The 57,671-nt window shown below is 48.5% G+C and carries 47 protein-coding genes and 2 pseudogenes (2 of these 49 running past the window's edge); 11 read left to right on the plus strand and 38 right to left on the minus strand.

Features of this window, described 5'->3' with window-relative positions; translation table 11 throughout:
- The 5 genes from IE074_RS04740 to IE074_RS04760 all read right to left on the minus strand — a co-directional run.
- Positions 1 to 184, minus strand: the 5' portion of a protein-coding gene (locus IE074_RS04740) for a branched-chain amino acid ABC transporter permease (protein ID WP_189384291.1). The gene continues 761 nt to the left of window position 1, outside the view; only the first 184 of its 945 coding nucleotides appear in the window; its start codon is at positions 182 to 184; its stop codon lies off the left edge, out of view.
- On the minus strand, positions 181 to 1,041 hold the full coding sequence (locus IE074_RS04745) for a branched-chain amino acid ABC transporter permease (protein ID WP_229793885.1): 861 nt from the start codon (positions 1,039 to 1,041) through the stop codon (positions 181 to 183). Before IE074_RS04745 ends, IE074_RS04740 begins: the two co-directional genes overlap by 4 nt.
- Positions 1,042 to 1,088: 47 nt before the next feature.
- The gene (locus IE074_RS04750) at positions 1,089 to 2,297 is read right to left on the minus strand and encodes an ABC transporter substrate-binding protein (RefSeq protein ID WP_189384293.1); all 1,209 of its coding nucleotides are present in this window, start codon (positions 2,295 to 2,297) and stop codon (positions 1,089 to 1,091) included.
- Between the two features lie 88 nt (positions 2,298 to 2,385).
- Positions 2,386 to 3,288 (minus strand): NAD(P)-dependent oxidoreductase, encoded by a 903-nt coding sequence (locus tag IE074_RS04755; protein ID WP_189384294.1) that lies wholly within the window; start codon positions 3,286 to 3,288, stop codon positions 2,386 to 2,388.
- Between the two features lie 42 nt (positions 3,289 to 3,330).
- Positions 3,331 to 4,146 carry an enoyl-CoA hydratase/isomerase family protein gene (locus tag IE074_RS04760; protein WP_189384295.1) on the minus strand — a complete coding sequence of 272 codons (816 nt, stop codon included), beginning with the start codon at positions 4,144 to 4,146 and terminating at the stop codon, positions 3,331 to 3,333.
- Between the two features lie 165 nt (positions 4,147 to 4,311).
- On the opposite strand from IE074_RS04760, the gene IE074_RS04765 reads away from it, so the two are divergent.
- The 4 genes from IE074_RS04765 to IE074_RS04785 all read left to right on the plus strand — a co-directional run bounded on the left by IE074_RS04765 (position 4,312) and on the right by IE074_RS04785 (position 8,768).
- Positions 4,312 to 5,214, plus strand: coding sequence for a LysR family transcriptional regulator (locus IE074_RS04765; RefSeq protein ID WP_229793886.1), 903 nt, complete (start codon positions 4,312 to 4,314; stop codon positions 5,212 to 5,214).
- Positions 5,215 to 5,377: 163 nt separating this feature from the next.
- The gene (locus IE074_RS04770; RefSeq protein ID WP_189384297.1) at positions 5,378 to 6,082 is read left to right on the plus strand and encodes a CoA transferase subunit A; all 705 of its coding nucleotides are present in this window, start codon (positions 5,378 to 5,380) and stop codon (positions 6,080 to 6,082) included.
- A gap of 10 nt (positions 6,083 to 6,092) precedes the next feature.
- Complete coding sequence (locus IE074_RS04775) at positions 6,093 to 6,725, plus strand: CoA transferase subunit B (protein WP_189384298.1); 633 nt, start codon at positions 6,093 to 6,095, stop codon at positions 6,723 to 6,725.
- A 729-nt stretch (positions 6,726 to 7,454) separates the two neighbouring features.
- Positions 7,455 to 8,768: a hypothetical protein gene (locus IE074_RS04785; protein WP_189384299.1), complete on the plus strand. Its 1,314-nt coding sequence runs from the start codon at positions 7,455 to 7,457 to the stop codon at positions 8,766 to 8,768.
- 83 nt (positions 8,769 to 8,851) lie between these two features.
- Here the strand turns inward: IE074_RS04785 and IE074_RS04790 are convergent, their stop codons facing one another.
- The 10 genes from IE074_RS04790 to dnaA all read right to left on the minus strand — a co-directional run bounded on the left by IE074_RS04790 (position 8,852) and on the right by dnaA (position 25,125).
- Entirely contained in the window at positions 8,852 to 10,570 is a 1,719-nt protein-coding gene (locus IE074_RS04790) for a UvrD-helicase domain-containing protein (RefSeq protein ID WP_189384300.1), read from the minus strand.
- Between the two features lie 2 nt (positions 10,571 to 10,572).
- Positions 10,573 to 12,300 carry an ATP-dependent nuclease gene (locus IE074_RS04795; protein WP_189384301.1) on the minus strand — a complete coding sequence of 576 codons (1,728 nt, stop codon included), beginning with the start codon at positions 12,298 to 12,300 and terminating at the stop codon, positions 10,573 to 10,575.
- A 161-nt stretch (positions 12,301 to 12,461) separates the two neighbouring features.
- Positions 12,462 to 13,175 carry a M48 family metallopeptidase gene (locus IE074_RS04800; protein ID WP_189384302.1) on the minus strand — a complete coding sequence of 238 codons (714 nt, stop codon included), beginning with the start codon at positions 13,173 to 13,175 and terminating at the stop codon, positions 12,462 to 12,464.
- A gap of 5 nt (positions 13,176 to 13,180) precedes the next feature.
- Positions 13,181 to 16,297, minus strand: a complete 3,117-nt coding sequence (locus IE074_RS04805; RefSeq protein WP_189384303.1) for a type I restriction endonuclease subunit R — start codon at positions 16,295 to 16,297, stop codon at positions 13,181 to 13,183.
- Positions 16,298 to 16,438: 141 nt separating this feature from the next.
- Positions 16,439 to 16,615, minus strand: a complete 177-nt coding sequence (locus IE074_RS04810; protein ID WP_189384304.1) for a hypothetical protein — start codon at positions 16,613 to 16,615, stop codon at positions 16,439 to 16,441.
- A gap of 1 nt (position 16,616) precedes the next feature.
- Positions 16,617 to 17,840 carry a restriction endonuclease subunit S gene (locus IE074_RS04815; RefSeq protein ID WP_189384305.1) on the minus strand — a complete coding sequence of 408 codons (1,224 nt, stop codon included), beginning with the start codon at positions 17,838 to 17,840 and terminating at the stop codon, positions 16,617 to 16,619.
- The gene (locus IE074_RS04820; protein WP_189384306.1) at positions 17,833 to 19,554 is read right to left on the minus strand and encodes a type I restriction-modification system subunit M; all 1,722 of its coding nucleotides are present in this window, start codon (positions 19,552 to 19,554) and stop codon (positions 17,833 to 17,835) included. Before IE074_RS04820 ends, IE074_RS04815 begins: the two co-directional genes overlap by 8 nt.
- Before the next feature lie 438 nt (positions 19,555 to 19,992).
- Positions 19,993 to 22,443: a DNA topoisomerase (ATP-hydrolyzing) subunit B gene (gene gyrB, locus IE074_RS04825; RefSeq protein WP_189384307.1), complete on the minus strand. Its 2,451-nt coding sequence runs from the start codon at positions 22,441 to 22,443 to the stop codon at positions 19,993 to 19,995.
- A 91-nt stretch (positions 22,444 to 22,534) separates the two neighbouring features.
- A complete protein-coding gene (gene dnaN, locus IE074_RS04830) occupies positions 22,535 to 23,644 on the minus strand; it encodes a DNA polymerase III subunit beta (RefSeq protein WP_189384308.1) in 1,110 nt (369 codons plus the stop codon).
- A 2-nt stretch (positions 23,645 to 23,646) separates the two neighbouring features.
- A complete protein-coding gene (dnaA, locus tag IE074_RS04835) occupies positions 23,647 to 25,125 on the minus strand; it encodes a chromosomal replication initiator protein DnaA (protein WP_189384309.1) in 1,479 nt (492 codons plus the stop codon).
- Positions 25,126 to 25,421: 296 nt separating this feature from the next.
- On the opposite strand from dnaA, the gene rpmH reads away from it, so the two are divergent.
- From rpmH to yidC, 4 genes are all read left to right on the plus strand, one after another.
- Positions 25,422 to 25,556 carry a 50S ribosomal protein L34 gene (gene rpmH / locus IE074_RS04840; protein WP_006578231.1) on the plus strand — a complete coding sequence of 45 codons (135 nt, stop codon included), beginning with the start codon at positions 25,422 to 25,424 and terminating at the stop codon, positions 25,554 to 25,556.
- A gap of 96 nt (positions 25,557 to 25,652) precedes the next feature.
- On the plus strand, positions 25,653 to 26,024 hold the full coding sequence (rnpA, locus tag IE074_RS04845) for a ribonuclease P protein component (RefSeq protein ID WP_189384310.1): 372 nt from the start codon (positions 25,653 to 25,655) through the stop codon (positions 26,022 to 26,024).
- On the plus strand, positions 26,021 to 26,287 hold the full coding sequence (yidD, locus tag IE074_RS04850) for a membrane protein insertion efficiency factor YidD (RefSeq protein ID WP_189384311.1): 267 nt from the start codon (positions 26,021 to 26,023) through the stop codon (positions 26,285 to 26,287). Before rnpA ends, yidD begins: the two co-directional genes overlap by 4 nt.
- Positions 26,288 to 26,358: 71 nt before the next feature.
- The gene (yidC, locus tag IE074_RS04855) at positions 26,359 to 28,026 is read left to right on the plus strand and encodes a membrane protein insertase YidC (protein ID WP_189384312.1); all 1,668 of its coding nucleotides are present in this window, start codon (positions 26,359 to 26,361) and stop codon (positions 28,024 to 28,026) included.
- Positions 28,027 to 28,472: 446 nt separating this feature from the next.
- Here yidC and IE074_RS04860 read toward each other — a convergent pair whose 3' ends face one another.
- From IE074_RS04860 to IE074_RS04875, 4 genes are all read right to left on the minus strand, one after another.
- Complete coding sequence (locus tag IE074_RS04860) at positions 28,473 to 30,587, minus strand: acetate--CoA ligase family protein (protein WP_229793887.1); 2,115 nt, start codon at positions 30,585 to 30,587, stop codon at positions 28,473 to 28,475.
- A 219-nt stretch (positions 30,588 to 30,806) separates the two neighbouring features.
- Complete coding sequence (locus IE074_RS04865) at positions 30,807 to 31,988, minus strand: cytochrome P450 (RefSeq protein ID WP_189384313.1); 1,182 nt, start codon at positions 31,986 to 31,988, stop codon at positions 30,807 to 30,809.
- Between the two features lie 276 nt (positions 31,989 to 32,264).
- Positions 32,265 to 34,631, minus strand: a complete 2,367-nt coding sequence (locus IE074_RS04870) for a cytochrome P450/oxidoreductase (RefSeq protein WP_189384314.1) — start codon at positions 34,629 to 34,631, stop codon at positions 32,265 to 32,267.
- Positions 34,632 to 34,707: 76 nt separating this feature from the next.
- Positions 34,708 to 35,691 (minus strand): Bug family tripartite tricarboxylate transporter substrate binding protein, encoded by a 984-nt coding sequence (locus IE074_RS04875; RefSeq protein ID WP_189384315.1) that lies wholly within the window; start codon positions 35,689 to 35,691, stop codon positions 34,708 to 34,710.
- A gap of 153 nt (positions 35,692 to 35,844) precedes the next feature.
- On the opposite strand from IE074_RS04875, the gene IE074_RS04880 reads away from it, so the two are divergent.
- The gene (locus IE074_RS04880; protein WP_189384316.1) at positions 35,845 to 36,654 is read left to right on the plus strand and encodes an IclR family transcriptional regulator; all 810 of its coding nucleotides are present in this window, start codon (positions 35,845 to 35,847) and stop codon (positions 36,652 to 36,654) included.
- A gap of 69 nt (positions 36,655 to 36,723) precedes the next feature.
- Here IE074_RS04880 and IE074_RS04885 read toward each other — a convergent pair whose 3' ends face one another.
- The 19 genes and pseudogenes from IE074_RS04885 to mnmE all read right to left on the minus strand — a co-directional run bounded on the left by IE074_RS04885 (position 36,724) and on the right by mnmE (position 55,911).
- Positions 36,724 to 38,187 carry an autotransporter outer membrane beta-barrel domain-containing protein gene (locus IE074_RS04885; RefSeq protein ID WP_189384317.1) on the minus strand — a complete coding sequence of 488 codons (1,464 nt, stop codon included), beginning with the start codon at positions 38,185 to 38,187 and terminating at the stop codon, positions 36,724 to 36,726.
- A gap of 14 nt (positions 38,188 to 38,201) precedes the next feature.
- On the minus strand, positions 38,202 to 39,206 hold the full coding sequence (locus tag IE074_RS04890; protein ID WP_189384318.1) for a hypothetical protein: 1,005 nt from the start codon (positions 39,204 to 39,206) through the stop codon (positions 38,202 to 38,204).
- A 170-nt stretch (positions 39,207 to 39,376) separates the two neighbouring features.
- Positions 39,377 to 39,517: a hypothetical protein gene (locus tag IE074_RS04895; RefSeq protein WP_189384319.1), complete on the minus strand. Its 141-nt coding sequence runs from the start codon at positions 39,515 to 39,517 to the stop codon at positions 39,377 to 39,379.
- 54 nt (positions 39,518 to 39,571) lie between these two features.
- Positions 39,572 to 40,081 carry a RhuM family protein gene (gene rhuM, locus IE074_RS04900; RefSeq protein WP_344985395.1) on the minus strand — a complete coding sequence of 170 codons (510 nt, stop codon included), beginning with the start codon at positions 40,079 to 40,081 and terminating at the stop codon, positions 39,572 to 39,574.
- Positions 39,984 to 40,181 (minus strand): annotated as a pseudogene (rhuM, locus tag IE074_RS14770) (RhuM family protein); the annotation flags it as partial. The pseudogene rhuM (IE074_RS14770) and the gene rhuM (IE074_RS04900), both read right to left, overlap by 98 nt.
- A complete protein-coding gene (gene rhuM / locus IE074_RS14775; RefSeq protein ID WP_229793889.1) occupies positions 40,160 to 40,315 on the minus strand; it encodes a RhuM family protein in 156 nt (51 codons plus the stop codon). The pseudogene rhuM (IE074_RS14770) and the gene rhuM (IE074_RS14775), both read right to left, overlap by 22 nt.
- Before the next feature lie 459 nt (positions 40,316 to 40,774).
- Positions 40,775 to 41,524, minus strand: coding sequence for a Qat anti-phage system TatD family nuclease QatD (gene qatD / locus IE074_RS04910; protein ID WP_189384320.1), 750 nt, complete (start codon positions 41,522 to 41,524; stop codon positions 40,775 to 40,777).
- An 11-nt stretch (positions 41,525 to 41,535) separates the two neighbouring features.
- Positions 41,536 to 42,903, minus strand: a complete 1,368-nt coding sequence (gene qatC, locus IE074_RS04915; RefSeq protein WP_189384321.1) for a Qat anti-phage system QueC-like protein QatC — start codon at positions 42,901 to 42,903, stop codon at positions 41,536 to 41,538.
- Positions 42,900 to 43,850 carry a Qat anti-phage system associated protein QatB gene (gene qatB / locus IE074_RS15005; protein ID WP_308429747.1) on the minus strand — a complete coding sequence of 317 codons (951 nt, stop codon included), beginning with the start codon at positions 43,848 to 43,850 and terminating at the stop codon, positions 42,900 to 42,902. The genes qatC and qatB overlap by 4 nt, the downstream gene beginning before the upstream one ends.
- Entirely contained in the window at positions 43,772 to 45,712 is a 1,941-nt protein-coding gene (gene qatA / locus IE074_RS04925; RefSeq protein WP_189384323.1) for a Qat anti-phage system ATPase QatA, read from the minus strand. Before qatA ends, qatB begins: the two co-directional genes overlap by 79 nt.
- Before the next feature lie 89 nt (positions 45,713 to 45,801).
- Positions 45,802 to 48,180 carry a restriction endonuclease subunit S gene (locus IE074_RS04930; RefSeq protein WP_189384324.1) on the minus strand — a complete coding sequence of 793 codons (2,379 nt, stop codon included), beginning with the start codon at positions 48,178 to 48,180 and terminating at the stop codon, positions 45,802 to 45,804.
- Positions 48,173 to 49,213, minus strand: a complete 1,041-nt coding sequence (locus IE074_RS04935) for a PDDEXK nuclease domain-containing protein (RefSeq protein WP_189384325.1) — start codon at positions 49,211 to 49,213, stop codon at positions 48,173 to 48,175. Before IE074_RS04935 ends, IE074_RS04930 begins: the two co-directional genes overlap by 8 nt.
- Positions 49,210 to 50,688, minus strand: coding sequence for a type I restriction-modification system subunit M (locus tag IE074_RS04940; RefSeq protein ID WP_189384326.1), 1,479 nt, complete (start codon positions 50,686 to 50,688; stop codon positions 49,210 to 49,212). The genes IE074_RS04935 and IE074_RS04940 overlap by 4 nt, the downstream gene beginning before the upstream one ends.
- Before the next feature lie 25 nt (positions 50,689 to 50,713).
- Positions 50,714 to 53,104: an EcoAI/FtnUII family type I restriction enzme subunit R gene (gene hsdR, locus IE074_RS04945; RefSeq protein ID WP_189384327.1), complete on the minus strand. Its 2,391-nt coding sequence runs from the start codon at positions 53,102 to 53,104 to the stop codon at positions 50,714 to 50,716.
- A 105-nt stretch (positions 53,105 to 53,209) separates the two neighbouring features.
- Positions 53,210 to 53,527: an HVO_A0114 family putative DNA-binding protein gene (locus IE074_RS04950; RefSeq protein ID WP_189384328.1), complete on the minus strand. Its 318-nt coding sequence runs from the start codon at positions 53,525 to 53,527 to the stop codon at positions 53,210 to 53,212.
- Between the two features lie 162 nt (positions 53,528 to 53,689).
- Positions 53,690 to 53,905 (minus strand): annotated as a pseudogene (locus tag IE074_RS04955) (tyrosine-type recombinase/integrase); the annotation flags it as partial.
- Between the two features lie 21 nt (positions 53,906 to 53,926).
- A complete protein-coding gene (locus IE074_RS14785) occupies positions 53,927 to 54,187 on the minus strand; it encodes a Fic family protein (protein WP_229793891.1) in 261 nt (86 codons plus the stop codon).
- Complete coding sequence (gene rhuM, locus IE074_RS14790) at positions 54,132 to 54,416, minus strand: RhuM family protein (protein ID WP_229793892.1); 285 nt, start codon at positions 54,414 to 54,416, stop codon at positions 54,132 to 54,134. Before rhuM (IE074_RS14790) ends, IE074_RS14785 begins: the two co-directional genes overlap by 56 nt.
- A gap of 85 nt (positions 54,417 to 54,501) precedes the next feature.
- Positions 54,502 to 55,911 carry a tRNA uridine-5-carboxymethylaminomethyl(34) synthesis GTPase MnmE gene (gene mnmE, locus IE074_RS04965; RefSeq protein WP_189384329.1) on the minus strand — a complete coding sequence of 470 codons (1,410 nt, stop codon included), beginning with the start codon at positions 55,909 to 55,911 and terminating at the stop codon, positions 54,502 to 54,504.
- Between the two features lie 113 nt (positions 55,912 to 56,024).
- On the opposite strand from mnmE, the gene IE074_RS04970 reads away from it, so the two are divergent.
- Together IE074_RS04970 and IE074_RS04975 are read left to right on the plus strand one after the other, a co-directional pair.
- Entirely contained in the window at positions 56,025 to 56,714 is a 690-nt protein-coding gene (locus IE074_RS04970) for a response regulator (RefSeq protein WP_189384330.1), read from the plus strand.
- Positions 56,701 to 57,671, plus strand: partial view of a sensor histidine kinase gene (locus IE074_RS04975; protein ID WP_229793893.1) — the 5' portion only. The gene runs 472 nt beyond the window's last position; the window shows 971 of its 1,443 coding nt (coding positions 1–971); the start codon lies at positions 56,701 to 56,703; its stop codon lies off the right edge, out of view. The genes IE074_RS04970 and IE074_RS04975 overlap by 14 nt, the downstream gene beginning before the upstream one ends.

Raw genomic sequence — 57,671 nt, forward strand, 5'->3', positions numbered from 1 at the left:
AACCGGCTACCGCAAAATTGAGTTCCCCGATTAGAGTAACGAAACGGAAACTCGCTGTAATTAAAACATTGATAGCCAACCATAGGACAATGCTAGCAGCCAAGCCTCCACCTGTTAGAAAACCAACCGATACAAGGATCAAGCCGAAGGCAAGAATTGCCGTCAAATAATTTGGTTTAATCATTTTCCCAATATTCCCTTTGGACGGATAAGTAATACAAACATGGTTAGCACAAACATTGAAATAGTTGCCCATGTTGGATCAAAGTAATAACCTCCAAGACTTTCCAAGACTGCAAGTAGGACACTCCCCAGAATTGCGCCCGGGATACTTCCCAGGCCACCAATAACGATGGCAATGAATCCCTTGATAAGATAATCACTACCAATAATGGTGCTGGAAACCGTAACAGGAGAGAGAAAAACCGCTGCAATAGCCGCTAAAAAGGTCGCGATGATAAATCCTGTAAGTGCAATACGTCGGTAAGGAATCCCCTGCAACATTGCTGCTTCATGATCTTCCGAAACAGCACGCAAAGCTTTTCCCATACGGCTTGATGCAATGAACCAACACATTATTGCAGACACAAGCAAAGCACAAACAGTTATGATGAATCGTTGAGTCGTTATAAAAGCGCCCAGAAAATTAATATTCCCTTCAATTAATGTAGGTAATTTATTGGGCACCCCGCCAAACACCTCTAGAAAAATCCCTTGCAACAGTAGCGACAATCCAACCGAGACAACAAATGATCCAGTCATATCTCGTTGAAAGCGTTTCAAGGCGAATTTGTAGATGAAGGCACCTAGTAAGAGCGTAAGCGAGATCGCCAAAACCCCACTTAAAGCGTAGGACATTTCCAGCGAGAGCTGATTCCCAACCAGAAAAGGAACCGTGACCCCCATCACCAGAAGCGCTAGAGTAAAGAACTCGCCATGTGCAAAGTTCACGATTTTCATCACGCCAAAAATAAGCGTTAGACCCAACGAGAACAGTATATAAGCAGCAGCAATCTGCAAACTGTTCACGAATAGTTGCATGTAGATATCCACTGAGTTACCTCCGTCAATGCGTTTCTAAATCCGAATTACTGAGCATTTTCCAGACGTTTTTTCAACTCATTGGGAATAACTCGTTCCACCTCGACTAATACACCGTCTTGAACTTGTGTGATCATGATAGGTATCAACATCTGCTGAACTGATCCATAAGTTTCTTTGCCACCAAAAGCGGTAGGACCATAAGATGTTTCAAAAACGATTTTAGGCATTTCTTTAATAATTTCTTCCGGCTCAATACTTTGTGCCGCTTCCATACCGGCCTTAAGCGCATAGACCGAATCATAGGCAGCAATCTGCAACGGATTCAACGGTTCACCAATGGCGGCTTTCATTCCCTCATTAAGCTTACGTTGTTTCTCAGTTGCTTGTTCCCCGGCATAATCACCTGCAAATCCCATGTAGACGCCATTAGCAGCTTTACCACCAATATCTACTAACTGTGCTGCACCTGTCCCCACTGGCTGTACCTTCACGCCATCCCATCCCAGCACATCAAGCTCACGGAGAACTACTCCTGCATCGGCGGGCGGAGTCACTCCCAAATCAATAACATCCGGTTTCAGAGCTGCAAGTTTCTGGGCGATCGGTTGAAATTGTGTTGTACCACGCTCATACCAGTTCACCGACACTACCTTAACACCCAATTCTTCCCATGCCTTCAGGGCTTCAGGCTCAGTCTCCTTACCTGTAGCATCATTAGGATTAAGCATTGCTACCGTCTTGATTCCTGAATGTTTAACCTTCACATAGTCGTACAACGGTGCCAGAATTTCAAATGGCGTATTAGACTGCGTTAGGGTATAGGGTTTACTTGACCCCTTAACTGACTTACCCCAGGCAGATGTAAAAAGAATGACTCCTCTACGTTCTGATAAGGACTGAAGAGCCAAAATGGGCGCGGTGCCAATGCTTCCTACTACATAACGGGACTTATCACGATTAATAATATTCTGGGCTACCTTGGTTCCCTCAGCAGCATTGTATTTATTATCATATGCACGAATTTCAAATTTATAGACAATATCTCCAATCTTGACTCCACCTGCATCATTAATTTCCGTAGCAGCTTGCTTCGCTGTCCACTCCTGACCCAATCCCCATGTTGCCGCAGCTCCCGACATAGGCACAGAAACCCCCAGAATAAGGGTCTTTTCGTCTTGAGCCAACACACTATTACCTACCAAACTCAAGGCTAGCAGTGAGCTTACAGCCAAAAATTTTCTGATGTTTTTCATTATATTCTCCTTTATATTTAAATTAATTTTTGCCGATGAACCGGCTTGTTTTTAGTGTTATGTCACAAATTGACATAGCACAAATAAATCAAGTATTACAAATCACTTTTAAGGATGGTTGACCACTGCGCATCCAACGAACCATGGCATTGCGATCATTGGAGTCCACATATTTTGAAATACCTTTAAGCAAATCCAAATCAACTTGTGCCAGCTCCGCCAATTGCAGGGCCAAGTGCAAATCCTTGCGAACCACACGATAAATGGCTTCATAAGCCTCTTCTGAGCGAGCCCATGCAGCGTACTGCGCCCTACCAACCTGAGCATCGGCAGTCAAAAAATTCAAGCCAGTACTAATCGCTAAAATAGGTGAAAATTTTTCAAAAGACACTCCGTGTCTTTCTGCCAAATCAATAGCTTCAGCAGTCAAAAACATATTTGTCACACACAGCATGTTATTGATGACCTTCACTACTTCTGCGGAACCTAGTGCACCACAATGAAAAATATTGTTCCCCATTGACTCCATCAATGGCATAACACGCTGGATATCCTCCTGCTCACCACCCAGCATGATTGTGAGAGTCCCTTTTTCAGCTCCAACAATCCCACCACTAACTGGTGCATCAATCAGACTTGCTCCTGCTAAATCAAGCGCTCCTTTAATGATCTGTAAGGTATCTGGCAAAGTCGTGCCCATTATGCAAATAAGCGGATGCCGGCCTTCAGGGATGGCTTTTGCCAACCCTTCTTCCCCAATCAATGCGTCTTTGATTTGCTCATCATTAGCTAGTAGAACAATAATGACATCCGCACTGGCACAGTCAGGTGCTTTAGTTGTCACCTTCACACCTGATTGTGCAAAAGAAGCAAGTACGCTTTCATTGAGATCGCAAACAATCAATTCATATCCTGCAAGCTGTACGTTGCGAGCCATTGGTGCTCCCATATTGCCAGCACCAATAAATGCAACTGTTTTAATCAAACTCATGATTAATCCTTACTCAAGAAGCCAACCGTTTTATCTGATAATTCATACCGGCATGTCCTGATCAAAATTTGGCGCACGTTTACCAAGCATAGCGCTCAACCCTTCTTTAGCTTCTGGACTGCCAAATCCCATAAACTCCAGTGCCAAAGAAGCATCAAAAATTGGGCCAGCCTGACGAAGCCAATTGTTCAAGGCATATTTGGTCCACCGCAGCGCAGCAGGAGCTCCCGCAGCGAGGCGTTGAGCAATTTCCAAGGATTTTTCCTGTAATTCATCTTCTTCAACACACAAAGAAACCAACCCCAGGGATTCTGCCTGCTCACCACTCAAGGGTTCACAAAGCATCAAGTGGTATTTAGCCTTTGCCATACCACAAAGCAAAGGCCAGATAATCGCGGCATGATCACCTGCCGCAACACCCAACTTAGTGTGTCCATCCACGATGCGGGCCGTCTTTGTAGCGATGGAAATATCTGCTAACAGTGCAGCAACCAGTCCAGCTCCTACTGCGGGGCCATGAATCGCGGAAACAATGGGTTTAGAACAATTAATGATGTTGTAAACTAGATCGCGAGCCTCACGCCAGACACGGGTTTTTACCTTGAAATCCTCATTCATCTGCTCAAGCATTTTGAAGTCCCCGCCTGCAGAAAAAGCCCTTCCCGCACCACGAAGTATTACCGCACTGACATTCGGATCAGAATCTATCTCACGCCAAACATCAGCCAACTCCTGGTGTCCTTGTGAGTCCAGTGCATTCATACGCTCAGGGCAATTCAAAGTCAGGCGTAATACCCGTTCTGCGGGGTAATCAAATTCAATTGCCGTATAGTTCTGATATCGATTTTTTTGTGACATTTCCATCTCCTGAAAATTTTTTGGGTACAAAAGGAAGACCCCAGTAGGGGAGGTTCCAATAAAATTGTTGTATGTTTTTTTAAATTATGCTTATCTTGAATACAATCTCAAAGATATCTGATGCACTATAATTGTGCGTCAATGCACAATGGAATCTACATCATTATGGATAGACAGACAGAATGGAACGACATGAAGATCTTTCTGGCAGTTGCCCGTTTGGGCACAATCTCGTCGGCCGGTGAAAAGCTGGGGATTGAACACTCTACCGTGTCGCGCCGTATCGACCGGCTTGAGGCATTGCTGAATGTTGTACTGTTTGACAGACGCCGAAGTGGATATACACTGACAAATGCGGGGCACTCCCTTGTTCCTCATGCAGAACAAATGGAAAGCGCACTTATTGCCGCCGTAGAAGAATGCATTGGGGAAGATGATATAAAAGGGGTTGTCCGGGTTGGGACACCAGAGGCATTTGGCATCCATGTCCTTGCACCCAGCCTGATGGAAATACGGGAAAAGTATCCTAGGCTGCAAATAGAACTGATAGCCCAGCCGCAATTTCCAAGCCTGGTATCAAGGGAAGTTGAAATTCTTGTAACACTTGATCCACCCAAGATGGGCCGTTACAAAATGTCCAGATTGGCCCAGATCAATTATTTTCTGTATGCATCACCAGGCTATCTTGAATCTCATCCCCCCATTGACAAGCTTAGTGATCTCACCCATCATGAATTTGTTGATTATATTCATGATGGATCGGTCACGGAAAGGTATCGAATCCTGGAGGAACTTATACCTGAGCCAAGGCGTTCATTCTGCACAAATAGTGTCATTGCACAGCGTGCCGCAGCAGAAACGGGATTAGGCATCATTTTACTCACGCCATATGTTGCACAGGCAAGCGACAAACTTGTTTGCATTTTACCCCATCAACCCCTGGTAACCCGCAGCCTGTGGGTAGCGGCACCTGAAGACCTGTTAAAAATCAAGCGCCATCGTTATGTCTGGAACCACATTCGCAATTTAATCAACCAGCACACAACGCTTTTCAACCGCACAAATTAAGAACATCCGGCCCTATTATTTTGTGCATTAATGCACATTAAGTGTGCGTCATGTCCATTTTCCATTCAATTTATCTTGGATACCATAAGTTGATCAAATCAAATTCAAATTTGAGCTTGAAAAAATTGAAGTTAATTATCAACTTTTAAGATTTGACTGGAATATGAATAAAATATTTGGAGATGTAACAGCCGCCCTCAACGGCATTATCAAAAACGGCCAGACTATCGCCGTAGGAGGTTTCGGTCTTTGTGGCATTCCCTCTACATTAATCGAAGGGTTACGCGACAGCGGGGCAACGGATCTGACCTGCATCAGCAATAACGCGGGTATTGATGACTTCGGGCTTGGTCTTCTGCTTCAGACACGCCAAATCAAACGCATGATTGCCTCTTATGTCGGTGAAAACAAAGAGTTTGAAAGGCAATATCTCAATGGCGAGCTAGAGTTGGAATTTAACCCACAAGGCACATTGGCAGAACGCCTGCGTGCCGGTGGGGCAGGCATTCCCGCTTTTTTCACACGTACTGGTGTAGGTACCGTTGTTGCTGAAAACAAAGAAACCCGACAGTTCGGGAATGATACTTACCTTATGGAATATGCCCTGAATGCAGATGTATCCCTGATCAAGGCACAAGTGGCCGATCCTTCAGGCAATCTCATGTTCTCCGGAACTGCCCGTAATTTCAACCCCGACGTGGGCATGGCGGGAAAAATAACCGTCGTAGAGGTGGAAGAAATCGTTGCTTTGGGTGAACTGGATCCCAACTCCATTCATTTGCCCGGCATTTTTGTGGACCGGATCGTTGTCGTTCCGAACCCCGAAAAGCGTATTGAAAAATTAAGTTTTCGCCCACACTCTCAATGAAAGGTCAATCATGGCTTGGACACACGAACAAATGGCTGCGCGCGCCGCGCAGGAATTAAACGACGGCGACTATGTGAACCTCGGCATTGGCTTGCCTACCAAAGTGGTGCAATACGTACCTGAAAACTTGCAGGTATGGTTACAGTCGGAAAACGGGCTGATTGGCATAGGTCCCCCTCCTTACGAAGATGAAATAAATCCGGATATGATCGATGCTGCCAAGCAAACGATAACAACTGTTCCTGGAGCATCAATATGTTCATCTTCCATGTCATTTGCCATGATCCGGGGCGGTCATATGGATCTGACAATTCTTGGCGGCATGCAGGTGAGCGCATCCGGCGATCTGGCAAACTGGATGATTCCTGGCAAAATGGTCAAGGGAATGGGTGGTGCCATGGACTTGGTTGGTGGTGCACGGCGTGTCATTGTTCTCATGGAACACGTCGCCCGTAACGGCGAAATGAAAATACTAAACACATGCTCTTTACCTCTGACAGGAAAAAAAGTAGTAAATCAAATCATTACTGATCTTGCCGTCATTGACGTTACTGAAACAGGACTGGCAGTCAGAGAGTTGGCGCCAGGCGTCACCCGTGAAGAATTACAGTCAAAAACAGAACCTATTTTAACGTTCGGCTAATATTATAATTTCTTGGTTAATATTGAATATAAACAACTATTTCAAGTATTCATATTAACCAAGTAAAATTTAAGCGTAACAACAGGCTACCCTAAAGTGGTCATAGCTAACTCATGTAGGATTTCACAAGTAATGAGAATACCGAACGTTTACTTTGAGGCAACGGCTAGCGTATAACCATCCAGTTTTGCTCTAGCAAGACTCGAAACCAATTGTTCCATTTGCGCCACCCATATTCTCTACTATCACAGTTTGACCTAGTCGATGAGTGAGTTGATCCGCAAATAACCTTGCTGCCACATCATTGCGATAGGCACACCCATAAAAAAACGGCTGCCTGAAAAGACAGCCGCTTCATAACCAGGAAGCGCGTTGGCCAATTTATTTCATAAACTCTGGCCAACCATTCCCGAAACCAACAAATACTTGTAGGATTTCACAATTAGTGAGAATGGCCTCTTTGATTTTTAAGGAATTTCTCATTAATTGTGAAAACAATATTTTTGTAATTTTCAGAATAAATGAGAATAGCCGATATTTTTTCATATTAAATGAGAATATTGAAAAGGTGATTTTTCCAGACGTACATAATTCATTGCCTTCTGAGCCTAAGTAAAAACATAATGATCACGTTAGATATTAGGTCAATGCATGGTTCGTCGAAAGTTTACAATAAACCTACATAACGTGGAATGGAAAATCCGACTTAGACATCCAAGGAGAAAAGCGGTGGAAAACGTTGGCAGTGCAAAGCCCGATACACAGAAAACTAAAGATAATACTCTGACGCAATGGGTACGACAACATTCCCATGACTATGAAAAAGAAGCTGCTGACCGTGCGTGTGCCTTAGAGTTAGCAATCCAATGCATCAATGACGGCACACTAACTTTATTGGACGGCCCCAACTCTCCACTGTCTCGTCAGATCAAGTTGTATCATGGGTTAGATACATTTGAAATGAATGGTAATTGGATCGGCACGGCGCAAGATTGGCGATGTCCATGTTGCAATAGAAGCAAATTTGAAATCTCCCGTGTGGGCAATAAAAAGCAGATTCTTGCTAAGCTCGTTGAGCATCATGATCACATGTCAGAAGCACTTAAAGATGCTTTTCACCAAGTATTTGTAAATACCAAAATAAGCCAACACACCAGCACCGGATTGGCCTTAGTTGAGCGCATGGCCACTGCATTTGCGGCATATGACCGTGTACTAGTTTGTGAGGATTGCAATAACGCAGATACCCGAGCAAAAACACTACTCTCTCAATATGACAAAGCAAACCTTAAACACCAGTCGTTTTCAATTAGCCAGATCCGCCTATTTATACGAATACATTCCCATGCCCCCCATCAAATCGATGAGAAAAATTTAAAAGATATATGGACAACTGTTCGCCCAGCCTATATTGCGCGGATGAGATTAATCTTTGAGGTTGCTAAGGCGGCTGCTACTCAAGATCACTGGTACGAAAAATATCCCCCAGGCCTTATTCCTGTCCCAACGTTAGAAAACCGGAACATACCCGATTTCAAGTGGCTTTCATCCGAAACATTACACCGTGCCTTGAAAAAAGAAATGATTTCCCATTACTCAGACTGGAGCCGCTGGAGAACCGAGCAAAAGAAAACACGTCTTACACCACCTGAAAATTATGAAGCCATCATCCTGTCTCAAGGTGGTTCGGCCAGAATGTGGAGAGAATTAGACCATAGTTGGCACTGTCCAATATGCGAAAGACAAAAGCATCAAACAGTGAAATACGAGAACGGAAGAGTAGGTTTTCAAACCCATGCCCCCACATATAGAAGTATATTATGGCGTGATATCTCACGTATTTGTATGGATTGCTGTGCAGTTGTAAAAAGCATGGCATGGGAGCTAAAAAAAGGGTTTGGTGTCGCGATCAACTGCACGTTCGATTGCATCACACCAAATCAACTACGCAGCATTATTACTGCGCGACCATACTCTCCACCCCTTATTGATCCCCTCAAGGCAAAGACCTTAATTGATATTTATATTCAGAACAAAAGTTAGACGAACCTGAAAACTACTTCTACGATTTACTTTGATGCGTCCATCCCATTACTTACCGTGGAATTTATGGAAAAGCCCTAGCATTAATCCCAGTCAATAAATCCTTTTTGTTTTAACAACTTGGCTTTGCTTTTATATGATGTTTCTGGCACAGCTAATATAAGTAAGTCTCGAGCTCTAGTTACAGCAACATAGCCAATACGCCCTTCCTCAGAAACAGGGCCTTCTAATAAATTAGAAATATCTTTGGGGTTGGCAATATAAAGCACCGCTCCAATGCTTTCACCTTTAGTTCGGTGTACAGTTTGAAGGTTAATTCCGTCCATCTCAGAAGGTATAAAATCATCCTGCAAAAGAGAGTTGTCATTCAGTTTTGCTGCAGTGACATTGTGCTTCCAGGTTTCTAGTTTGCTGAGTTCGCATTGTGTTTCAATATCATTTAACAGCGAAGAGAGACGCTTTTTCAAGCTAGGCAACCAAACAGATTTAGCATTAAGCCGTGCATGGGGTAAACCTGTCGTAGAATTTTTAAGGAATTTCCAAAGTAAACGCCGCATAGTTTTTGGAATAATTTCATTCGATCCAGAAAGGATGTCATGTTTAAGGGTATGCTCGGGATTATCGAGGATTTTCAAAATACCCCCCAACATCCATTCAAAAGCGTCAGAAATATCCCCAAGATTATCACGACAGATAGCTGCTCGAGCAAATTTTTCAGTTGCACCTTGTCCGATATCAACTGCACATCCACTTAACTTCTCCAGAAGAGCAGTTCCTCTGCAAATCACAGACGCCTCTACTTTAGTATATCCGTTTGACTGTAGAATATTTGAAAATGTTGAAAGAAGTTCGGTTAACTTTTTCGGGTCATATTGAATCAGAAAGGCACCATGTTTGCGAGTTGGTACTTCTCTAGCTGTTTTGCTGTTTGCCGCAGTTAACTGATTAGCAACATTGACAATGTCATACACTGATCGCCAATTTTCCGTCAGATTCTGACAATATCCTCCGTTTGGAGGCTTAAAATTTCGTAGATATGAACCGTCTGCTTCAGCGAACTCATAAATTGCCTGATTTGGATCTCCAATGAGAGACACCGTGGAGCCTGCCTCCTGAAGCAATGACAACAATACACCATGCATTGACCCTATATCCTGAGCCTCATCTACTAAGATGTAAGGATATTTACGTGCAAGAATTTCTAATAGCCTATTCTCTTTCCCAATCGTCATCAATGACCAGTACCTGCCTAACTCGTGTGTATAAGCCCCAAATTTTGCTAGCTTATTAATTGCATTTTTGGCGTCTATAGGCGACACAGATTTTCGACGCCCTCGGCTGGAGGACTCTGTAAATGCAATACCACCATCCGTATCGATTGAAACATGCAAATACTCAATATCCACGTTATGGGAACCATTAAATACTCTACAATTCTTGAGAAAAAGTTCATTTCCATGGACAAGAAACGGCTGTCGAGTACAGCCCATCATTCGACTTGCATGAGGCAGGAGAATTTGAGAGGTCATGAACGAGTCAACGGTTGCAATCAAAACTCGACGGGATAGTTGAGGACTTTCTGCACATAGTAATTCATATGCTTTCCTAAAGGTATTGACTGCTGTATTAGAGTACGAGAGTAAAGCTACATGACCGCTCTGAGCTATGAGTCGTTTACGAATTTCAAATACCCTACGAACTGCTGTAGCAGTTTTTCCACTACCAGCACATGCAACGATACGTTGAGATACTAATTCTGCAGAAATAATTTCAGATTGCTCTGGCGTACTCCGAAACGACACAATTACTCCTTCGTAATAAAAGCAAATACTTCTTGAATATATGGCGGAGAGAGAAAAGTTACTTCTTTACTGGATATGACTTGCACCAACGCTTGTGCATAGGCACCCTTTTTAATATTAGTGCCCTCCTCTCTGGCAAACAGTCCGTTGAACAATACCTTTGGTTTATCAGCAACATCAGTTTCGTTAACTTTATTTCGTAACGTTTTACCTATTCCAGGATGTAAGTCCTCTAATGCCGTAAGCATTGATACTTGATTTTCAGCTTGCAGTGCCAAGTCATACTCAAGTGTTTTTTGTGCGAAAAAAGGACGGACAAATTCTGATTCTTGTTTTTTTAATGAGTTAGCAGTTGCCGAGAGCTCTAAAGGCGTTTTTAATTCAGGATATGAATTTTTTGGGGGATCCGCATCGGTTAGAAGCGCGACTCGAACATTAAGTGAATTTTTTCCAAAAAGAGGCAGAAAACAATCAAAATTTAAGCCTTCAGTACTTAGAATACTGACGGAATGTTTTTTTAAATTAATGCCTTGTTTTTCAGCGAGAGCTGCTACGATAAAAAGTTCTGCCACACCTTCAACAAAAATTATACGCCGGGCAAAAAAAAGTTCTGCTCGAGTTACATCAAGATAGCGCTGTAATTTTTCTTTCTTCGCTTTTTCAAATTTAATCTCACGCGGGCTAAATGCATTAGTTCCCTCCACTCCTTGATGTACGCAGCAGATAGTGTCAATATGGGCAATACTAGCAAAGTTGGGGGAATGACTTGTTACGAAGACTTGAACAGCCTTTTCACCTTTGTCTGCAATTTCTTTTGACTCAAGGTATTGAAGCAGAACTGCTTGCAGTTGAGGATGTAAGTGGGCTTCGGGTTCTTCAACAATAAGTGCTTTATAAGCAGCATCAGGGTTTAGTGATAGCTCGCTGAGCACAACTGCCATATAGATAAGGTTGTTGTAACCCAGCCCGTTTTGTTCAACATCCAAATTTTCAATGGCAAGTGATAGGCGTGCGGCTATTCGCTGGAAATCTGGTGGGGTTAGCCCCACTTTTAACGCTTGCTTTAATACGGGTCCCAGCATCTCCTCATGCTGAGAAACAACAGCTTCTTGTGCTTTTGAAACAGGGGCTTTTTTGGCCAAATCATCTTCAAATACCTTAAGAGTATTTACCAAATCTTTTTTTGCATCTTCATCCGCAAGCCTGTCTATTAAGCGAGCTAACTGACTTGCTCTATTGGGCTTTAAACCTGATGCTGGATCCCGTAGGGGAGGAAGATAAATAGCTCTAAGTTCTTCCAGCATATCACTATTAATTGCATTTTCTTCATGTTCTCCGCACCAGCGTTTTGGTCGTAGACGACCACCAAACGGGGAAACGCTGTATCGAACGGAAAAGTGTGCTTCATATCGTCCTGTCTCGCCCGACTCATTTGGTTCTGGCTTTAATGCTATTAGGAAATCAGCCTCTTCCTTTTCGGATAATCCTCTGAAAATATACGTGAACATAATGCTAGAGGCCTTAATTCCCTTGACGTCAATAGCAAGATCGTACTCGTCTAATCGTATTGCGCCATCATCTGTAGTGGAGAGCAGAGCTCGTAATGCATCAACAATGGCAGTTTTGCCAACATTATTAGGCCCAACCACTACGTTTAGACCTGGTCGAAATTTGAGATGAATATTGTTTAGCTTACGAAAACCTTTAATAGACAATTCAGCGAGATACATTGATTGGTCAATCCCTTTACATTTGATATCACGCCTATCGCGTGAAAACCCCTGATTTTAGCTATAACCTTTATAGAATATCGGAAATCACTCGAAGTTATTCATCAACTTTATCCAATGTTATCAAATATAGTTATTGATACTTTTAGCCTCATTTAAATTTAAACCCTAAGTTTCATTCCATTAACCCGCAACCATTCCCTGCATTCCTGGTAATCGGGCATTACCCGTGCGACTTCTTTCCAAAATTCAGGTGAGTGATCGTGATGAATCAGGTGGCACAGCTCATGTTTCACAACATAATCAACCATCCGATTAGGTGCCATCAAAATCATCCAGTTAAATTCCAGTTTGCCATTGACGGTACAACTGCCCCAACGAGATTTGAAGAACTTTATTTCAACTCCTTTAGGTTCTACCCCCACAATGGGAGCAAAACGCTTTACTTTCTCATGCATTTTTTGTTGCGCCTGCTTTTTGTACCAGCGTACCAACGCATTGCGAATCATATGAGGTTGCTCGCTGCCCAAAGGGACGGTTACTAATAACCTTCCCTCTACAAGCTTTACAGGACAGAAATTGCCCTTTTCCACTTTTAGCCGGTAATTGCGGCCTAGATAAGGAAAGGATTCACCAGACAAGAATTCTTTATGACTGGTAGGTGACAAATCGCGCTGCAAAAGAATTTTTTCCTTTATCCATTTGCGTTTGCTTATCAATAACTGATCAATCTTTTCAGTGGCAATATGCCTGGGTACAATAATGGAAACGGCACCATCCTCTACACGGATATCCGCCGTTTTTCTGCGGTCAGTGCGAATAACTTCGACAATGAAATCATTGCCATCACGATATTCGGTTTGCATGTCTGTCATCACCATCATTTTCCGAACTTGGTTCTAGCCAACTCCATGAAACGTTTCTGCACTGCATTAACCAGTGATTTATCATAAAACGTACAATCTACAATAGCTCGTTTTATTTCCTTATCCATACGTTTGATTTCATCAGGCTTATCAAAAAAATCAACGATTCCTGTGGCTTCCTCAAAAACGCTTACCAGTGCCTGACTGTTTATTTTAATTTCATCATGAACAGAATCACTAACCATATCAACTTCTTCATGACGTAAAACTTCAGCCATAAGGATATTATAGAAGGCATATTCAGTCTGGTTCATACCCAGGTCATCGGCTGCCTGCTGGTGCTCAGACTCAATGTTATCCACCATATGCAGCAATAACTCCACCTGCTGTTCCCACTTGCCATTAGTTTTTTCAATGATATCGCGCAGGCGCAGGCTAAGGGATCGGTAATATTCCGGATCTTCCTCCAGGTTAATGGAAATATGATGTTTGATCGCGCTTTCAATTTCAGAAGCGCGTGATTCGGGTGATTTGATCTGATTAACAGAGTGCTTGAAGTTGATATCCATCAGATCAATGGGGGGTATCTTTGGATCAACACCAGTGCTGATAATATGTTCGTCCACCAGTTTACGAACTTTTTCACCGACATCCCGTATATTCAAACCCGGGTCGCGGTAACGGTTACGGGCAGCATTCTGTATTTTCCCCCAAAGCTTCAGGCTGGGTATGAAAGGTTTAGCCGCAGTATCCGGCAATACGATCTCCATTTGCCGGGCAAATCGCTTAAATGTGATTTCAAACTGTTGTCGCAAGTCCTCATCTTTCAATAACAGGACGTAATCATCAATATCCTGACTTTTAATACTGCTAAATATACTTGCCACGCGCGTATGAGTCGCTTTTAATTTGGGAATTTCATCTTTCAGGGTGAAATAAGAACCTTCCACATCTTCACTACTGAACATGTCCAACGCCGCAGTCAGGTAGTCGGATAATCCATAATAATCCACAATAAAACCGGCCTGTTTGCCCTTATAGGTTCTATTTACACGTGCAATGGCTTGCATCAGGGTATGGTCTTTCAAACCACGGTCAATATACATTACCTGCGCAATCGGGGCATCAAAACCAGTTAGCAGCATATCCTTTACTATCAAAAAGGCAGTAGGGTCTTCGTCAAATGGCTTGGTAAAGTTCTGGATAATCTGTTTCTGACGAGTCTTATCAGAGTATTGTGCCAGGTAGGCAGGGTCATTGTGACTAGCCGAAATGATAACTTCAGAAGGCGGCGCTTCCAGTTCATCGAGAGTCTTTTTGAAAACCGTGGCGGCATGACGGCTTCCAACCACAATCATGGCCTTGAAACCATTGGGTTGAATATGTTCACGGTAATGCTTTAACAGATCTATACACACCCAACGTATACGGGCAGGCGCTTCGCGTACGGCACGTTCCACCCCATATTTTTTCTTGATCTCACGTTTCTCATCATTGCTGTATGCCCTGAAATATTCCTCAAACAGGGCATCCAGTGAATCGCCTATTACATCAGTCTGTACCTGGCGACCTTCGTAAATAATGCGAACAGTCGCACCATCTTCAACGGCTTCGTTGATTTTATACTTGTCGATATAATCCCCAAAGGCCGATTCCATTTTCTTTTGGCTTTTTAACAGTGGTGTCCCTGTAAAACCAATTTTGGGTGCATTGGGTAAGGCGGCGTTAATTGTCATGGCCAAACCACCAAACTGGGTACGGTGCGCTTCATCGGCCAGCACAATAATCTTGTCGCTGGTGTTCAGTTCGGTAAAGTCGCCCTCGGTTTCCGCTTCCTGGAATTTTTGCACCATCGCAGTCACAATATCAGAAGCATCTTTTTGCAATAATTCTTTTAATTCAGCTACCGATCCCGCGTTATAAACGGTTTCGTTCTGGGCGTTACGAAAAGTGGCCGACAATTGGCTATCCAATTGAGTACGGTCAGTAACAAACACCAACTTGTATTGCTGAAGTTCGGGGTCACGGCGCATTTTAACGGCCAACATCACCATGGTCAGTGATTTACCAGATCCTTGGGTATGCCAGACAACACCAGACTTGTCTTCACGGGTTTTACCAATCTTTAGACGTTCAACTACCCTGTTAACGGCACGAAATTGCTGATATCGGGCTACTTTCTTGATCAATCTGCCGTCTATCGGTTCATAAAGAATGAAATTCTGAATGACATCCAAGAAGTTGGCGGGACTGAACATACCCATAAGCAAACGTTCTTGTGCTGTTACTTCGGCTGGTAGGCCATTAAAAGGAGAAATGGTTTGCTCAATATCCTGAAGATAATCGGGATATGGCAGATCATTAAGTACAGGATGTGCTGAGGTTTCAGGAACCGTATTTTTACGTAAGGCCAGAATATTCGCATCAGTGGCTGGATAAGCATCTTTCCACTCACCATAATGCTGTGCACTGGAGCTAATGGTTCCCACTCTTGCCTGATCCCGGCAAGTAGAAACCATTAACTGGTTGTACCAGAACAATTTCTGTACACCCTCATCCGTTTCAGGCTGACGCAGATTCGCATAACGGCGCATCTGGTTGATCCCTTCGGCAACAGCATCCGCTACATAGGGCGATTTGCATTCAATAATTGTCAAGGGCAGGCCATTCACAAAGCAAACAATGTCCGGAATGATGTTCTGGTTTGTTCCTTCAATCTTAAGCTGGTTGGTACACAGGAAATCATTGTTTGCGACGTTTTCAAAATCTATGATCTTGACGGTTTGGCCTTTACGGCCCTTGCCGAGATCCTGCTCAACCGAAATGTAATTCACCATCATCTGATAGATGGCATGGTTGTATTCCATTAGCCCTGCAAAAATGGGGTGGGTAATGTCACGCATCACCTTACGCAGGTTTTCATCACTGATCCATGGATTGAGCTTACGCAACGCTGACTCAAGCCGATTCACCAGCACGACATCACGATAATAGGCACGCTCTGTTGTGGGTGGTGCCTCCTTGCTGGCAGCAACCGGCGCAAGGCTTGCGCCAGGCACATAAGACCAACCCAGCTGAATCAACTGGGCGATGGCGGGTTGCTCTACTTTTAGCTCTTCATCTTGAAACATCGTGCCACTCGCCTCTTAATTCGGGATTTTTACTGACAGCCTAATTGACAACATACGGCTTTCTACCTACAATTTACTTCAATATGATCGGCGCCCCTGCATTTATGTACGCGCCGGTTCTCATTTCTGCCCTCGCAATCCTTACCTTTTCCAGTCGTTACAAATTTCTCGCATTGGATACCAGTAGCCATTTAAACGATAGTAACCGATACGCGCTAAATAGTTGCGTGCGATGGGTTCATTATCGACCTGTAACCCACCGCTTTGCAGAATAGCGGGCTGTTCTTCAATGGATTTCCAAGGCTTGGGATCAGACATTTTATATGGCCGCTGATTCATTGGGTTTGACGCGAACCTTGCCGGTGAGCAGGTCTTGCATAAGGGCTTTTTTTATACTTTTTATGCGCTCAATTTTTTCAAGTAAAATATTAAGCCTAACATCAACTGAACCCATAGAGTTAGCTATCAACTCTTGCTCTTCAATACTAGGTAAAGGTATTTGAAATAACTGAAGAATGTCTAAGTTGATATTTTTTTGTGCCGTTTGCGGCGCAAGACTTTCCAGCTCGCTTTTTAGGTGTCTCATCAGATACAAAATAAACATAGGTTTTACTTTTTTCTGATTAACCTTAATACCAACTAAGCTATCAGGAAAGCATGAGTCAAATTCCAAAACACCTATTTCACCAATAGTTGCTGCGATGGTTATCACCAGCGTACCTTTCGGGAATAGCTTACTTACCTTTAACCCTTTTTCATTCAAAGTCTGGGAGAAATATGTAATCTGAGGTGCTTCTTTTGGTATATCACCTGTCTGCAAAAAAGGAATATTGCCGCCATAAAAATGAGGATCATTTCGGGGTCTATGAGAAAATCGACCACGCTCAAGCTTAGCAATATCGCCAAGCTCAACAACATCCCAAGCTGTTGGAATTCGCCCCACTGGCGAATCTTTAAATTCGGTGTGCCCAATCCCTTTGGTCAACAACTCCTGCATCATGCCGGTTTTTAGGTCTTTCAGCTTGTCGATCTGTGTCCGTGTTTTTTCGATTACATCATCGACAGATGACAGGATGGTGGCAATTTTTTGTTGTTCGGGGAGTGGTGGATACGCCTTTTCTATCCCCCTAATATCTTTTACCGAAAGATGCTTAACTGTAGTTGCTCCAGTTGATGCATTAATACTATGCAAATCCTCTTTGAGTGACTGAAATAAAAAATCAGTGTCAAAACCAGAGTCTGTTTCTGCTCTTACTTTGCATACTCGCTGATTTAAAAGCGCATTCTTTGTATTCCATTTTACAATGTTAAAGTCGCCATCCATTCCTATTAGGATGTCACCTCTACTAATAACATACGTTTCTTCAAAGTCCCCAGCATAGAAGGTTTCTATGCTTTGCTTTTCTAAGTCTCGTATACGGATGATTCCCATATAATCAGAATCATCTGTAAATAACGATGATTTAAACGGAAAGCCTGACAATATATGAACTTTTCCGTCCAGCGATTGAATAGCCCAACCTTCAGGAACAGCTTTACTCATACCCCAGCTCCTGCAAATACCCTTCCATAACCCGTTCAGCCTTAGCCATTTCTATATCCAGCTCTTTCAGCGATACACGATACTTATCCCACCAGCGTTCCAGCTGCTCAATCACTGCCGCGCTGGCATCGCCTACCATTTCACGTATTTTCTCTTTATTATCGATTTCAGGTTTGAATTCGTAGTAGTCCGAGTCACGCTTTACAAACACCGTAGCCACATCAAAGCTGTCCAGTATTTCCTCACGGATATAGTCGCTTCCCACTTCACGAACAGGAATGCCACCGTGCAAAATCGCACGCACATCAAACATTTCTGGTGGTGGACTGGTATCGGCGTAACGACGGATATTCAGGTTGTAGTCGTTCTCGGCAATCTCAGCCAAGGTGAATACTTTGGAATAACGTCGAACCTCGGCAAAGCCCTCAAAGGTCTGCACGATTTTCTGAATATCTTGCGGGCGCAAGCTGTTCTGGTTTTTGCCTTCCTGGTATTCCAGTTCGCTGTTAATAAACAGTACTTTTCCTGTACGCTCGGCGGGTTTGTTTTTATTAACAATCAACAAACAGGCCGGAATGCCCGTACCGTAAAACAACCCAGAAGGCAGGCCAATCACCGCTTCCAATAGATCGTCGTTCAGAATACCTTTGCGAATTTCCTTCTCGCTAGAACCGCGGAATAACACGCCGTGTGGCATGACCACCCCCATCATCCCATCGGCATTCAGGCTGGCAATCATATGCTGAACAAAAGCCAGGTCTCCAGCATCTTTAGGTGGGGTGCCGTAAGGAAAACGACCATAAGGGTCGTTTTCAGCTTCCTCTTTACCCCATTTTTTCAGGCTAAAAGGTGGGTTAGCAATAACGCGATCAAAGGTCATGAGTTCGCCATGCTGGGTATGCTGTGGATCGCGCAGGGTGTCTCCCTTGCGAATATCAGCGCTGTACACTCCATGCAGGAACATATTCATTTTGCAGATAGCCCAGGTGTTCAAATTCATTTCCTGGCCAGCTAAAGACAGATTGGCTGGGTTTACTCCATGTTGAGCAAGATAGTTACGGGTTTGCACAAGCATACCGCCCGATCCGCACGTAGGGTCATACACACGCATACCCGCTGTGGGTTTCAGCAAAGCAACCAGCAACTCAACGACTTCAGAGGGAGTATAGAACTCACCTCCTTTTTTACCGGCACTGTCGGCAAACATTTTGATCAGGTATTCATAAGCGGTGCCAAGTAAATCTGGCCGCTCAAAGTCACTATTACGCAAGCGATATTTGCTGAAGTGACTCAGCAAGTCACGCAGCTTTTTATCTGAGAGCTTGTTTTTGATGTTGAAGTCAATGGAAACCAGCACACCCTCTAGTACAGGGTTGTATTCTTCAATGGCTTCAGTGGCTTTGTTCAGTTCAGCACCAATATCGTGCTTTAGGTCTTTAAGTGCACCCCAACGCGCGTTGGCTGGGATAAAAAAGGTTTTGTCGTATTCGTCCTCATCATCAGCCAGTTCACGAGCTTGCGCTTCTGTTTTGCCTTTGTTCTTATAATATTCAATCACGCCCTCCTGTTCTTCTTCAAAAGCATCGGAAAGGCGTTTCAGAAACATCATGCCAAAGATATAATCCTTGAATTCTGAGGCATCCATGTTGCCACGTAAAATATCAGCGGTTTCCCATAGGAAGGATTCAAGTTGTTGTAGGGTGATTCTGTTCATTAAGTGGACGAATAAATATTCTGTGATGATTCAAAATGTGACTTGTTTATCAGTGTATCTATATGTAATAGAAAAGACAATGAGTCAGGCCAGTTGTGACAGTGCTTCAGCAAAGCCAATACAACTTACGGTAACTTTAGCTTATATGAACTTGTAGTGGAGCGTTCTTAAAGTGATCTATTACAAATCAATAGATTACGGTTTTAACTGTCGAACTCGGGATGGAGGAACATGTGCCCACAGGAATTCGCCCATACAAAGGCCACCCGGAGGTGGCCAGCTATCTAATTAAAAAGCGTAGGAAAAATCTAAATTCCAAATAAAAAATGTATCAAATATAGCCTTCTTTTTAGTCAAGAAAAATTTCTCACAATTAATGAAAAATCATTCTCATTAATTGTGCAAGCCTCTCACTAATTGTGAAATCCTACAACAATTTTAAATATCCAAGTTAGAGGCCATCAGCGCATTGGTTTCAATGAACTCCCTGCGTGGTTCCACCTGGTCGCCCATGAGGGTTGTAAACACATTGTCAGCAGTGATTGCATCTTCAATCTTGACGCGCAGCAAACGACGTGCTGAAGGATCCATGGTGGTTTCCCATAACTGCTCGGGGTTCATTTCACCCAGACCTTTATAGCGCTGTTTGGTCACCACGCGTTCGGCCTCGCTGCGCAGCCATTGAACAGCTTCACGGAAATCGTTCACATACTGCTCTTTGCGTCGTTCACCTTCACCACGATACACCAGGGCACCCTCGCCAACCAGACCAGAAAGGGTTTCGGCTGAACGGGATAATACCGCATAATCCTTGCTGCCCATGAATTCCTGGTTAAACACACAGACACGGACGTTTCCATGGTGAATACGCTTGAGAACCAAACGGTGTTTGTCCAGTTCTGCATCATATTCCGCTTCTACGGTAACGGCGTGTGGCATGGCCGGGTCAAACAGGGCCTCTTGCAGGTCACGGGCCGATTTCGCGGCGTTTTCCGCGTTATCCAGATTGATCTGTACCCCTTCGGCAATGGCTGACAGGGCAGCAGCGTCCATGATGCGGGACAGGCGGTCAATCACCTGGTCGGCCGAAACATAAAGCTGAACCTGGGTTTCAAGGTCTTCGCCTGTAATGGGCTCTGCGCCTTGCTGTGGAATCAGGCCGGCATCTTTCAGGGCCACCTGCTGCATGAATTCGGCCTCTTCGACCGCGTCCTTCAGGTAACGTTCTTCACGGCCAAATTTAACCTTGTACAAAGGTGGCTGGGCGATATAAATAAAGCCACCTTCAACCAGTTCGGGCATCTGACGATACAACAGGGTCAACAGCAAAGTCCGGATGTGTGCACCGTCAACGTCCGCGTCAGTCATGATGATGATGCGGTGATAGCGCAGCTTGTCGATATTGAAATCGGGGCCAATGCTGGTACCCAGCGCCGTGATGAGGGTGGTAATGGCCTCGCTGGCGATCAGTTTGTCGAAACGCGCCTTTTCCACGTTAAGCACTTTACCGCGCAACGGCAAAATAGCCTGGAATTTACGGTCACGGCCCTGTTTGGCAGAACCACCCGCAGAGTCACCCTCGACTATGTAAAGTTCGGATTTTGCAGGATCTTTTTCCTGGCAGTCAGCCAGCTTTCCGGGCAGGCCGGCGCCTTCCAGAACACTTTTACGGCGTGTCATTTCGCGTGCTTTGCGGGCGGCTTCGCGGGCACGGGCCGCTTCCACGATTTTGGCGCAAATGGCTTTGGCGTCATTGGGATTTTCCAGCAGCCAGGTTTCAAGCGTACGTGAAACCGCCTCTTCAACGGCCGGACGCACTTCACTGGATACCAGCTTGTCTTTGGTCTGGCTGCTGAATTTAGGTTCGGGCACCTTGACCGACAACACGCAGGTCAGGCCTTCACGCATGTCATCACCGGTGGTGTCAACCTTGGCCTTTTTGGCCATTTCATTATCGGCAATGTATTTGTTCAGGCTGCGCGTCATGGCAGCGCGCAAACCGGTTAAATGGGTACCGCCATCACGTTGGGGGATGTTGTTGGTAAAACAAAGTACGCTTTCGCCGTAGCTGTCGTTCCATTGCATGGCAACGTCAACCGTAATGGTTGCGCCACCGGCATCTGATTCGGTGGAAACGTTGAAAACATTGCCATGCAGTACGGTTTTTGTGCGGTTGATGTATTCAACAAAGCCTTTTACCCCACCTGAAAAAGCAAAATCCTCTTCTTTGCCCTGGCGCTCGTCTACCAGGCGAATCTTGACGCCATTATTCAGGAACGACAGTTCGCGCAGGCGTTTGGACAGGATTTCGTAATGGTATTCGACATTGTCAAAAATAGTGCTGTCTGCCAGATAATGCACCTTGGTACCGGTTTTATCGGTAGTACCAACGACTTTCAGGGGCTCAAGGCGTTCACCGCGATTGAATTCAATCTGGTGAACCTGGCCATTACGGCGAATGGTTAAGCGCAGCCATTCTGAAAGGGCATTCACGCAGGATACACCCACCCCATGCAAACCACCGGAAACCTTATAGGAGTTCTGGTCAAATTTACCGCCGGCATGCAGTTCGGTCATGACGATTTCAGCAGCACTGCGGTGGAACTCGTCATCCTTGTGAATGTCGGTGGGAATGCCGCGGCCATTATCGGTAACGGAAATCGAGTTGTCGGTATGAATGGTGACAACGATATCATCACAATATCCGGCCAGGGCTTCGTCAATGGCATTATCGACAACTTCGAACACCATGTGGTGAAGACCTGTGCCATCGGAGGTATCTCCAATATACATGCCGGGACGTTTACGGACAGCCTCAAGGCCCTTGAGCATTTTGATGGATTCGGCACCGTAACCTTGATTCGGGGTGTTCGGAGTATTTTCAGACATAATGGAATAACGCTTTTAAAAATCTTGATCGACTGCTGGGAACAGGAAAATATCCGGCCATGGCAAGGCCGGAACTTTGATGGTGGCCTGATTAAATACGCATTGGCATAACAACGTATTTGAACTCTGTTTCCTCGGGCAGGCTGATAAGTGCGGATGCATTGACATCCGGCTTGACAGACCAGGTGATTTCTTCGGTTTTTGCCATGGCCAGGACATCCAGCAAATAGCTTACGTTGAAACCGACATCAATGGGTTCAAATTCATAATTTACTTCAATTTCTTCCCTTGCCTCTTCCTGCTCGGCATTGGAGGAGGAAATTTGCAGCAGATTGTTTTCAAGATGCAGCTTGACGCCCTTGAGCTTGTCAGTCGTTAAAATGGCGGCACGTTGCAGGCTGCTTTGCAAGGCTTCACGATTGATATTGAAACTACGGGTATAGTCGGTTGGAATGACCCGTTTGAAATCGGGGAATTTTCCTTCCACCAGCTTGGAAATAAGCTCCACATCACCAAAAGTGAAACGGATCTGGCCGGCCGCCAGGTCTATGGTGACGGGCTCATCGCTTTCATCAAGCAGGCGCTGCATTTCAAGAACGGTTTTACGTGGAACAATGACCTCATGACGCCCGTCAATGCTTTCAACCATTTCGGCAGCATGGGCCAAACGGTGACCATCGGTGGCGACAGTACGAACCATGCCTTCTTCAAACACCATGAGCATACCATTCAGATAATAGCGGATGTCTTGCTGGGCCATGGCAAAGTGCACCATGTTAAACAGCTTGCGCAAGGTTTTCTGCGGCATGGACAGGCTCAGGTTCCAGCTTTCGGGCTGGGCAACGGTTGGGTATTCGGCACCGTCCAGTGTTTGCAGGGCAAAGCGGCTTTTTCCGGCATTGATCGACATTTTTCCATCGTTCAGGCCCAGTTTGACTTCTCCGGTATTGGGCAGGGCCCGCAAGATATCCAGCAATTTACGTGCGGCAACCGTAGTGGATTCCACATCATCACCTACGCCAAAGTCGGCATGCGTGGTGATCTGGACCTCAAGATCGGTTGCAATGAATGCAACACGGTTACCTTCTTTTCGCAACAGGATATTTGCCAGAATGGGCATCGTATGCCTGCGTTCAACAATACCGGCCACTGTTGACAGCGGCTTGAGTACAGCATCTCGGGTAGCTTGTAGCAATTGCATGATTATCCTTTTAAGGTTTGTTCTAACACGTGTAATTGGTGATTCAACTCTGCGTTTTTCACGCGTGCTTCGGTTATTTTTCGTACGGCATGCAGAACGGTTGTGTGATCCCGTCCACCAAACAGATCGCCAATTTCGGGCAGGCTTTTCTGGGTCAGCTCTTTGGCCAGATACATGGCAATTTGCCGTGGCATCGCAATATTGGCGGGGCGCCGTTTGGAATACATTTCCTGAACCTTGATTTTATAAAAATCGGCCACGGTTTTCTGGATATTTTCAACAGTGATTTGCCCATTGGAAACAGACAGAAGATCCTTGAGCGCTTCCTTGCAAACTTCAACGGTAAAGGTTTTCAGCCCGTGAAAACCGGCATAGGCAGACACTTTACTAAGTGCTCCTTCCAGTTCACGAACGTTGCTGCGCAAATGCTTGGCAATAAAGAACGCGGCTTCCTCTTTCAGGATAATGCCTGGCTTTTCTTCGGCCTTGCGAAGCAAAATGGCTACCCGCATTTCCAGCTCGGGGGGTTCGATATGGACGGTTAAACCAGAATCGAAACGGGAGGTAAGTCGGTTGCTGATATCCTGCAATTCACGCGGGTAGGTATCGGACGTGATGATGATTTGCTTGTTTTGCGCCACCATGGTTTCGTACAGATAGAAGAACTCTTCCTGGGTACGGTCTTTTTTACGGAAAAACTGGATATCGTCAATCAGCAACAGGTCGAGTGAATGGTAATAACGCTTGAACTCATCAAAGGTACTGGTTCGGAATGACTTGACCAGATCCGAATAATATTGGTCAGCATGGATATACCGTACCCGGTTGACCTTGCCCGCTTTGATCAGGGCATTGCCAATGGCGTGCATCAGGTGGGTTTTACCCAGGCCTGTACTGCCGTAAATAAAAAACGGGTTATAGGCTGAAACGCCCGGTTTGTCGACAATTTGTGCTGAAGCGGCATTGGCCAGCTGGTTTGAGCGGCCTACCACCAGACTTTCGAAAGTCAGGTTGGGGTTGATATGCGAACGCTTGTAAATGAAGTCTTCGGATTCGGTATTGCCAAATGAAGCGGTGGCCGGCACATTGGGCGCAGCGGACTCTATGATGACTTCGGGGCTTGTACCAAACGGCTGGGTACCCGTAACGGGTGCGGCCTGAACAGGGGCGACCGGTGCGGATGCCAAGGCCACCGCGGCAGTTGCGCCAGACATGGCAGGCGGCACCTGATTGGCACGCACCAGCTGGAACATGACCTTGACATCGGGACGATTGAACCACTGGGATGCCAATTCCTGAATTCGCGCCGTGTAATTGGTTTTGGCCCAGTTCTGCTTGATTGGCGTAGGCGCAGAAATGCGCAGCTCTCCCAGTTCTTCATCAAAACCAAGAGGAGCCAGCGGAAGCACCCACGCTTTCATTTGCTCGGGAGGAAGTTCCTGCGCCAATGCCTGGATACAGGATTGCCAAAACTCTTTCATATACGATCTACGATAAAAACGTTCTATTTTACCCTGACAAGCTAAAAGTTATCCACAACTTGAATAATTAATGGGAAATTTTCCACAAAGTGCGTTCTTTTCAAAAAAAGAACAGATTTTATGTTTTAATTACGGGAATTCAGCCTAAACCATTGACTAATCACTAATTATTTGATGAAATAAAAGGCTTTACAAAATTCTTTACACCGTTTGGATCATTTTTGGGTATCTTTGATAGTTTCAAATACTAAAAAGGGTCCTGAACAAGCTCTTAGCTCTTTATATTTGGAATTTCCATGAAACGTACATACCAACCATCAGTCACACGCCGTAAACGCACGCACGGCTTTCGCGTTCGCATGAAAACACGTGGCGGCCGCGCAGTTATCAACGCACGTCGTGCAAAAGGCCGCAAGCGTTTAGCTGTTTAATCCCAGCTGATTACAATTTAATAATCAGGTTGAACAGAAAGTGTGTTTACCCGTTAAACACATGGCTTTATTATCTGCTCGTCCCGATTCCTAAGCATGCCAAGCGCCTCCTATCCCAAAGCGGCGCGACTGCACCGCCCCTTAGAGTTCACCAATGCCCTGAAAGGCAAACGTGTATCTCGAGGGGCTTTGTTTACGCTTAGCAAAGCCAAGCCAGTCTACCCTCTTACCGAACCAATCGCCCGATTGGGGCTTGTTATCGCCAAACGGTTTGCCGCCAAAGCCACCACCCGCAACGCCATCAAAAGGGTTGCCCGTGAGTCTTTCAGACATTGCCGTCATGAGTTACCTGCCTGCGACTACGTTATTCGCCTGCATGGCAAGGTTACTCCCTGTACCCTTACCGAACTCAAGATAACCATACGGAAAGAAATCGACCATCATTTTGCAAAGGCAAAATCGGCATGATCAAGAAAATACTCATAGCACCTATCCGGTTCTACCGATATTTCCTAAGCCCCTGGATCGGACGTTCCTGCCGTTTCACGCCCACCTGCTCCGAATACATGATAGAAGCCATTGAAACCCACGGTGCCGCCAAAGGGCTGTATCTGGGTACACACCGGATCTGTCGCTGTAATCCGTGGTGCCAGGGTGGTCATGATCCTGTTCCCCCTGTTTCTGGCCGCTCCTCGCCTGAGAAGAGTCTTTTTCCCAAAGATTTGTTTTAAATTCAGGTGTTATAACCCTAGCTGGGTTAAACTGACGAGCTTTACTAACCGCTTAATAATGATCAGGTTAAATGGATATTAGACGCACCATCCTCTGGATGATTTTTGTATTTTCGGTCTTCGCCATCTGGAATAACTGGCAAACCTATAATGGTCAGCCATCCCTGTTTGGCCAGGCTCCCCAATCCGAAACCACTTCCAATCCGGCTTCCGGTACGCCTGGCGTTCCCAATGCAGCCTCGCCTGCCGGTACTGCCGCCACTCCGTCAACAACAGCACCTGCCGTTGCTTCAGAAAAAATCACCATCAACACCGATGTTTTCAAATTGAATTTTGATTCCATAGGTGCCCAGATTGTGTATGCCGAGTTGTTGAAGTATCCTTCCGCTGAAAACCGTGACCAGCCAATCGTACTGCTGGATAACTCTGCTGCGGCAGAATATATTGTGCAAAGCGGCCTGGTCGCACCACAAGGAAGCAACAAGCGCTACCCCGACCAGAATACCGCCTTCAGAATGGTTTCTACTGAAACCACCATGACAGGTGATACTCTGCCGGTGGTCTTTGAGTCTGAGTCTGACGGCATCAAGGTGACGCGTACCTATACGTTCCATCGCAATTCTTACCGAATTGATGTCAAGGACGAGGTCACCAACACTGCCGCCGAACCACAATCCCCCTCACTGTACCTGCAAATTGCCCGTGACAGCCAGGATCCGGTTGGCAGCTCCAGCTTCTATCCCACCTTTACGGGAATGGCGGTTTATTCTGATGAAGAACGCTTCCAGAAAGTGTCCTTTTCTGAAATTGACAAGAAAAATGCCGATTATATTAAATCGGCTGACGATGGCTGGATCAGTGTCATTCAACACTTCTTTGTGACCGCCTGGGTACCCCAGGAAGGCAAAGAGCGTTTTATTGACATGCGCAAGGTTTCCAATACCCTGTATGCCATCAGTGCGGTAGAGCCATTAGGCAGCATCGCACCCAACAGTACGGTTGCCACCCAATCCACCTTATGGATAGGTCCGCAAGACCAAAAAGCCCTTGCAGCCATTTCTCCTTCCCTGGATCTGGTCGTTGACTATGGCTGGCTAACCATTCTTGCCAAACCCATGTTTACCTTCATGACCTGGTTATATACCCTGGTAGGTAACTGGGGCTGGACGATCGTTCTGCTAACCGTCATTATCAAATTAATCCTTTATCCATTGTCGGCCTCCAGCTATCGCTCCATGGCCAAAATGAAAAACGTGGCACCGCGCATGCAGGCCCTGAAGGAAAAATTCGGTGACGACCGCCAGAAGCTGAACACAGCCATGATGGAAATGTACCGTACCGAGAAAATCAACCCATTGGGCGGCTGTTTCCCAATCCTGATCCAAATCCCGGTATTCCTTACCCTGTACCGCGTTTTGCTGTCCAGCGTGGAAATGCGTGGCGCAGGCTGGATTGGCTGGATTACCGACTTGTCAGTCCGTGACCCGTATTTCATCCTGCCAGCCATCATGATGGCCACCATGTTCCTGCAGATCAAGCTGAATCCAACACCGCCTGATCCAATGCAAGCCAGAATCATGATGCTCATGCCACTGGTATTTGGTGCCATGATGTTCATGTTCCCGGCCGGTCTGGTACTGTACTGGTGTGTTAACAACGTTCTGTCTATTGCCCAGCAATGGTACATTACCCGCAACATGAATAAAGCGGCCAATGAAGCCATCCTGACGCACAAGTAATTCCAGTGCTGTCATTTTCCGGTTTGTCTTTGCCAGGCAAACTGGCATGAAAACAAGGAACCGCATCTTCGGATGCGGTTTTTTATGGTCGGCCCCTGCCGGTCAAAGATATGTGACTTTTCAGAACCCAATGGCAAAGATGAAGAAAAACAGGAAATAGTAATTTACTATCAGAAATTAACAATAAATAAATTATACAAAAATACAGTCTGGTATTAAGATACAAACATTGCAGCGGTGAAGGGTTCTCTAACGCGCAGTAGGACACTTCACTAAAACTGCAAGCCTTGTGTGGTGCAGATCCGGATGTTGCAGACTTGCACCACACTCCCTCCCCTTGAAAATAGGGGGAATGATCCTTTTGAAGTCTCCTCCTCCCCTTAAGTGGGGAACTCCTCCCTTATGCCTGCCTTTTATCAAGGCAGGCTTTTTTTTATACGTTTTAATTAAACTTCTATGAGTGCATCAGCGATGTAGCAACCCTTTACACCAGGAACCGCCAGAATCGGGTTGACTTCCACCGATTGAATCTGCTCCTGTGTCTGGGCCGCAAAAACAGACAGGCGGGACAGCTGTTCGGCAAGCCCGTCAATATCAACCGCCGGTTTGCCACGCACGCCTTGCAAAATAGCCGCACTGCGAATACTGAGAATCAGCTTCCTGGCTGTTTCAGGGCTGAATGGGCAACGATGCAAGACCACGTCTTTCAACACTTCCACGTGAATGCCACCCAGACCGAACATGGCGACCGGCCCAAAAACAGGGTCATTTTTAACGCCCATAATACATTCAACAGCATTGTTTACCTGCTTGGCAACAAGGATCCCCGTAATGTTTGCAGAGGGTGCCTTTTCGGCTGCTCTTTGCAAGAGCAATGCATAACTTTCATGCACTTCGGCAATACTGGACACATTAAGAATAACACCACCTATTTCAGATTTATGCTTGATATCAGGTGACAGGATTTTCATGACAACAGGAAAACCGAATTTATCCGCCAGCCGTGCCGCTTCCGCCGCATCATGGGCAATTCCTTCCGGAATGACCTGCAAACCCGCCTCTTCCAGGATAAGCTTGGCCTGGGCTTCGTCAGGTGTGCTGGCAAGCGCGGCAACGGTTTTCTTTTCAAAGGGAATGAGGGCATCTGGCCTGGCAAAGGCCGTACCCAAAACGCCCATATGATGAATGGCCTTGGTGGCACGGATAGGATCTTCAAACACTGAAAACCCATCCGCTTCGTAGCGCGCTATGGTGTCTTTTTCTGCAATGATGGATAAAGCGAACAAATGATCAGGGTGTTTATCAACCGCCTTTTTAAGTTCCGGACGCAGTTTGGCCTCAATAGAAGCGGTTCCAGCTGCATGGGCAAAAAAGGCCAGAATGGATGGATACTGTTGAGTATCCAGCATGGTTGAAAGGAACTGGTCAGCCAATTCAGGCTGATTAATGACCTGAGCGGTACAATCTACCGGATTCTTGACGGCTGCAAATGACAAGGCTTCTTTAAGCGATGCCTGGGCGTTTTGTTCCAGTTCAGGCATGGGCAAGTTAAGATCTTCGGCAGCATCACTAATCAGTATGCCGGCGCCACCACTAACGGTAATCACACCCAATGCATTGTTTTCCGGATAAATCTTTTTTGTGGCCATATAGGCAATATCCAGGAACTCATCGGGGCTGTATGCCCTGACGGCAGCGTATTCTTCAAGGACCGCATTGAACACGGCGTCATCACCGGCAATTGAGGCGGTATGGGATTGTGCCGCCATTTGACCAATTTCACTGCGCCCGGCTTTCATGACCACCACCGGTTTGCGATACTGCTTGGCCAATCGTAATGCCTCAATGAATTTATCCGCATTTGACAAGCCTTCCAGGTACACACCAATGACCTGAATTTGCGGGTCAAGAACCATATCAATCATCGCATCGGCCACATTGATATCAGCTTCATTGCCGGTGGTGACACAAAGCGGAATACCGATGCCACGGTTTCGGGCAGAACAGAAAATATGCAGGGCGAAAGCACCTGACTGGCTGGCGATTGCAATGGAGCCGGGTAAAGGCCAGTACAGCTCAAAGGCAGAGGAAAAGGTTGAGAACAGACCCTGACGGTCATCATAAAAACCCAAAGTATTGGGACCCAACACACGAATGCCATATTTTTTTGCTGTGGCAATCAACGCTTCCTGCATGAGCCTGCCTTCTTCACCCACTTCGGAAAAACCGGCAGACAAAATCACGGCCAGACGTGTACCACGTTTACCCAGGTCCTCTACCGCCTTGATGACCATACGGCTTGATACGGCAATAATGGCAATTTCGGGCGTTTCGGGCAGGCTGTCCACATCGGGATAGGCCTTCAGGCCCTGTACGGTTTCCTGTTTGGGATTGACTGGGTAAATCCGGCCAGCATAATTACGCTGCAGCATATAAGAGATGGGACGGCCGCCAATGCGCAAGGGGTCATTGGAAGCGCCAATGATGGCAATTGAATCAGCCTCCCACATTTTTTTATTGTTTTGTACCTGCAAGTTTGTTGTGATGTCGGGTTTACCCACTTGGATCTCCATTAATATTATTTATTCAATACATGCCCGGAATTATTCCGGGTGCTTGACTTAATGTAGTCCAAAGCCCTGATTTTTAGAATATTTATAAATTTAAGGGCGTATTCATCAAAATTGAATCCAGGGCAATATTTTTCTTGTGAATCAGGAGAAATATTGCCCTGGTTTTCTGAACAGTTTTTAACGGGTCATAAAGTAGCCTGAAGACGATTAGCTGCAAGCGCCGCAGCAGGTTTCCATCACCAGCTTAATGGGCAGGGAATCAAAACCACCCGCCGGATACATGGCGTGCACCGGTGCTGCATTTTCTCCCAATGCGAAGCGGCTGGTGCCTTTTAACAGTTCTTGCATAATCAGGCGCAATTCCAGCCTGGCCAATGGTGCACCCGGACAGGCATGAATACCGGCACCATACAGCAGGTTTTGTGATGGATCACGGTCATTACGAAACTCATCGGGCTTGCCAAATACCGCTTCATCGCGATTGGCGGATGCCCACAGCAGGGTTAGACGCTCACCCGCTTCAATGTGATGGCCTGCAACCGTTACCGCTTGGGTGGTTACACGACGGCTGGCAATCAAAGGGGGGTGAATACGCAGGATTTCATCAATGGCAGCTGGAAGTAACTTGGGTTTGTAACGCAGTTGATGCTGCAACTTCAGGTTTTTGGCAAGGTAATTAACCAGTATTCCCAGACAGGCGGCAATACTGCCCAATTCACCTACGGTCCAGTTACGCAAAATGCTTACAATAGCTTCATCGCTGATGGGCTGGCCATTAACCGTTTCAAGCATTAACGCTGTTGTTAAATCGTCAGGGGCATGAGTGCCTGCCTTGCGGCGTTCTTCAAGCAAAGTGCGGATATAACCATCAAATTCAACAGCAATTTCTGACAAAGCCTGGCGATCCTGGGCCAGGGTGGCCTGATGATTTTTACGAACCCATTGATTCAGAGGTTCATGCAATGATTCAGGCCAGCCTAAAAAGGCGCATTGCGCCCGCACTGCATAAATTTGTGCAAATCCCGAAATAAATTCAAATTCCTGGTTTTGATGCGATTGCCGCACCAGCTCAGCAGCAATTTCTTGACATACCGGTTCAAAAGCTGCCATACGTGATTCATTGAAAAACGGCTCAATAAGTGCCCTGTAAATGGTATGTTCAGGCTGGTCCATTCCATTAGGCACCGAGACATGCCGGGAAACGGCATTGCTGAATGTTTGGGGATCATTCAGTACATTCACGACATCTTCATGCTTGAAAAGTGTCCAGTGCAAGCGTTCATCGTGCACAACAGGGCAACGTTGCCGAATCTGGTCATAGGCGGTGATGGGATCTTTTGAAACTGATGCTTGCTGAACAGCATTGGAAAGAGTGGTGGTGTCGTTCATTGAGAGATATCCTTGCTTATATGTTAAGCATTCTTGCATAAACAGCGTTGAATTCCCTTGATATGCATCAATAGTAGACTAAATTAGTCGGGTATTGGTCTCCATAATTACTTATTGTATGCCGTGGCAAAATAATTCACTTTCCATTGATAAGTTGTTATTCCGCTATGGTCTGACTATTAAATGGCAAACCAAGCGGATAACACATCACTCTTCACACCTCTTGCATGATGTTTACGTATAAGTATTATCAAGAAGGTTGTTTGTAAACTAACCTTAAAGTTCAAGAACCAGTTTTTCTCCTTTTGCAGAACGGGAACAGCAAGACATCATTTTGCCGTTTTCTTCTTTCTCGGAACGGGTCAATACAACATCCCGGTGATCAATATCACCCTGCAATACCCTGACCTCACAAGAGCCGCATAAACCTTCACAACAATCGCTTTGCACGTCAATATTGGCACCTTGCAAAGCCTGCAAAAGCGTCTGATCGGCAGCAACCGTCAAGGTAATACCCGAGTCTTTCAGCTCAACTTCAAAAGCCTGTTCTTTGGAGGGGTCCAGTTCACCCAGCACAGAATGGAAATGTTCAACATGCAAGGCATCTTCAGGCCAGTTTTCGCAACATTGTGCCAGGCCTTCCAGCATTCTTTCAGGACCACAGGCATAGATTTGCGTTTTTTCATCGGGAGTGCCCAGCAACCTGGCAAAATCATTACGATTGCCTTCATCTTTGGCATAAACATGCAGGCGGTTACCATGCAAAGCCTCAAGCTCATCCAGAAAGGACATGGATGCCTTTGAACGACCACTGTAATGGATTTCATAATCGATCCCACGCAGCTTGGCCTCCCGGGCCATCGCGCTGATGGGGGTAATACCAATACCACCGGCAATAAAGATGACTCTTTCGGCACTGGGATCCATGCGGAAATGATTGCGTGGACCACGAATCCTGACACGGTCACCCTGTCTGATATTTTCATGTAACCATGCCGATCCTCCGCGGCTTGCCGGATCTTTCAGAATGGCAATTTCCAGGCAGGCGGTATCTGCTGGGTCACTGCACAATGAATATTGACGAGATATACCGGTATCTCCACATTCAATATCAATATGTGCGCCGGGTGTCCAGCGAGGCAATGGTTTTCCATCCGGAGAAATTAATTTCAATTTTAAAATATCTTCAGCAATAATTTTTGCTTCCTGTACAACAACCGGACGACTGATGGCGCTGGCGGAAGGCTCACCCAAACGCAAGGGGGCTTGCAAATCCAGTATCCCGGGATTTTTTCTTTCAGGGTTTTGTGCCGGATCCCACTCTACCCATAAATGCTCGGGCCCCCGGAACGACGTGTTTGGCAGATAATGGAAGGTTTGTTCCGCCAATCGCATATGCGGCAAACGACGCGTGAATTCCTCAAGGAAAATCTGTAATTCCATGCGCGCCAGGTTTTTACCCATGCATTGATGTGATCCATAACCAAAGGTTAACTGTTCACTGGCATTCTCACGTCTTATATCAAAATTGTCAGCATCCTCAAACTTGCGTTCATCATGGTTGGCTGAAGAAGAAACCATCAACAGTTTTGACCCGGCAGGAAGTTCCACATCACCAATTTTGGTATCGCAGGTAACTAATCGACGCCAGGCGGCAATCGAACCATTGTGGCGTAAACATTCTTCCACAGCATTGGGGATTAGCGATGGGTCTTCACAAATTTCCTGCCAGGCATCCGGGTGCTCCAGCAATATTTTCAAGGCATTGGCCGTACCGTGGGCCGTAGTTTCATGCGCGGCCACAATACCCGCCATCATCATGGAGTGCAGGTAAGAATCCGTTATGATATCGGGATGATCTTTCTGCAAGCGAATGCCGTAGCGCATCCAGCCTGGCCCGTCAGGATCCTGACGCATTTTTTCAAGAATTTTACCCGCCAGTTGCCAGAAATTACCCACCGCATGTGCCACTTTCAATTGTTCCTCAGGGCTGGGCCTGCCCCATGTATTGACCGTATGCGCAATGGAATATTTTCGCAGCATGTCCATATCTTCTTCCGGAACCCCCAAAAAATGCAAGGCAACCGTTAATGGCACTTCCCACAGCATCTGGTTAACCAGATCGGCCCTGCCATCATTGATGAAACGGTCTACATATTCCCGGGCCAGTTTCCTGACCATCGGTTCATGGTGTTTCAATGCTTCAGGCGTGAATGGCTCAATCAGCAGACGTCTGCGCGCCATATGCGCAGGCTCGTCTTCGTTAACCAGCGTGCGGCTCATTCCATAATCATACGTTGCCAGAATGGCATTGGCCTCATCGCTGGTTGGCGTGATTTTTTCCAGTGCAATAGAGGGGCTGAAGGTTTTATTGTCACGGAAAACGGCTTTGACATCTTCATAGCGGGTCACAATCCAGTAACCCAGTTTGGGACTGAAAAAAACGGGTTCTTCTTCGCGTGCCCAACGTACGTATTCAGGAGGATTTTGCAGGTAATCATTGCTGAATGGGTCAAATGCCGCCGCCCGGCCACTAACCGGACATCCATTTGCCGATACGGGCTTGCCATTACTTTGTACATGACCGAATGCACTGTGGTCAATCGGGCAACGGGAAATACCGTTAGTAGCTAATTGATTCATTTCATTTGCCTCTTTCATCATTTTAATTTCAATAGATTGGTATAAATTTTAAATTTATACCAATCTTAAATACAGATTAATCCAAGGTGATTTTCAGATCACTGATCAGCTTGTGCCAGCGGGCACGTTCATTGTTCAACAGCTGTTCATATTCCTCTGGCGTATTACCCACCGGCTCAATCCCGAAATCAATCATTTTTTTATTCACGGCAGGTTCGTTGATAACTTCAACCACTTTTTTGTTTAAGCTTGCAATAGTATCTTTGGGTGTGCCGGCAGTTGCCACCATGCCGACCAAGGCTGCCGCTTCAACTCCCTTGTATCCCGCCTCTGCAAAAGTGGGAACTTCTGGCAATTGGGCAAGCCGCGATCCATTTGCCACGGCCAGTGCCTTGACCTTGCCGCTTTTGATAAACCCGGCCCCTGCGGCCAAATCCACCATCATTGCCTGTACCTGGCCACCGGCCACATCTGACAGGGAAGGCGCGGCACCCCGATACGGAACATGCACAATATCAATATCCGCTTCCTCTTTGAGCAGTTCCATGGCCAAATGATGCGGGCTGCCGGCACCGGCTGAACCGTAATTCAACTTACCGGGATTTTCCCTGGTTTTCTGAACGAATTCCTCAACCGAATTAATGCCCGAATTTGGAGAAACAATCAGGATCATGGGAAACTTGCCCATTAGGGTAACGGGCTCCAGATCCTTGACCGGGTCATAGCTTAAGTTTTTATAAAGCGCAGAATTAAAAACCATCGTGCCGTTATCTGCTGACAATACGGTATAGCCATCGGGCGTTGAGCGAGCGGTTTCCACGGCTGCAATAGACGTGTTGCCACCCGGCTTGTTGTCAACCAATACGGTTTGACCTGTTTTTTCAGCTAAAGGCTGGGCAATTGTACGTGCCAAAAAATCCGAACCACCGCCTGCCGGATAAGGCACCAGCCAGCGAACCTGTTTCTCGGGATAATTGGATGCACTGGCATTGGCTGCCGTTAATCCCAATGTTGTGACAGATAAAAGCCCGGCCAGACAGGCCTTTTTTAAGAAATTCATGAAAAGTCTCCTTAGTGTTCAATATCCTTCCTGCGTAAATAATATACGCATTGCGTAATTTTTGTATTCGGGATAACCTGTATCAAGGACTTTTTTTGTAAAATGCCTTATAGCCTATAGACCTCGCTCATCAACAATGACCAGAATCTCACCATGAATACAACCGAAAAACCACACATTCCTGACCGCAGGCAGCGGGTACAGGCCGCAGAAACGGGATTTGCCGTCTTGAAAGGATTAGCCAGAATAGGTGGCAGTGCAAGCCTGACTGCACTGTCCACCTACCTGAATGAGAACCCGGCCAAGGTGCACCGCTACCTGGCCAGTCTGATCGAAGAGGAACTGGTGATTCAGGAACCCGAAACACAGCAATATCGTCTGGGTCTTGAAGCCATGTTCATTGGTCTTTCAGCCATGCGCCAGTCAGATCCCATTCGCCTGGCCGAACCGGCCCTGATCCGTCTGCGGGAAACACTGGAAGTCACCAGTTTTATTGCCGTAATGGGTAATAAAGGGCCGGTTATTGTGCGTTTTGAAGAGCCCAGTCTGCCGGTTACCGTTAACGTGCGGGTGGGTTCTGTCTTGCCTTTGTTAACCTCGGCAACCGGCCGGGTGTTTCTGGGCTTGCAAAATGACAGGCTGGTTCGGCAACTGGCACAGGAAGAGATAAGTAAAACGACCACTTCATTAAATACTGAAAAAATCAATGACCCCGAAATTTTTATCAATCAACTGCGTGAGGAAGTACAAAAACGCAACTGCGCGATTGTGAAAGACACCAATTTAAGGGGTATTAGTGCAGTGGCGGCCCCGGTTTATAATTATGCCGGCCAGTTATGTGCCGTTATCACGGCCCTGGGCGCTACGGGCGGGTTTGATGCCAGCGTGAACGGGAAAATATGCCGTCAGGTGCAGGAAGAAGCACGGCAGCTGAGTACTTCATTGGGCTATATTAAAGATTGATGCAATCATAGGCATGCATCCACAAGCCAAGTGCCTATGGATGCATGCATTATTGATGGACCGTTAGCCTTAAAACTCCCAGACTGCACGTGCAGTGATTTTATGCACTGTAGTTCGTTTACTTAACTCGGCATCATAACCTACCATTACAGACATCCCTTCACGTACCAAAGCGCGGTAGGCAAGCCCTAACTCAAAGCTGTTGCGTGAAAGGTCATCACCCGACAGGTTAAACGTGTTTCCACCCGATACAAAACGGGCGTTCACATCGGGCAAATCACGGAACTCATGCAGGTAACGGGCACGGAACCGCAAGCTGCCTTGATCCTCAAACTGATGATTAAGTTCCGCACCCAATACCGATTGAACAGAAGTCGTCGTCAATTTATCGATATGTTGGGCAATTGCACTGTTACCATCTTCAGTATAGCTGTCAGTCCTGAGGCGGCTGGCACGTACACCTGCCAGCCAGCGCCCGTTCCAGCCCGGTGCAAGCTGGAATGGCAGTCCCAACTCAAAGCGTCCACTAACATTCCAGCCAGAATAATCACCATTCACAGTGCTGTCGAATCCGTTAAACCGTACTCGCCGCTCGATTTTATAATCGTTATAACCCACCGCCAAGGCAGCATCAAAGGTCCAGGCGTCAGTATTGTAACTATAGTAAGTACCCAGATTATAGTTATCCAGTTTCACTTCATCGCCAGTGGCACTTGAGATTCCTTTGGCCTTGGCTTTATTGGCAGACAATGAAACACCCAAGATTGCATTAGCGGATTGATCAAATTCAAGACCAGCAGCCAAACCACCACTATTTAATTTAAATCCATCTTGCCGGTCATGCTCTTTTTGCTTTCCCCAAGCGCCTAAACCCATGGCCCACAAGCGATAACTGTCATTACCTCCTGTTGTCAAACCACGAGGTGCCGTTGACAAGTCATTGCCTCTAACCGCATCCATACGATCAAAAAATGAGGACATGACTGAATTTGTGGCTAATTGCGTTACTTTAGCGGCAGCCCCATTGGTTTGAGGCGCAAGTTGACGCAAGGCGTCCAATAATTGTTCTGTCGTGTTTAAATCAGAAACAGCCTGTAGCGGTGGCCCGGCTGTCTGGCTTCCTTGTAGAGCCAATTGATCTAAAGCTGAAAGCGTTGTATTCTGGTTGCCAGACAGCGCATTAGTTACCGCGATTGGCCGGATCGCATTCAACACCAAATCATTGCCTGAACGGTTAAGGCTATATGACATTAATGAAGAAGAATTCCAGATGGCCAGATTTTCCGGATTCGCCTCCAAACCCAGGCTGGAAACAATACGGTAACTGGCACCATTTGCAATGTAGCCCCGTGAGACGGGTTGAATGGTAGCACCATCTGCCAGCGTTGCGATACCCAGGACATTAATCCGGTCTGAACGGTCTTTACCCGCTACACCCACTTCTAGCACCCCATTGGCAGTTTGTGTATAGTTACCACCAACATTAATAATGCGATCGGCTTGCTCACCAGATGTCTTCAGCGTTCCGTTCACGCTTAAGTTACCCTCTACATCCAGATTTCCACCAAACGTGGTGTTACCGAGGTAATGTTGATATTCTGGATATTCTGCAGATCGCCACGGGCAAAAAACTGTGTACCTGCCGTTTCCAGGGTATTGTTACCTGTACCTCCGTCAATGGTACCGTTGACTTTACCGCCAAACAGCCGCAGAAGGTCATCACCTGCACCCAAATCAATGGCTTTACCATTGTGACCGGTAATTAACCCATAGTTAATTAAAATATCGTTTCCGCCACCCATTTGTACGGCAGCAGCAGGGGTTGTGCTGCCTAATTCATCCACACGCATTGCATCAGGCCCCCCTTCAATGACACCCGTTGCATAATTAACCAACAAGTCGGCGTAATCACCCACCAAACCAATCGCTGTTTTACGCTCGCCAATAATGCTGCCTTCGTTATAGATACGGGCCGTTGCACCTGTTGTAGAGCCTGTATCACGCGCGGTTGCAGGATTATTGCTTATGGTGCCGTTAGCGCCGTCATCAAGCAAGATACCCGTTGATTGACCATAAATTTCCGCTCCTGCCTTATTGATAATGATATTGGGTGTTTTATCCTCAACATCAATACCAAAGCCCGAAGTACCCGTTTGGGTAATGACCCCGCTATTACTCAAGATATAGGTGCCGTTAACATCAAGCTTAATCGTTGACCCACCCACGGCACCAATAAGCCCCCTGTTTTCCAGTATGAAAACAGGGGTGGCCGATGCCGTATCAATGGCATTACCAGTCCCTGTCTGGCTGATAATACCGTCATTAACAAGGGTTGATACTCCATTACCGACTTCTACCGCATCATTGGATCCTGACGTAGTCAATGTGCCACCCGCCTCGACAGTACCAAGGTCAAGATTGGATAAAGTTTGTTTGTTTGTCTCTGTTGTACCGCTGGCCACTGTAAAACTGGCTGCGTAAGAACTTGAAATAAATGAGACCTGCAAGGCGGCCACTAATGTTAGCAACTTGAAATTATTATTGAAATTCAAAACAATAGCCTTTGTGTGAAATTAGAATTAGCAACACTCTAAAAGGCTAAAATGAAAGCTTTGTGACAAAATCTGACGTATTGAAAAATTCAGTATGAATGAACTGGACTTATTTCATTTGTACAACGAAATTTGAATGAGTTGTTAAACATCGACGAATACATCGCGCATCACAACACCCACCCAAACCGTTCATTGGAAACAAGGTGCTGATAGGATGTAAGGCGTCGGCGGTCGGTGGCCCTGATAAAGTTCAGCTCAATACCAGCCAGCGATTGAGTGACCAACACGCCCGACAGCAGATCAGCCATGAACTCGGGCATGAAAGGCTGAAAGTGACGTCGATCTATCTGGGAACTTGAGGCTTATCCGTCATCTCTGGTGTTTGGCTCACTGGCCGCCAGTTTTTTCACTGCTTTGTCGAAGTCGCTTTCAAACAGACGATCCTGCACAATTCTGTACTTCTCAAATTCACTTTCCGCATGCGTCTGAGCAAGTTTTGCAGAAATCTTGCCGCTGTTCTGTAGCACTTCCCGTTCATCAAATTCGAGGAAGGCGTCCAGCCGCTTGGACCAGTCTTCCATGCTCATGGGAATCTTGCGGTGAGCACGATCCTCGGCCAACTCCAGATAGGCGTTGACGATACGACCCAATGAATCCAACTCGTCCTTGGTCAAGTAGTTCTTGGCCACGGCCACGTCGGTTTTCAGGATCTTGCCTTCGGGCGCGCTCGCCCAGGAAGCTGCCGTTTTCCATGCGCTGACGATCCAGCACGTAGCCCTTGATGGCGAATTCACGCAGGACGCCAGTTGCCCACTGGCGGAACTGCGTTGCGCGTAGGGAGTTGACCCGGTAGCCGACGGAAATGATGGCATCGAGGTTGTAGAACTGGGTCTGGTAGTTCTTGCCATCACTGGCAGTTATCCGGAATTTCCGGATAACTGTTTCCGCAGTCAGTTCCTGGCTGGCAAAGATGGCCGTGCCGAACTGACACGATAACCTACTGAAATAATGGCATCGAGATTATAGTGTTTGAGTTTTCTTCGAACCTGACGAGCACCTTCCTGACGAACTACCGAGAAATCCTCAGCAGTTGAAGACTCATTCAATTCTTGCTCTTTATAAATATTTTTCAAATGTAAACTTATATTGTCAGATGAAGTCTCAAACAACTCCGCCATCTGTGCCTGACTTAACCACACCGTGTCCTGCTGCAAAGCAACATGTAACTGTGCCTGTCCATCAGCGCTTAATAAAAATCTGTACCTGTTGTTTATCCATTATCCAATCCTGCGTTTACTTGTTCCAGACACTTTTCACCATGTCCGGTACGACTGTAAATGTCCATCTGTTCTTTGTGCTTATTCGCAAAATGGTTTACTAACGATTCGCAGTCTCACTTCCCGATGCAAAAGGATTGATTGAGTTGTATCTTATTGATTATAAAAATTATTTTTGGGTGTGCTAGGCTTATTTGGACCTATTCTTGGACCCAACGCCGATGCGTCTCTCTTACTGGACATGCATGGCGGTAACGTCGATTTACCTGGGATTTTGAGAACAGCGTTTCAGCTGACAAGGTTCCGCAGGTTGTCGCGAACGATCTTAGCAACATGTGCTGCAGGTAGCCGATGCAGCCGGCCAAGCTCCTCCACGACCGACGCTACATCGGACGGCTTGGATGGCCTGTCCTCTGTTCGAGTGAATGGCCCGTCTGTCTCTGTAAGTAGCCTATCCAACGGAATCGCCTGAACCATGGTCAGATGCCGCTCACTGGCCAGCATAGCTGCGTTGATGGAAAAGTAGCATCCTAATTCCATGGCTCGCCTAGCTTCGCTTTTCGTACCGGTGAACCAGTGCATGACTACTTTACCCCTGCTACGGGGCAGGAACGCTTCGACATGCTCCAGAACGGCTCTTACAGCTCTCACGCTGTGAACCGTAATGATCTTGTCGCCTGCTCCCGCACAGCGTCGGAGGATATGCTGAAAAACGCGCTGCTGAGCCTCCATTGACTTGTAATAACGCGGCCCTGCATCCAGGCCAACCTCGCCCACATAGCGGGTTTCGGATAGGTAGTCATCCCACAACGCGATTTCTGCCTCACGCTCTGCCACCAGTTGCGGATGCAGCCCTAGTGCCGCGCGCACATGTTTCGTGCGTTGTGCCAACTCATGATTGCGAGGCCATGCCCTTGGGGTTGTAGTTACCGCAAGTGTGAAAACGCCAGCCTCGTCGGCCTCACGGACAGCCGTTTCGTGGTCTGGATAAAGATCCAGATGGCAATGGAAGTCCACCAATCCTGTCGTCACGCTCACATCTCTCCACATCAACTCGGTTTGGTTTGCACGCCTGCGACTAACTTTCCGACCTCCGCAAGCCCACGTTTATAGACATCGGCGAGCTGATCGAGATGTGCAGTCTCATCGGCGAGAGAACCAGGTTTATGGATCAACAGGGCTGCAAGCTGGGGCTGCTTCTTGAGTCGCACAATTGCATATTGGAACGACCTGATCTGAACGCCTTCCGCTTTGCGAGTATCCAGAATCTGTGCGTGCAGATCGGAAACCGTATACCGAGTGTCGTCGTTCCCTGCTCCCCATGCAGCTTCCAAAGCTGCACGTCGGATGAGACAAGGTAAGCAGTAGCCACAATGCTCAATTCCCAAGCCTTTCCAGCGACCCTTGGTGGGCGATGAGCAAGATAACGAGTCCCCGGCCAATTGCTTCAGCAAGCCGGGATCAAGACAGCCTGACGCCATTTCTCCTTTCGTCTTGTCCCAGAACGGATTCCACACCTTTCCATCTATGCCAAGCGCGCTCAGCAAGTCATTCCAACGTGCCATATAGTAGGGATGAGTTGTCCGCGTGCTGTTGGACCCAAGGCGTAACGGATCCAACGGTACATTTAAGGCAATCAATCCATTTTCTGGTACGCGTAGGGTAAAGCTTCGTCCCAACCCGGTTCCGGCAAAGACCCCGATTGCGAAGAAGAGAAAGGATCTTCCCCGCGTGCTGTCCTCTGGGCCAACGCCTTTTATCAAGTCCTGCTTAAAGGCCATCCCCACACGCAGCCGTTCAAACGACGACTGCTTATAGTGTGCTTTCAAGCCTGAGAACAGTTTGTTCTGGGCATCACTGGCTGCACCATCTCCTGAATGGCTGATCAGCAAAGGAGTCTTCCCGCTATGCAGCAGATCTATTGCGCCAATAAGACTATCCAAACCACCTGAGAATAGACTGAGAGTGTCGAAGGGATGGGCAATCAGGCTGGGGGCTGCTGGCTCGACAACTGATTCAAATCGAGAAGGGCGAACCCTGAAGCCTAGTTCCCACCGATCTCCCGTTAAGAAATTCAGCAGGCTTTCCAGTATGGGGGCCGCGGCCATCCATCGAGGCGCATCGCTGACAGGCACGACCAGGCGGATCTCTCGTGTCCAAGAGTCTTGAGACTGTTCGGCACGAGAAATACGGGTATCTGCGGCATGTACATGGGCTGCCAACACCAGCAAATCCACACCGATTTCAGATGGCGTGACGCCAAGCTTTTTCAGACTGCTCAACGCGCCAGCAATGCCATGATCCAGCGATTTCTCTCCAGCCACGAGCTGCAGATAGGTGCGCTGTTCATCCCTGCCTGCTGGAATATCCAATTGGTCATCTGGGCCGAAGCGGCCAGCCAACAGTTGTCGCTTCATTGGTCGGCCTCCGCTTCTCCCAAAGACTGCAGAATGGCAAATGTGGACTCGTAAACACTGTCTACGAATGACTGAATACGATCATGGGAAAGATTTGGCGAGTGCTCCCGCGACCGAGCCAAAGCATCGCTCACGCCTCCACGTATGAAGTCCCTCAATTGCTTTTCAACTCGATGTGCAGCCTGTGCATCCAATGGCATCGTGACCACCTTCGTGCCAATGTCATTGCAAATACGCGCCTCGATCGCATGGGTGGCGTACAACTCAAAAACTGTATCCATCTGCTCCAGCGTGAAGGCTGTCAGATCAGCCAATCCTTCGTTCGCCAGATCGATGATTGTTTCGATATACGCTTCGCGCGCAATGCCTTCATCGACGGTACCCGCTCCCGGACAGATGTGATCGGCCAGCGCAATGAACACTTCCGAGACGGGTCGTCCCGCCATGGAGTCGAGATTGAACTCACGTAGCGCTTCACGCATCCCTCGCGTATTCGCATCGGCGAGGAATCCAAGCAGTCTTGCGCCGGCACTGCGCGAAGCGCCCATACGTTGTGCTGCTTGGCGAGCGCCGCCAGAGGATGTGGAGACATACCGCGAGATGGCTCGGCCAAGATTGGTTCGATCACTACCGCCAGATCCTGCGAATCTCGTAAGGTTGTTGCGTGCGCCTGAAAAACGCTGCGGATCCGCAACCTTTGGTATTGGGGGCTTTTCCGGAGGCGAGGGTGGGTTGGCTGCATCAGGTGGTGGCGTTCCGTCTGGGGCTCCATCGGGATTCGCTGGTGGTGATGCTGGTGGGTCCCCCAACCACGAGGGAACCAATGGAGTGTCTCCACCCGGGCCACCATATGCTGTTGACGTCCCCATTATCGGACTCCCTTCGGTGGTTTCAGTGCATTCTCTGCTGCGGCCTTCAAGAAAGGATTCTTCGTCACCTTGCTCCATTCACCCAATAGCTTGAGCAAACGAACACTGCACTCTGTATCCTTGACGACTCCTTGCCAGCCCCCGACTACCCAGGCTCCGCATTTTTCCCGAGGCAGTGCTTCCAGAAAATCCAGCAAAGGCCCTTGCAGGCTCGGTTGAGCCTTCACGAGCACGATAAGCCCGTCAATGCCGTCCGGCTTGGTATCAAAAGCGCCGGTACTCGTGATTCGACTACGCACGGCCTCAAATACCTTGTCAGCTTCAGGCTGAGCCAATTGCTTCAACTCTGCCTCATAGCCTTGTACGGTCATCTTGCCGCCGAACAGCTTATCCACCACGCCCGCCAAATGCCCCAAGACGGAAACCGGCCCGAAGTAGTCCTTCTTATCCTTGGTGACGAATAGATAGGGTCTCAAGTCCACACCCGCGAGCGCAGGTGTCAGCCGAGCCCAGTCGCACACCACATCCGATGCCTTCCATTCTGTGAGCATTGCGGTTTCTGATGCCGGTAATGATTCTTTCGCCTGCTTCTTGTCTTCATCATCAGGCGAATCGCTGGGCAAAGCGGTATTCAGGTTGTCTTCCAAGAGCCGAAGATCTTCGCACTGCCCTTGCGGATGAACTGCAGCCCCATAGGCAATCTGCTCGAACAGCTTCGGGAGGAAGCGTTCTGCGAGCATGAGCTTTGCGAGCGTCGGCAGTTGGATGTCTTCACCGAAGCCTCTGGCCGTTGCTGTGCGCTCGCGTAGCAACAGGGTATTGAGGAAGCGCTTGATCTGCCTTGGGTTTCCTTTCGTTCCACTGGCAAGAATAGGGCCAATCTGGTCGCTCAATACGAGTGCGTTATTGGCTTTTTCAGCCTGTTCGCCCAGTGCGGCTTTGAAGGTTGCTGCGTCCAGGCCGCCACTCATCCAAGGGCGTTTGAGTTTCTCGCGTGCGGCTTCGATGAGCCTTGCATATCCTGCATCCGTCTCGTCGAATTCGACCCCTGCCAGCAGCAAGGTCACGTAAATTCGTGTTTCAGCTTCACCTAGCGCCGGAATGCGGAACGGCACCTGGATAAGCTTTTCCAAGTAGTTGCGTGCATAGTCTCTCGGGCCGGTACTATCTGGCAGATCGGGAAAATGCTTGCGCACCGCATACTCGATCATGGCCTCATCAGCCGCCACCACAAAAGCAGTACGCGCGGTGAAGACGAACAACCGAATCGCCTCAAGTGTCTCGATGGCGGTATCCGGCAAGCAGCGATCAAGGTCGTCGATCAATACGATAAGCTGCTTGACGCCAGCCTCTTCGAGCAATTTGTCGAAGGCCTTCCGAAATGCCTCTACCTCCTCGGGGACATTCGTTGCTTCGCTCGGCTTCAATATCCCTTTCACTTCCTCCAATGCTGCCGAGAGATTCTCTTTCGTGGCGAGCTTGGCAGGGTCAGCCAATACGGCTTCAAGAGAGCCGACAATGGACTGCACCTGATCAGGTGTTGGAATCCCAGTGAAAGCGGTGACAGCCAAACCACCGGCTCGTTTGGCGACCTTCAACCAATCGATGCGGCGAAACACGTTCTTTACCGCACCGGCGGCCTTCGTCAGCGCAGGGCGCTTCTCGATCAGCGCGGTCACGATGCCTTCGATCAGGGCGATTTTGGCATCCTCGAAGCCCTGGAACCGCCAACCGTTGAATTTGAGGCATAGCACATCATCCTTGCCGTCCAGCCCGGACTCGATCATTTCGAGCACACTGGATTTCCCTGCGCCCCAATCACCATGAACGCCAATCGTGACTGGGTGGTCAGGTCTGGCGCGAAGCAACTCAATGATCGTCGTGGCAATAGCCTCGTTATTGAGCAGATCGACTTTGGTTTCGTTGTCCGTCAGAATCATCGCGTCCCTCCCTTACCAATTTATTGAGTATTTGTAGGTGCCTTATCTACTCGACTCTTTGCCTAATTTTCGCAACCGTTTAAAAGAAATCATCCATCAAGGTTTAATCTTGATTGCTGCACGGTTCTCGGTGGCAGTCCTTGAGGAATCATGTTCTCTCTGCGTAGCCAATCAAGCCATCGACCAAGCTCTGCCGGGGTGAAGCGTGCTTTGCGTTCGTGCCAGTTTTCGCGAACATCGGAGATGATCTGCTCATCCGTCGGTTGAACACCATCGATCAGAAAATCGTTCCATACCGCGAACAGTGTGGCGATGATCTCAACTTCTTCGGTCTTCTTGTCTGCCAGGGTGTAGATCAGACGGTCAAATTCAGTCTTCTGGCCGGGCGTCATCTGGGCTTCGGCTTTCGCTGCAGGCTCCGATAATGCCGGCAAGCAACGGTACTCCGTCTTTTTCCTGCCGTTGGCCAAGGTCTTTTCATTGACCTCAAACCAGCGCTTGTCTTGACCTTGCCGCTCGAAATCATAAATCCAAGTATCCAGTGGACCGGCAGCCTCACGCTCAGGCTTCAAATCCAAATCCAGGCCAATATGCGCTTGCGCCAGGTACATCACCTTGGCGGCGGCAGTTCTACCGAAATATTGGGCGGTGGCGAGCTTGTTGATCGCATAGCAACCGATGCTGGTGCGGTAGGTAGCCAAATCAATGACCCGGGCCTTTGATGGCGATGTTTGCTGAGTTTCTTTAGTCGTGTCGTCTTTTGATTTGGCAAGCATCAGCGCATTAAGCAGAGCGGCTTGCTTGCTGATTGCAACATCAATCTGTTGATCCAACGAATTACATAAGATCATCAGTTCGTCGATTTTGGCGACGATGCGGAGTTGTTCCTCACTAGATGGAAGAGGGATAGCTAGCTCCCTGACCTTTTCTGAATTCAAGTTCAGAACTACTGCACCCGCTGCTGAAGCCTCAAATGCTTTTTTGACAAATGAAGATGACAACAACTGATATAGATAGTCTTTTTCTAGTGCGTCAGATGGGCTTATCCGAAGCCATCCGTCGTGGATACAACCTTCGATTTTCGTTATATACGGGCGGCCAAAACTCATTGAGTTGGTAAGCAGAAAATCGCCGGGATAAACCATGCGAGTCTTTGAGAGACCCTCTCGGCGGATCTTCTCGTGCGTTGAAACTATATATTTACCACCCTGTTCAGTATCCCCAATCTTTATCCAATTTAACCCGTCAGGATCGTTCGTGAGGAATGCCTTAATCGGGCGAGGAGATCCACCACGTTCAATAGCTGCAATATTGCCAAACCGCACCCACTCCCAACCCTGCGGCAACGAATAAGGCTTTTCTTCCTCTGTCACTGGTGGCAAAGGTTTGGGCTTCTTGATCTTGCCTTCCTTCACCAGCCGCTGTTTCTCGGCTTCGATCTCTTTCAGCAGTTCGCTGGCGGGCTGCTCGTCCGGGTTTTGCGGGACGAGTTTGCCCATCACCGCCAGTTGCAGGATGGCCTTGCGCAGTTCGGCGACATTCTCCTTGACTGTGTAGAGCTCGCTGAAGTGTTCGGCGAGGAAGGCCTGGGCGCGTTGGTGCTGATCAGGCTTGGCGATGTTCAGCAGTTGCTTGATGGCTGCGGCATGAACGGTCAGGCGCGCTCCCTGCTGTGCAGTACGCAGTTTTTCCAGCTCATCGCAACGCGCCATCAGTTCGTCGATTTTGGCGACGATCCGGTGCTGTTCGGAGATAGGCGGTAAAGGTAATTTCAATTCCGCAAACAAAGGCGTTGGCACACGCTTCTGGCCCGCTGACCCCGTCATTTTTTCCGCTGTTTCGGAAATAAACTTTGGGTTCTTCAAGAAAAAAAGGAGGTAGCGCGGGTCAACTGCACGAAACGCGTTGCGAAATATATGGAGCTCGGTTGTTCCGGCGCCGATTCCACTGGGGAGATTGGAAAATACACAAGACTTTGCATTCTCAAAACATGGGGTAATTTTTGCCATACCGACATCGCCATCCGCGAAGTGTGTATAGCCTTTTTTTATCTCATTCCAAGGACGTTCCTCAAAGGAATGAAATTCCGAGTAGCCCTCTTGGATAAACGGCATGGGTACAAACCCCGCCGGCATATCATCATCAGCATTGTTGCGAGGGTTGATAAGGCCGATGTTTCCCAATCTAACCCACACCCACCCCTGTGGCAATGCATAAGGCTTTTCTTCTTCCGTTACCGACGGCAGGGGCTTAGGCTTTTTGATCTTGCCTTCCTTCACCAGCCGCTGTTTCTCGGCTTCAATCTCTTGCAGCAGCTCGCTGGCAGGTTGCTCCTTCGAGTCTTGAGGCACCAGACGGCCCTGCATGGCCAGCGTCAGGATCAGCTCGCGCAATTTCTTGATGCCATCGGGTGAGGCAAAGGCGGTGTCGAAGTGCTTTTCCAGCAGTTCGGCGGTGTGCTTATTCATGTTCGCCTCCCAGTTCGCGTTCGATTTGTTCGATGCTGGGCAGGCTGGTTTGCAGTTCTTCAGGCAGGGATTCGATCAATTGGTATTCCGCCACACCGATGGGCTGGGTCTTGTCGCGCAATGCGTACTCGGCCACCACGGTGTTCTTGCTCTTGCAGAGCAACAGGCCGATGGTGGGGTTGTCCTGTTCGGCCTTGACCTGCATATCCACGGCGGTGAGGTAGAAGCTCAACTGGCCGAGGTGCTCCGGTTTGAATTTCTCGGCTTTCAGCTCGATGACCACGTAGCAGCGCAGCTTGAGGTGGTAGAACAACAGGTCGATGTAGAAGTCGTCACCGCCCACTTCCAGATGAACCTGGCGACCGACGAAGGCGAAGCCCGCACCCAGTTCCAGCAGGAACTGGGTGATGTGCTTGACCAGCGCTGACTCGATTTCCCGCTCGTTGGCTTCCTTGCCAACATCCAGGAAGTCGAACAGGTAAGGATCCTTGAGGGCTTGCCGGGCCAGGTCAGTTCCCGGCGCGGGGAGACGGTCGGCGAAGTTGGTGATCGCCTGGCCTTCCCGCTCCAGCAAGCGGGATTCGATATGGATTTCCAGTGTGGCGCGAGACCAACCGTGTTCCACGGCACGCTGGGCATAGGCCAGGCGTTGTTCGGGTTGCTTCAGCTTGGCCAGCAACACCAGGTTGTGGCCCCAGGGCAATTGTCCAACAGATTGTTGGACAATTGCCGCGTCCGGCCAGGCGTCGGCGAAGGAACGCATGTACATCAGGTTGGCGCGGGAAAAACCCTTCATCTCGGGAAAGGCTGCCCTGAGGTCGTGTGCCAGCCGCTCGATGACTTTGGCCCCCCATCCTTGCTCGGCCTGCCGTTGCAGGATGTCACGGCCGATCTGCCAGTAGAGCAGCACCAGTTCGCGGTTGACGGCCAGCGCGGCCCGCTGCTGGGCACTATGAATGCGATTCTTCAACTCGCCCAACCAGTTGGCGTAGCCTTCCGGAGCAGGGACGAGGGACACGGGCTTGTCGCTCATTCTATCTCCCCGCTGGTGGCCTTGAGCGCGGCCAGCAGTTCGGTTTTCAGCGCTTGCTGAGCGGCCTGCAACTGGCGGGTGATGGCCTGGTATTCGGCCATCAGTTCGTCCGGATCACCTAATTCGACGGCCACTTCGTGCGGGTTCTTGCTGTCCAGGTTGTAGTTGCGAGCAGCCAGATCCTTGGCAGAGACCTTCCAGGCATGCTCGGTGGTCTTGCGCCCCGTGCGTTGCGGGCCACCCCACCAGGTTTTTTCAAGATCGAATTCCTCAATGGTCAACGGCTTGGAACGCGAATAGCTCTTGTAACCTGCCGGGTAGGGATGCTCGAAGAACCATACGTCCTTTGTGGGGCCGCCCTTCTCGAAGAACAGGATGTTGGTGGCGATGCTGGTGTAAGGGGCGAACACGCCCTTGGGCAAGCGCACGACGGTGTGCAGGTTGAACTCTTCCAGCAGTTCGCGCTTGAGCGTAGTCTTCACCCCCTCGCCGAACAGGAAGCCATCCGGCAACACCACCGCAGCGCGGCCCGTGTCGTGCCTGAGCAGGTGCATGATCAGCGCCATGAACAGATCGGCGGTCTCGCGGGTCTGATGCTTGGCGAGGAAGTTCTTCTCAATACCATCCTCTTCCATGCCACCGAATGGTGGGTTGGTGATGATGATGTCCACCCGGTCGCGTGGGCCATAGTCCTTGAAGGGGCGGGAAAGCGTATTGTCATGGCGGATACGGGTAGGCACGTCGATGCCGTGCAGCATCATGTTGGTCATGGCCAGCATGTGCGGCAGGGGCTTCTTCTCGACGCCGTGGATGTTTTCTTGCAGCAGCCGGTTGTCATCTGGCGTCTTGACCTGCTTTCTGAGGTGCTCGATGGCGCAGGTCAGGAAGCCGCCCGTGCCGCAGGCCGGGTCGAGGATGCTTTCGCCGAGTTTCGGGTCGAGGATATCAACCATGAACTGCGTGACCGCACGCGGGGTGTAGTACTCGCCCGCGTTGCCAGCCGACTGCAGGTCGGCGAGGATTTTCTCGTAGATGTCGTTGAACAAGTGCCGGTCGCTGGACGAGTTGAAATCCACGTCCTCTTCAATGGTATTGATCACCTGGCGCAGCAGCGTGCCGGACTTCATGTAGTTGTAGGCATCCTCGAACACCGAGCCGATCACCCGGCCTTGCGCGGACACACCCGCCTTGGTGGCAAGCTGTTTCAAGGAAGGAAAGAGGTCGTTGTTGACGAAGTCGATCAGCTCTTCGCCGGTCATGCCTTCCGGATCCTTGGCCCAGTTGCTCCAGCGAAAACGGCTTTGCAGCGGCGAACGGTAGCTGGACTGGGTCAGTTCCCACTCCTGTTCCTTGTCGTCGAAGATCTTCAGGAACAACAGCCAGCAAATCTGGCTGATGCGCTGGGCGTCGCCATCGACGCCGACATCCTTGCGCATGATATCCTGGATGGCTTTGATGAGTGTTGCAAGTGACATGAATACTTCCTGGGTCTAATTCTGGTCAGGCACGGTAGAGCTCTCGTTCGAGCTCGCCCACGGCCTGTTGGTATTGGGTCTTGCCGCCAAAGGCTCGCACCAGTTCGATCGGTGTGCCCAGGCGGTTGAAGGGGGCGATGGCGAGGATTTGTGTTTCCTCAATGGCGGCCACGCCTTCGTCGGCATACTTGTCGAGCAGGGCTTCGAGCACCTTCTGCGCCTGCTCGCCGTACTTGGCGAAGTAATGGCGCTTTTTGACCTGCTCGGCCCGCTCCTTGCGCGTGAGTGGGGGTTGGTCCCAGGCCACGTGGCATAGCAGATCGAAGGGGTCAAAATCCTTGCCGGCTTGCTTGTCCACCTCGTCGGCCAAAGCCTCGAAGAAGATGCCTTGATGAGCCAGCTCGTCGATGATGGCCTGCTTCTTCTCGGCCTTGCTCCAATGGTGCAGGAAATCGTCGAGCGATGCGAACTCCTTGGCCAAGGTATTGCGAGTGTAGTCCTTCAGGGACTCGGTGATCAATTTGCCATTGGCGTCGAAGTACTGCACCCGTTCGGCCACCACCTTGACCTCGACATTGGCGACAACGTAACGGCGCACGTTGCTGCCTTCCTCGCCTGGCAGCGGTTCGGCTACGCCGCCAGGAGACGTGGGGTTGTCGTCCGGCGTGGGATAGGTGAATTCATCGTCAGGCGACGCCTCCCCATCCTCTTCATCTGGAGGAAGCGGTGGCTCGCCGGGGCCTGGCTCATAGATCTGCACGGGATCGCCGTCGAAAGCCGGATCGGCGAACAGCTCGGTCGCTTTCTTGAAATCGAGGATGGTGAACCAGTACTTGTCAAAGTCCTCGTTGATGCGCGTTCCGCGACCGATGATCTGCTTGAATTCAGTCATGGACTGGATGCGCTGATCCAGCACGATGAGCTTGCAGGTTTGAGCATCGACGCCTGTGGTCATCAGCTTGGAGGTGGTCGCAATGACGGGGTATTTGCTTTCCGGGAAGATAAAGTTGTCCAACTCCATCTTGCCTTCTTCATTGTCGCCGGTGATGCGCACGACATAGCGGTGGTTCTGCGCCACCAGGTCGGCGTTTTCGTTGACCAGCGCTTGGCGCATGCGTTCGGCATGGTCGATGTTGTCGCAGAAGACGATAGTCTTGTCGAAGCGGTTGCTGGCTTTCAGGTATTCGCTGATCTTGCGCGCCACTACGTGTGTGCGCTGTTCCAGTACCAGGGTCTTATCAAAATCACGCTGGTTATAGATACGGTCTTCGATCTCGTTGCCGTGCTTGTCGAGCATGCCCTTGTCGGGACGCCAACCGGTCAGGTCTTTGTCCAGGTCAATGCGCACTACCTTGTAGGGTGCGAGAAAGCCATCGTCGATGCCCTGGCGTAGCGAGTAGGTGTAAATGGGCTCGCCGAAGTAGTCGATGTTGGATACGTCCTTGGTTTCCTTGGGCGTAGCGGTCAGGCCGATCTGTGTGGCGGAATGGAAATACGTCAGGATCTCGCGCCAGGCTGAATCTTCGGCGGCGCTGCCTCGGTGGCATTCGTCGATCACGATCAGATCGAAGAATTCCGGGCTGAACTGCTTGTAGATGTTCAGTTCTTCTTCGTTACCGGTGACGGCCTGGTAAAGCGACAGGTAGATTTCATAGGACTTGTTGACCTGCCGCTTCTGGATCTTGGTCATCGCAGCGCCGAACGGCTTGAAGTCGTTGGTCATGGTCTGATCGACCAGGATGTTGCGGTCCGCCAGGAACAGGATGCGTTTCTTGGCACGCGACTTCCACAACCGCCAGATGATCTGAAAGGCGGTATAAGTCTTGCCTGTACCCGTGGCCATCACCAGCAGAATGCGCTTCTGCTCTTTGGCTATCGCCTCGATGGTCTTGTTGATGGCGAGCAATTGGTAGTAACGGGGCGTCTTGTTGCTGCCATCGCTGTAGTAGTCCTGAGCTACCAAGGCCTGTTGCTGCGTGCTCAGCCCCTGATGCTCTACCCACCATTGCCACAGCGTATCGGCACTAGGGAACTCATCCAGGCTCAGTTCGCGCTCGATCACACCGTCCTTGGTGATCTTGTTGTGGAACAGGAAGCCATCTCCATTGCTACTGAATACGAAAGGCACTTGCAGCATTTCGGCATAGCCGAGGGCCTGTTGCATGCCCGAGCCGATGGCATGCTTGTTGTCCTTAGCTTCGATGACGGCAATGGGCAGGTTGGGCTTGTGGAACAGCACATAGTCGGCGCGCTTGTGCTGACCACGTGTGTGCAGTTTGCCGCGCACGATGATGCGCCCATTGGTCAGCAGGAACTCTTCTCGCACCTGCGTTAGAACGTCCCATCCGGCCTTTTCCAGAGCCGGTGTGATGAACTTGGTGCAGATGTCGCGTTCGCTGAGCGTCTGCTTATTCATAGGATGTAACCCCTTCCATGCTGGCTTCCCCTTGCGCTTGCTTGTCGTTAGATCCTTGACCTCGCGACTCTCGCAGCGATCTCATCCCCCATGTATCCATGACACTCAATCCAGCACGATCAGAAACTCGGTCGCCAGCGCGGTTGGCTGAACATCCCGAACATTGCGTTGCAGCGAAACCAGGCCGTAATCCGACATCATCCGCAGGGTGCGCGACAGGTTTGGCACCTTGCGGCCGCTAAGTTCGGCCAGTTCGGTCAGAGACTTAGGTTGTTTGTCATGGATCAGGCGCAGCAAGCGACGATTGTCGTCCGACAGCGCCGCTGCCAGTGATGCCAGAGACGGAAACCAAATGCAGGGCGTTTCGCTTCCCTTCGGGGGCGAACCTGCTGGCTGTCGGATACCCACAATGCAGCGCTTCATGATCGCTAATCCAATGACAAGTCGACTATTATATCAGTATCTGATCATCATCGTCGATCATAAATACCTGCTATAAAGGAAAAGGTAGAGGCAAGGGAATGGCAATCACAGGTCAACGGTCCTACCCAAAAAGGGAAAAGGCCACCAGCGCCTCAGACGGACTTACACCACCAGACTGGCCGACGGTGCCAACCCGTCGATGTAATTCGACCACGCCTGCAACATATCCCGCCGCTGCTCGGCGTACTCGGCCCGGTTGTAGACACAGCGCACCCCGCCAATAGTGTGGTTCAGCGCATTGTTGGCGAAGGGCTTGGCCAGGGTGCCACGCCCCGGCAGCACCCATTCGCTACCTGCCATTGCACCCAGCAAAGTTTTTTAATCGTAACTAGGCAATACTTAAACCTGCTCTGCTTCTCCCGTTCTAAGTAAAACAAAATGTTCAACCAGTCGCAGCATGAGTTCTTTCTGTTCCGGCAAACTTTCCGCCACCAATAAGGCCAGTGCCACTAATGTAGTGTCATTAATCAACTGTTCTACCGGCTTTGCCAGAAAATGCTGATTCAGCCGTAAATACCAAAGAAACAGGAAAGAACCGGTACGTTTATTGCCATCGGCCAAGGGATGGTTTTTGATGACGAAATACAGCCTGTCCTTCATTGGAAACAAGCTGCTGATTTGCCAGGGTTCTGGATAGCAGATTCACGGCCTGTTCAAACTCAATGCCCCGTTCCTGTAAGCGACGCTGGTTAAGGGTGTAACCATCTACAAGATATTGACGTAATATGTTGGTCGCCCAAATACGAAATTGGGTTGCTCTCCTTGAACTAACCCGATAGCCTACGGAAATAATGGCAACCTGGTTGTAGTGATTGATACGTCTGCGCACCTGACGTGAATCTTCTTTACGAACTACTAAGAAACCCTTAGTAGTTGCTACCTCCGCAAACTACCCCTAAAGCCACAGCGCCGCCTCACTTCCCAATACAAAACGAAGAAAATATCTCCCCCAGCAAATCATCACTGCTGAATTGCCCGGTAATCTTGCACAACTCATCATGCGCCAGCCTGAGTTCCTCGGCAAACAGGTCCAGCACCCGGTCATCATGGCTGGCATGCTCCTGGGCCATCTGCAAATGCTCATTGGCACTGTTCAGGGCGTGCAAATGCCGTTCACGGGCCAGCCAGGGAGATTCGGCACTGGGGTTCCAGCCGGCAATCTCCAGCAGTTTATGACGCAAGGTATCCAGGCCCGTTTCCTGTTTAGCTGAAACCAGGATGGCCAGGGCTTCATGCCCGTTTTCTTCGCTTGTCTGTTCAACCTGTTCCTGCATCCGCTTCAGAGCAGCCTCATCCAACAAATCCATCTTGTTGAACACTTTCAATACCGGGGTACGGGCCGGCAGGCGACGGGTAATCTCAATATCCAGCTCATCATTGGGCGAACGGGCATCCTGCAAATGCACAATCACGTTTGCCTTTTCAATTTCAGCCCAGGTGCGAGCAATACCAATGCTTTCAACCGTATCTTCGGTTTCCCGCAGGCCCGCCGTATCAACAATATGAATGGGTACACCCTGAATATGAATCTGCTGGCTGACCTTGTCGCGTGTGGTTCCGGCAATGGGGGTCACAATAGCTACTTCATCGCCTGCCAGCGCATTCAGCAAACTGGACTTGCCCACATTGGGCTGGCCCGCCAGCACCACGTGCATGCCTTCACGCAAAATCATGCCTTGTTTGGCCTGCCTGATCAGATGCTGCAAATCATCCTGAATGCTTTGCAGTTCTTCCCTGGCCTGGTATTTTTCAAGGAATTCAATTTCCTCTTCCGGAAAATCCAGTGTGGCCTCTACCAGCATGCGCAAATGCACCACCCGGTCGGCCAAGGCATTAACCAGGTTGGAAAAAGAGCCGCTTAAAGAAGCCATCGCGCTGCGTGCAGCCGCCTCTGAAGAGGCATCAATCAAATCGGCCACGGCTTCGGCCTGGGCCAGATCAAGACGGTTATTCAAAAATGCCCGTTGGGTAAACTCACCGGGTTCGGCGTGACGCAGGTTTATGCCTATGTCACGGCCAACCTCAAGGCAACGCTGCATGATCCGTTTAAGCACGGCCGGCCCGCCATGCCCTTGCAATTCAAGCACATCTTCACCGGTATAAGAATGCGGGGCCTTGAAAAACAGGGCAATCCCTTCATCAATCGCCTGTCCGCCTGAATCCGGGAAAGGCAGGTAATGGGCGTGGCGAACCTGCAATTCCCGATTGAAAAATTGCCGTATAAACACGCTTAAATCAGGGGCTGAAACCCTGACAACACCAATACCGCCCCGGCCGGGTGCTGTTGCAATGGCAACAATGGGTACATTATTTGAAGTCATCATTTTTTTATGCCGAATAACCAGATACCTGAATTATAAGGGGTACGATACACAAGAACCTTTTAGGGCATAATATAGCGGAAGTAATCCTTCTTCATTAACACACCATTTGCCCAATGCGTATTTTATTAATCGAAGACGAACCCGATCTGGCCCAATGGTTAATGCGTAGCCTGCGCAACCAGGCCGGCTTCACCATTGAATGGTCCAATGACGGCTTGGTCGCCTACAAGCGATTGCAGGTAGAAGAGTTTGATGCCATTATCCTTGACTTGGGCATCCCTGGCATGGATGGCAATACCCTTCTATGCCGGCTGCGAGCCGAAGATGACCGTACGCCCATCCTTATACTGACCGCCCGGGATTCCCTTGCCGATCGTGTGGATACCCTGGAATCAGGCGCTGATGACTTCCTGCCAAAACCTTTCATGATTGAAGAACTGGTTGCAAGGCTTAATGCCCTTATTCGCAGAAGCCGTGGCAGGGACAAACCACGCTTGAGCTGTGGTGACCTAAGCTACGATGTGGGAAAACACCAATTCCTGGTTAAGCAGCAAATGCTGCAGGTTACCCCCCGTGAAAGTGAAGTCCTGGCCATCCTTATCCGGAAAAGTGAAGAACCCGTTAACAAGAAATTCATACTTGAACGCTTATTGGCTCATGATAATGATGAGGAAATCGGCATAGAATCAATTGAAGTCATCATTCACCGGTTACGCAAAAAACTTCAACCTTCCACGGTACAAATCACCACTTTGCGGGGTATTGGCTATTGCCTTGAACCCATTCCCGATGATGAAATTTAAAAGCCTGAAATCAACATTGCTCTGGCTATTGATACCGGCATTGGTCATCACCATGCTGATTTCGCTCTGGGCCTCAAACCTTGAATTAAGAGGACAAGTCAACACGGCATTTGACCGTTCCCTGGCGGGTGCCATCCGTTCCATTGAAGTCAACATCAAGACCGAAGATGGTGGCCTGGCCATGGAACAACCCTTTTACATGCTTGAGTTCTTTGAACTGACCACACGCAGTACCGCCTATTTCAGGGTCGCTACCGAAGACAGGTTAACAGAAATAGGCTATGTCGACCTGCCCTTGCCGACGACCCCATTGGATACCGGTAAAGCCGTTTTTTATAACCGGGATTATCTTGACCAGCCCATGCGGATTGCCGCCATTGCCATTCGCCCGAAAGATGGCCTGCTTTATAACCCGGAAAGCCGTATCATCATCCAGGTTGCCGAAAGCATGTCAAGCCGGGAAGATTTCATCAACCAGCTCATCTGGCAATCGGTTCGAAAAGACTTTGTTGTGCTTGCCATTTTCATCCTTTTGCTTTCCGGTGGCATTATTATTGCGCTTCGCCCCTTAAAAACACTTAGCAGCGAAATTAAAAACCGCTCTTTTGACAACTTGCTGCCCATTGATGAAAAAGAATTGCCCAAAGAAATCAAGCCTTTGGTCCAGGCCATCAATCTTCACCTGGCGCGTTACATCAAGCGGAATATTACCCAGCAACAGTTTCTTGATGACGCCTCCCACCAATTGCGCACACCTCTTTCCGTATTGAACATGCAGGTGGATTATGCAAAAAAACTGGCCAAAACCACCGAAATGGAAGAAGTGTTAACCGCCATACAGCAAAGACTGGGCAATACAATTCAGCTAACCAATCAATTACTGGCATTGGCGAAGGTTCGTGATGCCGCAGATAAACTGACGGCCAATGTTTCACGTGAAACAATTGATATCTGCCA

This window comes from Advenella faeciporci, from assembly GCF_014652395.1.
In the GTDB taxonomy this organism is placed as follows: Bacteria; Pseudomonadota; Gammaproteobacteria; order Burkholderiales; family Burkholderiaceae_B; genus Advenella; species Advenella faeciporci.

Bases quoted from the DNA above. Each gene is read 5' to 3' on its own strand.
- IE074_RS04760 (WP_189384295.1), bottom strand. From the start codon at position 4,146: ATGTCACAAAAAAATCGATATCAGAACTATACGGCAATTGAATTTGAT.
- IE074_RS04970 (WP_189384330.1), top strand. From the start codon at position 56,025: ATGCGTATTTTATTAATCGAAGACGAACCCGATCTGGCCCAATGGTTA.
- IE074_RS04800 (WP_189384302.1), bottom strand. From the start codon at position 13,175: ATGACAGACATGCAAACCGAATATCGTGATGGCAATGATTTCATTGTC.
- IE074_RS04805 (WP_189384303.1), bottom strand. From the start codon at position 16,297: ATGTTTCAAGATGAAGAGCTAAAAGTAGAGCAACCCGCCATCGCCCAG.
- IE074_RS04865 (WP_189384313.1), bottom strand. From the start codon at position 31,988: ATGAACGACACCACCACTCTTTCCAATGCTGTTCAGCAAGCATCAGTT.
- IE074_RS04750 (WP_189384293.1), bottom strand. From the start codon at position 2,297: ATGAAAAACATCAGAAAATTTTTGGCTGTAAGCTCACTGCTAGCCTTG.
- IE074_RS04810 (WP_189384304.1), bottom strand. From the start codon at position 16,615: ATGTCTGATCCCAAGCCTTGGAAATCCATTGAAGAACAGCCCGCTATT.
- IE074_RS04875 (WP_189384315.1), bottom strand. From the start codon at position 35,691: ATGAATTTCTTAAAAAAGGCCTGTCTGGCCGGGCTTTTATCTGTCACA.
- IE074_RS04755 (WP_189384294.1), bottom strand. From the start codon at position 3,288: ATGAGTTTGATTAAAACAGTTGCATTTATTGGTGCTGGCAATATGGGA.
- IE074_RS04895 (WP_189384319.1), bottom strand. From the start codon at position 39,517: ATGGCTGATCTGCTGTCGGGCGTGTTGGTCACTCAATCGCTGGCTGGT.
- hsdR (WP_189384327.1), bottom strand. From the start codon at position 53,104: ATGAATAAGCAGACGCTCAGCGAACGCGACATCTGCACCAAGTTCATC.
- yidC (WP_189384312.1), top strand. From the start codon at position 26,359: ATGGATATTAGACGCACCATCCTCTGGATGATTTTTGTATTTTCGGTC.
- IE074_RS04765 (WP_229793886.1), top strand. From the start codon at position 4,312: ATGGATAGACAGACAGAATGGAACGACATGAAGATCTTTCTGGCAGTT.
- IE074_RS04950 (WP_189384328.1), bottom strand. From the start codon at position 53,527: ATGAAGCGCTGCATTGTGGGTATCCGACAGCCAGCAGGTTCGCCCCCG.
- IE074_RS04880 (WP_189384316.1), top strand. From the start codon at position 35,845: ATGAATACAACCGAAAAACCACACATTCCTGACCGCAGGCAGCGGGTA.
- IE074_RS04770 (WP_189384297.1), top strand. From the start codon at position 5,378: ATGAATAAAATATTTGGAGATGTAACAGCCGCCCTCAACGGCATTATC.
- IE074_RS04745 (WP_229793885.1), bottom strand. From the start codon at position 1,041: ATGCAACTATTCGTGAACAGTTTGCAGATTGCTGCTGCTTATATACTG.
- mnmE (WP_189384329.1), bottom strand. From the start codon at position 55,911: ATGATGACTTCAAATAATGTACCCATTGTTGCCATTGCAACAGCACCC.
- IE074_RS04795 (WP_189384301.1), bottom strand. From the start codon at position 12,300: ATGTATCTCGCTGAATTGTCTATTAAAGGTTTTCGTAAGCTAAACAAT.
- dnaA (WP_189384309.1), bottom strand. From the start codon at position 25,125: ATGAAAGAGTTTTGGCAATCCTGTATCCAGGCATTGGCGCAGGAACTT.
- IE074_RS04935 (WP_189384325.1), bottom strand. From the start codon at position 49,213: ATGAGCGACAAGCCCGTGTCCCTCGTCCCTGCTCCGGAAGGCTACGCC.
- dnaN (WP_189384308.1), bottom strand. From the start codon at position 23,644: ATGCAATTGCTACAAGCTACCCGAGATGCTGTACTCAAGCCGCTGTCA.
- IE074_RS14785 (WP_229793891.1), bottom strand. From the start codon at position 54,187: ATGAAGGACAGGCTGTATTTCGTCATCAAAAACCATCCCTTGGCCGAT.
- IE074_RS04930 (WP_189384324.1), bottom strand. From the start codon at position 48,180: ATGAATAAGCACACCGCCGAACTGCTGGAAAAGCACTTCGACACCGCC.
- rhuM (WP_344985395.1), bottom strand. From the start codon at position 40,081: ATGCCATCATTTCCGTCGGCTACCGGGTCAACTCCCTACGCGCAACGC.
- IE074_RS04870 (WP_189384314.1), bottom strand. From the start codon at position 34,631: ATGAATCAATTAGCTACTAACGGTATTTCCCGTTGCCCGATTGACCAC.
- qatA (WP_189384323.1), bottom strand. From the start codon at position 45,712: ATGATTCTGACGGACAACGAAACCAAAGTCGATCTGCTCAATAACGAG.
- gyrB (WP_189384307.1), bottom strand. From the start codon at position 22,443: ATGTCTGAAAATACTCCGAACACCCCGAATCAAGGTTACGGTGCCGAA.
- qatC (WP_189384321.1), bottom strand. From the start codon at position 42,903: ATGAAGCGACAACTGTTGGCTGGCCGCTTCGGCCCAGATGACCAATTG.
- rnpA (WP_189384310.1), top strand. From the start codon at position 25,653: ATGCCAAGCGCCTCCTATCCCAAAGCGGCGCGACTGCACCGCCCCTTA.
- IE074_RS04775 (WP_189384298.1), top strand. From the start codon at position 6,093: ATGGCTTGGACACACGAACAAATGGCTGCGCGCGCCGCGCAGGAATTA.
- yidD (WP_189384311.1), top strand. From the start codon at position 26,021: ATGATCAAGAAAATACTCATAGCACCTATCCGGTTCTACCGATATTTC.
- IE074_RS04940 (WP_189384326.1), bottom strand. From the start codon at position 50,688: ATGTCACTTGCAACACTCATCAAAGCCATCCAGGATATCATGCGCAAG.
- qatB (WP_308429747.1), bottom strand. From the start codon at position 43,850: ATGGAGCAAGGTGACGAAGAATCCTTTCTTGAAGGCCGCAGCAGAGAA.
- IE074_RS04815 (WP_189384305.1), bottom strand. From the start codon at position 17,840: ATGAGTAAAGCTGTTCCTGAAGGTTGGGCTATTCAATCGCTGGACGGA.
- IE074_RS04820 (WP_189384306.1), bottom strand. From the start codon at position 19,554: ATGAACAGAATCACCCTACAACAACTTGAATCCTTCCTATGGGAAACC.
- rpmH (WP_006578231.1), top strand. From the start codon at position 25,422: ATGAAACGTACATACCAACCATCAGTCACACGCCGTAAACGCACGCAC.